We start from the raw sequence: 55793 nt of genomic DNA on the forward strand, positions 1-55793 counted from the left end.
GTTGACTATCTAAATGGAGTAGATATGCCAACAATCGTAATGAAGCAGCCACCAGCAGGCCAATTAGGCTACATGTGGGATATTTACATTGATTATGGTGTTACTATCGTAGACTACAAAACTATCGTTAAAAATAACGGTAAGTAATAGGGAAGGGTGGAGAAATAAATGTTGAATAATCCTCAAGCTCAATATGTACAGCGTGGAGAAACGATTGATTATAAAAATAGTGGAGCATCCGATATCAAAGCAAATGACGTTGTTTCCCTGGCTAGCCGAATTGGTATTGCTGCAAGTGATATTCCAGTAGGATCTGTTGGGAGCGTAAATGTATTAGGGGTTTATGATATTCCAGCATCGAATACAGAAGAGTTTACAGTAGGACAAGCTGTTTATTGGAAGGATTCTGCTCTTACTTCAACAGAAGCAGGAGCAGTACCTGCTGGATGGGTTGTTGAACCTAAGGCACTTGCTAAATCAGTTGCTCGCGTAAAGATTGGTTAAGGGTGATTGCATATGATGTTATTAAAAGCAATTGAGCCCATTTTTTTGAATGGAAGAATTGTAGAACCGGAAGAAACATTCTCGTGTCATACTGATTTTGCCAAAAAACTTTCCGAGAGCGGATCAGCTGAGTTAATTGAAACAGAAAATGAAATTTCTGTAGAAACATCAAAGACAGTTACAAAGAAGTTTTTGGATTCAAAAACGAAAGATGAATTGCTAGATTATGCTAGGTCAGAAGGCATTGAAGGTATAAGCGATTCAAACAAAAAAGGCGAAATTATTGACGCCATTTTGAAAGTAGTTGGTTAAATGAATTTTAAGGACCAATTAAAGAAGGATTTGTCGGTATTTATAAATCCTAATGAGTTTGCTGAAGAGGTCGATATCGATGGAACAAAAGTAAGTGTTATTATTGATAACGACAAACTGAAAGAACATCAATTAAAAATGGGTGGAGAGGGGCTCGTAGAAAACGGGCTCCTTTTTCATGTTAAAAAGGGCGATATGCCCTTTATTCCAAGGCCAGAACAAAGGATGAATTTTAAAGAATCTCTTTGCTATATTGTTGATGTCCAAGAAGATGAAGGGGTATACACCATTACCCTAGAAGGTTTCGAGTCATGATAAATATTGATTTTGATCAAAGGGCAATGCAAGAGATTCAAAGGAAAATGGGGAGTTTCACCAGAAGAGCCCCTAGTGCTATATCCAATGCTATTAACCGTACTGTAACTAATGTTAATTCCAATATTAAAAAAGAAGTAAGGAAGGAATATAACATAAAGGCTAGTGATTTACAGGCCACTTTGAGAAAAACAAGAGCCACACGTATTAGCTTAGAGGGAGAAGTCAGTTCTTCTGGAGAATTAATTGGATTGGAAAAATTTAAGGTATCCCCTAAAAAGGTTAGTCCGCGTAGAAAAACACCTATAAAGGTAGGAGTAAAGAAAGACGGCTTAAAACAAGTTGTTAGAGCCTTTGTTGCAGATGTAAACGGTTTGAAAGTTATGGAGAGAAAAGGTAAACCACGCTTACCTATTAAAAAACTATTTGGCCCATCTATCCCACAGATGATCGATAATGATGGTGTTCGCGAAGTCATAATTAATGAAGGGCAGCAAATGTATCTTAATAGATTTGATCACGAAATTAATAGGATATTAGGAATAGGAAGTGGTGGATCAACATGATTCCGATACACTTACTTGATGCTTTGGTGAATAGGTTTGAAAGTGAATTTAAGGAATTTCAGTTAAAGGATCCAAAAAGTCCTGAAGAGTATAAGAAAATAAATATATTTTCACAGCACCTTCCAATTAAAAGCAAAGGAAAGGCCAAAGATACATCGTTATATCCCTATTTAATCATTAGGATTACAGACGGTGGCGAAGATTCTTCTGAAGAAACGGGTAAAAGCCAAATCCTTTTTATTGCAGGAGTATATGACGAATCAGAGGATAACCAAGGATTTAGGGATGCAATTGCCCTAATTAATAAAGTTTATCAAAGCTTAATTAGAGATCCTATGGTGAATGATATGTTCGAGCTTGATTACCCAATTCGTTGGACTTACCAGGATGAGGATTCTGAACCCTATTACTTCTCTGGACTTGAAACAAATTGGAAAGTACCAAAACCAATTAGAGAAGATTTGGAGGGCTTAATATGACCAATAAGAAAAAGATTGAAGCTAAAAGTGTAGCTGAAAAAACAGAAACACTTATTTATTGTGGTCCAACAATTAAGAATGGTGAACTGCAGCAATATGCTGTTTTTCAAGGAGTTCTTCCGGATCAAGTAAAGAAGCATAAAGAAGCAAATGTGGCTGTTAGCGAATTGTTTGTTCCAGTAAAGGCTTTTTCAACTTTTAGGGAACAGATCAAAAGAAAAGGTTCAAGAGAAAGTATGTTTTTTGAAAGAGCTCTTGAGTACGCAAAAGGGGGTAACAAATAATAATGAATTATCAACATGGAATTAATATTGAAGAAAAACCAACATCAATTCCAAGGCCACAGGAGGCACTTTCGGCTGTTCAGGTCATTACAGGAACAGCACCAGTACATTTAATTGGAAACCCCGAAGAAGTTGTAAATAAGCCTATTTTAATCAAATCGTTTGATGAGGCAGTAAAAAAATTAGGTTATTCGGATAACTGGAAAGATTACACTCTATGTGAAGTCATGGATGCTAGTTTCAAACAATTTCAAGTGGGACCTGTTGTATTTATCAATGTATTAGATCCAGCTGTCCATAAGAAAAACATTCCTTCTCATTCAATTGCAATCTTAAATAAAGAGGCAAAAATTGATAAAGAAGGTGTCCTTTTAAAATCCCTAGTAGTTAAAAGTAAAGATGGCGTTACCGAATATGTAAAAGACCAAGATTATATTGCTGACTTTGATAAAGACGGAAAACCGTTAATATCAATTCTTTCATCTGGATCCATTCCAACTGCGGAAACTGAATTACAAGTCATCTATGACGAACTGGATCCTAGTAAAGTAACCAACCTAGACATTATTGGTGGTTATGACGCATCAGCAAATAAATTCAAAGGTTTAGAGCTTATTCAAACGATATATCCGACATTAGGTGTTATTCCTAATATCTTATTAGCTCCTGGCTTCTCACACCATGCAGAAGTAGGGGCTATTTTAGTGGCAAAGTCTTATAAAATAAATGGTTGCTTCAATGCAACGAATATTCTTGATGTTACCGGTAAGACAAAGGAAGAAGCTGGCGAAAATAAAATAAACAATTTATACACCGATAAGAGCTCTATTATTTGCTGGCCAAAGTCGAAAATAAAGGGAAAAATTTATCGGTATAGCACAATTGTTGCTGCTTCAATTGCAAAACGAGATGGAGAAAATGAAAATGTACCATATAAATCACCATCTAACTTAAAGATTCCAATTAGTGCTATGGTAAACGATGACGATCTCGAAGTTTTCCTAGACCAAATTCAAGGTAACGTGTTAAATGGCATGGGGATTGTTACTGCAATTAACATGGGCGGATGGAGAGTATGGGGGAATAATACTGCTGCCTACGATCCAGAAAAAGGTGATTACAACGACCCTAAAGACCGTTTCATTCCTGTTCGCCGAATGTTTGATTGGTGGGGGAACTCATTCATTCAGAACTATTTCGATAAGGTTGACGATGCAACTAATTATCGTTTGATCGAGAGTGTTGTAGATAGCGAGAATATTAGAGCAAATGGCTTCCAAGCTAAAGGACAAATAGCTGGAGCTAAAATTGAATTCAGCAAAGAAAATAACCCTGTAATCGAAATTCTTAATGGAAGAATTAAGTTTGTTCAAAAACTTGCTTTCTTTACTCCGGCAGAACTTATTACAAACGAACTTGAATTTGACCCAACAATTTTAACAGATTCTTTATTTGGAGGTGAATAAGGATGAGTAATCCAATTCCAGAGAAAGTTGTTAACTATAATGTGTACGATGATACAGAGAAACTAGTAGGAGTTGCTGCAGAAGTAACATTGCCTACCCTAGAAGCTATGTCCGAAACAATTTCCGGAGCGGGTTTGCTTGGTGAATATGAAAGTCCAACTCCTGGCCACTTTAGCAGCATTACAATTGAAATTCCATTCAGAACCTTAATGGATAAGTCATTTAATATGTTAAAGAATAAAGGCCGTTCAATAGTGCTAAGAGCTGCTCAACAAAGTTACGATACTGCACAGGGGAAAATAAGTCAAAGAGGGCTTAAAATTACCTTAAGGGGTATTCCGAAGGCTCTAGAACTAGGGAAACTCGCAGTTGGGTCACCTACTGAAAGTAAAAACACAATCGAAGTGTTGTATTTGAAAATTGAGGAAAACGGAAGAGTTTTATTAGAGCTAGATAAACTTAATTTCGTTTACATTGTTGACGGTGAAGATTTATTAGCTGATATTCGGAATTTAATATAAACATGGAGGAATAATTCCAATGAACCTTAAAAAAATCATTTTTAAGAAACCATATAAATTTGAAAATACGGATTACAAAGAAGTTGATTTGAGCGGATTGGATGATATGAAAACTAGCGACTTAATAGATGCTGATGTTCAATTCAGTACATCAGGGCAATTTTCAGTAATGAATGAACTCTCATTAGGTTATGCGATCATAGTTGCCTCTAAGGCATCTGGGAAGCCAGTAGAATTTTTTGAGGGGTTACCTGCAACAGAAGGCCTAAAGGTAAAAAATGTGGTTATGGGTTTTTTGAACGCATAGGCATTATCAAAAAAGATAATCACAAATATATCAAAGCAATTGACGGGCGAATGCTAAGAAAGACTTGCATTCGCCTTTCTATTTCTTTAAAAACTAGCATGGATTACTTTATGAAATTAACCCTTTACGAACTTGGTGAAACCATTAAGGATGCCGAGGCGGTGATGAAAGAAAAATGAGTAACATCCGTAATTATCAAATCGCCTTTCAGATAGGCGCAAACTTGAACTCTTCAATGCGTACAGCATTTGCAAACGCTAATAGAACACTTTCAAACACCAACAGGAATGCAGGTCAATTGAATGCGCAAGCGAGACTATTAGGAAGAACCTTTGGTTCTTTAAAAGGCGTTGTCCTTGGATTAGGCGGAGCTATTGCCGGCGCTTTTGCAGTAAAACAGATTATTGATTTTGGTAAGAAAATGATTGAAACAACAGCAGAGCTTCAAGCTGTCCAAGAGCAGTATGACCAAGTTATGGGTAGTATGAAAGCAACGTCCGATCTATACCTAAAGCAGATGGGTGATAAGTGGAACAAACACCCAGGAGAATTACAAAGCACATTAATGCAATACTATGCAATCTTAAAAGGTAAAGGTGTCGAGGAAAAAAAGGCATATGAGCTCGCACAGAATTATTTAGAACGAAGTGTTGATGCAAACATGTTTGCGAATGAATCAATGGCTGACACTACTGCAAGATTCATGGCTATGATTAAAGGGGAATACTCTTCAGTCGATACAGCGATGGTAAACATGAACGTAACACTGTTGAATACTAAGGCCCTTGAGAAGTATAAAAAGAAATGGGATAAGCTTACTGTCACTGAACAAGAAGTATTAAAAACGCAAGAAGCATTGAGGCAGCATACTGCTGCAGGGGTTTTTGGTCAAGGTGAACGTGAGGCACAATCTTATGCGAACAATGTAGCTATGTTAAAGAATACTTGGGAAGAATTGCTGGCAAAATTCGGAACACCTTTATTGCCTATTGTGAACGATAGATTAAAGCAGATTATCGGAGTTGTAAAAAAAATAGATGTAGAAAAAGTTATAGCTGGGTTTTCGAAATTTAAAAAGCTTTTACCTGACATTTCACGTGTTTCGGAAGGCTTTAAAATAGTTAAAAATGTGGTTGCAAACACTTTTAATAGAATTAAGCCGGTTATTAGTAACGCTATATCTATAATAAAACCTATATTATCACAAGCGGTTTCTTCAGTAAGAGGGTTTATTGGGAAAATCCAAGCATTTTGGAACAAAGATGGAGCAAAGATTATTAGTGGCTTTCGAGTAGTGTTTAGTAAAATCAGCACTATTGTAGCTACTGTTATTTCGGTAATAGCACCCATTTTATTAGATGCGGTTTCCTTTATTAAAGGAATTCTAGGTCAGATAGGAGCCTTTTGGAATGAAAACGGCACCCAGATCATCCAAGCAGTTAAAAATGTATTTGGATTCATTGCTAAAGTAGTTCAGGTTATGGCCCCAGTGGTTTTATTTATTCTTAAATCAGTCTGGGCAAACGTAAAAGGCGTTATCCAAGGAGCTCTGAACATTATTCTAGGATTAGTCAAAGTATTCTCTTCCTTATTTACTGGCGATTGGGCCGGTATATGGATCGGAGTTAAAAAGCTTTTCGGAGGAGCAATTCAATTTTTATGGAACCTCTGGAACCTAATAATGGTAGGAAAATTAGTTGGCACAATCAAAACAATTGCAAAAGCTTTCGTTAACTTTTTTAAAGGCCTTGGGCAAAAAATAATTACCAATGTCCAATATTACTATCATTTGATGGCTGATGGTTTCTATAAGATTGCAGGAAGTATATTTAAAACAATATTTAAAGCAATAATGAATGTTATTGGTGTTGTAAGAAATGGTGTTAATACCTTCATGCAAGTATTTAATATGGCACGAACATTCGGAGTAAATGTGTTCATGTCGATAGTAAGTGCGGTTCGAAATGTGTTTTCACTAGCATTTGGAGCAATTAAAAGTACTTTTAGTAACATTGTCGGAAGTGTGAAAGGGAACTTTCAGGCTATATGGGCGTTTTTACAAAATCTATGGAGTAATATCATAAATTTATTCCAAAAACTCCAAATTGCAATGGCTACACCTTTCCAAACTTTAAGTACAATCGTTAGTTCGGTAGTCAGCTCAATCAAGGGTTTAATAACAGGGCTTTTTCAAGGAGTAACTAATGCAGGAAAAGTAGCAATTAATGCATTAATTATGGCGGCTAACGCAATGATTGGTGGAATTAATAAACTAAATGTTAAAGTTCCGGATTGGGTACCGGGAGCCGGTGGGAAATCGATTGGGTTTAATATTCCCAAAATACCGATGTTAGCAGCTGGCGGTATTACAACCGGACCAACTTTAGCCATGATCGGTGAGGGAGCTGAACAAGAAGCCGTTCTTCCTCTATCGAAACTTAATTCTTTGTTAAACTCACCTACAAACAATAACAATCAAACACAGATTATTTATAGTCCTAATATTATCATTCAAGGGAATGCAACTAAATCAGAGGTTGAGGCAGCACAACAAAAAGGCCAACAAGATTTTGATCGTTGGTATAGGAATTTTCAAGCTGAAAAAGAACGATTAACATTTTGAATAAGGAGGGGATAGTTTGAATTATACAACGGTCCAAGGTGATATGTGGGACATCATATCACGGAAGGTCTACGGCAATGAATTTTATGCAGATAAATTAATGAAAGCTAATCCTTCCTATTCATCAACAGTGATATTTTCGTCAGGAACAACGTTGGAAATTCCTGATGTCCAAAGTGTAAAACAATTTGCAGATTTACCTCCTTGGAAGCGGGGGTGACAAGGTGCTAGCACGAAGAGCATTTATCGAAGTGGATTACCAAGGTGTAAATATTACAGAAGCCTTAAGTAAAGATTTACTTTCTTTCACTTATACAGATAACGCAAGTGGCAGTGCAGACGATGTGGCCATTGTTATTAACGATGTTAAACGGAAATGGATTAATCAATGGATGTTTGAACAAGGTGACAGCCTACAGGCAAACATAGTAACTATGAATTGGCGCAAGGAAGGGGATACAACTCGCCTTCCTTGTGGCTTTTTTATGGTAGATGAGCCGGAGTATAGTGGCCGACCTTCTGTAATTAATTTAAAAGGGGCATCAATTCCGGCCAATAGTAATTTCATGCATACAGAGAGAAGTAAGGTTTGGAAGAGCATTACAATAAAAGGAATTGCAGACGAAATTGCTAAACGATATGGACTGCAATTGTTTTTTGATAGTAAATCCAATCCCTTTTTCAAAAAGAAAGAACAATCAAATGCGGCGGATGCTGCTTTTCTTCAGCAAACTTGTGTTGATGAAGGTTTTTCCTTCAAGGTCACTGACAAGAAAATTATTATTTTTAATGAAAGAGAGTATGAAGAGAAAAAAACGGTAGCTACTTTTCATGAAGGTAGTAGCACTGTTTTAGGTTACTCCTTCAAACCAACTCTCACTAATACCGGATATGCGGGAGTTAGCTTAAAGTATTACAATCCTAAAACTAAAAAGACAATTGAATATCTTTACGCACCAGGAGAGTTTGATAAAGAGAAAGATAAAATTTATAAATTAAATAAGCGAGTGTCCGATCTTGATGAAGCAAAACGTCTTGCCCAAAGCACTCTAAGAAAACTAAATAAAAAACAGATTACGGCAACTCTTGAAATTGTCGGTGATACTCGTTTGTTAGCAGCAAGCACTATTCAACTTGAAGGTTTTGGGGGTTTTAGCGGGAAGTATTATATTGATAAAGTAATTCATAGTTTACCTGGTTACAAGACTTCACTTGAGCTTCACAAGGTTTTAAGGGGGTATTAAAGTGAACGATATCTTTAGTTTGATTAAAGTCGGAATCGTTGATGGAATTAATGAGCAGGAAGGAACTATACGGGTTACCTTTCCAGATGACGATGATAAGGTCGTTGATGATATTGCATTGATGAGTTTTGAGCAAAAGTTCCCATCTGTTACAGAAAGTGTTCTATGTGTGTTTTTACCCAACGGAACTCAACAAGGATTTTGTTTAGGAGCCTATTTTAATGATGAGAATTTACCCCCTATACCAAACAAAAATATGTACGTTAAGAAGATTGATGAAGGATTGACCATTACCTATGATTACACTTCTAAAAAGCTAACTATATCAACGCAAAATGAGGTAGCAATTAATAGTAACGTGTCGGTTAATGGGAATCTAACTGTATCCGGCACCATTACAAATTAGGTGATTAAATGATCGGATTTTTTGGAAATGTTAAGTTTGTTTCTAACGATAAAAGAATCCTTACTATTAGTGAAATGAAATACGATTCAACAGTCCGTAACGAAAAACATGATGTAATTGGACGTAAACCAATTAAGGAATATATTGGTCCAGATTTAGATATAATTACTTTCACAATCCACCTGTCTGCTGCTAATGGTGTTAAGCCTCGTACTGAGCTTGAAGTGTGGCATCGGATGAAGCATAGACAGGAAGCGAGATATTTGGTTATTGGAGGAAAGTTGTTAGGAACTAATAAATGGACAGTAGAAAGTGTTTCAAGTTCATGGGACATTATTTGGAATAAAGGAGAACTATTCAGCTGTAAATTAGACATTACGCTTGAAGAATACATTGAGGTGTTATAAATGATTAAGTTTGATAGCGTACAAATTCTTTTAGATGATAATTCTCCATTAAGTGAAGAAATACTCCGAAATTCAAGGATAATATTAACGACTTTTGAAGGGACCGTGCCGTTTGATCGTGGTTTTGGAATAAATCCAGATATTATTGATTTGCCTACCAACGAAGCACAAGATTTATATACAGTTGAAAGTGTTACGAAATTACGAATGTTTGAACCGAGAGTAACGGTCCAAGATGTGAGTTTTAGATCGGATACTAACGGCGGTTTTTACCCAAGGGTGGTGTTAGCAATTGCTGAATCTTAATAACTTGCCTGATATCCAATTTGTTGAGACAGATCCCGAAAAAATTATTCAAGAAATAATCACTGGTTATGAGGACGCTTATTTCCAACAAACAGGCAAACGAAAAAAATTGTATCCTGGGGATCCTATTCGAATCTTTTTATATTCACAGGCATTAAGAGAAGTTCAATTAAGACAACTAATTGATTTTTCAGCAAAACAGAATCTATTAAAATATGCAAAAGGCGATTACTTGCTGCATTATGGGGCTTCAAAAAGTGTTGAAAAATTAGAAGCTCAGAGAGCAACGGCCAAAGTAAAGTTTAGGTTGAGTACAGCATTAACGTCAGTTTATACGATTCCTGTTGGACTAAGAGTGGGACCAGGAAATGATATTCATTTTGAAACTACAGAACCAATTGAAATACCAGCCGGACAGCAGGAAGTAATTACAACGGTTCGTTGTACAGTTGAAGGGATTATAGGCAATGACTTCACACCAGGGCAGATTAATATCATTTCTGACCCTAGACCTTACTTAATCAGTGTAGAAAACATTGAAACAAGTAATGGTGGCAGTGATGAAGAGGACGATGAAAGCTATAGAGAACGAATAAATTTAGCTCCGGAAGGTTACTCAACAGCGGGTCCTGAAGGGGCTTATATTTATCATTTAAAAAGCTTTAGTCCTCTGATTGGCGATGTTTATCCTCATTCACCTTCCGATGGGATAGTGGATATACGGATATTATTAAAAGGAGGGGAACTCCCTTCGCAAACTTTTATTGACGAGGCCATAGCTTATGTAAGCGCCAAAGATAAAAGACCATTAACTGATAAGGTTCAAATGGGGGCGCCTACAACAGAGATATATAATATCGATTTTGATTATTATATTTCATCTTCAGAGGCTCCATCAGTAGATGTTATTCAACAAAAAGTCCAAAAGGCAATTGATGATTATAAAACATGGCAAAATTCAAAGATTGGACGAGACATCGACCCATCAGAATTGATTGCAAGGATTAGGGATGCAGGAGGGAAACGTATTAAAGTACGCAGCCCTATCTTTACAGAATTAGCCAAGACACAATCTGCTGTTACTGGAACAGTTCAAGCGATTTATGGAGGTTTAGTCGATGATTAATATTCATGAAATCAGTGTATTAGATTTACTGCCTCCAAATCTAAAACAGGATCCAGACTTAATGGCAGCTGCTAAATCTCTGGACACACCATTTGCTGTTACGGTAAACGATGTTCAAAAGTGCATTATTTTACCGAACATTGACAATATAACAGATCATGCTCTGTTAGACCTCTTAGCATGGGAGACTCATTTGGATTTTTATGACACTTCTTTACCTATTGAAATAAAGAGAGAACTAATTAAGAAAGCACCTTCATTTCATAGAAAGAAGGGTACACCGGCTGCAGTCGAGGAGCTTGTGGCGACTTTATTTGATGAGGGCAGAGTTGAAGAATGGTTTGAATATGGGGGATTACCATACCGGTTCCAGGTAGTGACTAATAATCGATCAGTTACTGCAGAACGAGCAGAGGAATTTATAAAAGCGCTTAATTCTGTAAAAAGGTTATCTGCCCATTTAGAACGGGTCATAATTCAACAAAAAGAAGAAATGAATCTTTATTTTGCTGGGGTAGTTCACGAAGGTGATTTTGAAACAATTAGGCAGGTGATTTAATTGAGTGCATTTGGAGGGCTAATATTAACAAACCGCGGGCGAAATCTGCAAGCAAAGGCGCAAGCGGGGGCAACCTTACAATATACAAGAATTGCCCTTGGGGATGGTTTTTTAGGCACCAGCGCTATTGCAGACTTAACCGCATTAAAGAATCAAGTCAAGTCTTTACCTATAACCAAATTAAGGGTTATGACTGGAAGTAGAGCAATATTAGGTACAGTTCTAACGAATAAGGACCTTGTTAGTGGATTTTATTATCGCGAACTCGGAATTTTTGCACAAGATCCTGATCTCGGTGAAATTCTTTACTGTTATGGAAATGCTAGAGATTTGGCAGAATATATCCCTGCTGATGGAGGGGCTGATGTTCTTGAAAAGAATATTGACCTTGAAATACTAACTGGAAACGCAGCTAATGTATCGGCTGTTATTGATAGTTCGCTAGTTTATATTACAATGCCTGAACTTGATGCAACAAAAACTGAATTGAAAAAATATACGGATGACGCGGTAGGTGCTATCGATCTTAGCGGGCTTGCTACTAAGCAAGATCTTAATACGCATTTGGCCGATGAAGAGCAACATCTTAAGGTCGGAGAAAGAGACAAATGGAACAAAGGTATTTCTAGTGACACAATTTTGGCCATAGAAGATTGGAACAACTACAAGTCTACAGGTTTTTTTATGGGGCAAAGCCTTTTACATTCTCCCGATTTTAAGACGGGCGACAGTCCTTGGTGGTACGTACAAGTCATACAGCACAATGCTGATTATTGTGTGCAAATTGCGTGGAATTTAAACAACAGTAAAAGAGCAATGTCAAGATCATTAGTCAACGGGATTTGGACTAAGTGGGAAAACGCGGGTGGTGGCGGTAGTGTAGAAACTCTGGAATTAGTAGCGGGAGAAAATATTGTAGCTGGTGACGGTGTTCAGTTAAATCCCAACGGGGAACTGATTAAAATAAAGTACAGCCATCCTACGGTGGAGTTCGGTGACTCCTTCGCACATATAGGGCTTCCCGCATCCGTAACAAATCGGACGTATGTACAGGTACTAATGGTCGATAATAGACCGACTGATACAGTCATCACGTATAGAGATACCGTATTAAACACCATGCACATACAATATCATAGTGTCGATATTAACGGAAATGCAACTGCATTTGAGGTATTAAATACACACAGAAGTGCCGTTACCGCTTCAACCAACTTTCCTTATTCTGCTTGTATAACCGAAGATGATAGATTGGTAGTGCTGGTCAATATTGACGGTACAACAACCGCATCATCCACAAGAATTTATGTAATGCAGATAAACAGGGCTAATAACACACTTACACTTCTTGACGACAGTACTATTCCAGTGTCGTTTTACGGTACAAACGCTAGACTTGCGTATTTAGGTAACAATAAATTCTTCTTTTACCGCTCGCAATCATCTTCCAGTCAGGCGGCTCATGGGGCGGTCATTACTTTGAACGCAAACGGGACTTTAAGTGTGGCAACGGGAAAGAGCCTTCACGCAGGAAGTAAGTCGTATGATGGCAACATACTTGTCATAGATAGTACATGGGTGTTATTTACAACAGACGGCGCTAACGTGCTAATACTAGCTGAAATTAGCGGTACAACGATTGGCACAGTAAAAACATTCCAAGCTTCTGCTCGTTTCGATAATTTGTATCTGCTACCAAACGGCAGAATACTCGCTACAAGTTCTTACAATAACGGCATAGTGGCTATGTATGAATTAACGGAATCACGAGATTTAGTTCTGTTAGATTCAATTGTCTTATCCGATGTAGCTAACAGGCTATCTTTTAAGGCGTCTAGTTCTACATTGAATTGTAAGGCGGTTATATTTGACGAATCTACGTTTGGCGTTTGTTACCCTGCAGCAGATCCGTATACTACAGCAACAGTAATGGTAAATATACACTTCGACCACGAAACCAACAAATTTGATAGAAGTGCATTTAATAACAAAACGACTCTACTAACGCAGTTCGCTAGTACAAACGGCAGGGCTATGATTGTGAATGATACAATGAGTGATGCTGTAATAGCGCGAGTATACGGCGACAGAATAGCAAACGGGGAAAATAATAACGTGTATATAGGTAAGTTGTTTGATAGCGCGACTATAGCAGGCATCGCCGTTAATAACGCATCTAAAGGTCAAAAGTGTAAGGTGGCTATAAGAGGATTTGTGGATGTGTATAGCGATCTCGAAACAGGGAAATATTACGCACTAAAAAATAACAAACTAGTAAAGGTATCTAACATTAACAAAGCGCTAGGTATAGCCACAACCACAAACGAACTTCTATTGTTAAAGGGGGTTATCTAATGTATGTTATCACCAAAAATGACGGCGTGATTACAAATTTAACATCCATAGTACAAGGTGAGGGAGTGTTTTTTACAAATCATGATGGAACAAACTTCCAGAAAGATTTGTTTGCTTATTACGAAATTAGCGAAATCCCCGAAGGTATAGAACCATTCACGCACTGTTACACGCCGGAAAAAGGTTTCTACCCTTACGAACCACCGAAGCCAGAGCTACAACCGCCTACACCATTAGAAGAACTAACAAATTATGTATTAGATGTTGACTTTAGGCTCGTAATAGTTGAAATGGGATTAATATAAATAAAATTTAAATTGGAGGAATGGAATATGAACATGATTACTTATAAAGGATGCAAAATGAAGATTGAAAAGGGAATGTATGAAACGCAAGAGGAAATGCAAACAATGCTTGATGTGTTTTACATGGGTGGACGTATCACGCAAACTCAATATGAGGAATTAACGGCTGAATTAGTTGTTAAGCACCAAGCAGCTTAATGTTTCTTTGGACGAAAATACGATATAATGAAAAGTCTCTCCCCTATAGGTTTTGGAGTTGAAATTGTAGGAGCTGTCGACCTTACATTCGATTTATTATTGTTTGACATGGAATCATCTCCTTTCCTGGTCATGTAATGGGACATATCATATTTCTACAAAAAAGGAGATATTCCTCTTTTAGGGAACGGATCGGAATCTAATGCTAGACAAGCACCTATAAAAAGTAGGTGTTTTTAATTGCAGGAAATATTCCTTTTTTGTCGAATCACTTCTAATGATAGTAAACTTATGGAGTGATTCCCTTTGGAAATTTATGATAGTTTAAGTAAAGAAATTGAAAAACTAAGTATTAAAGTTGAAATGATAGATCAGTATTCTCAATTCTTTATGACACAAACCGTTGCAACTATAGGTATTATTATTGCAATAGCTACATTTATTTTAGGCACAGCTGCGTTTTTCATGATTAAGCTTGCAATTAATAAAAAAGTAGAAAATGAAGTAGAGAAAAAGGTTTTAAAAATATTAAGTAATAATAATCCTATATTCCACGCTAGAGGCATTAATTCTCCAAACGAACAAGGAGAAATTATACTTACAAATGATATAGAGGGCATAGAACAGTTAAACCCGGACACATTAGTAACATTAAATGTTGTAGCTAATATGTACACATACAAGCAGTTGGAGGTTGGCATCCATACTGTGTTGCTAATAAACGAAAAAGGGGAAAGAGTTATTAAGCTCTCGAATTCTAGAGAAGATCAGGAAATTACATGGAATGTTAGTTGGGTAAGAATTAATTATTAGGACGAAAATGTTCAACAAAAATCACACTCGATGAGTGTATTTTTTTTAATGCAGGAGACCCACTTCTTTTGTCGAAAATAGTAAACAAAAGGAGGAAGGTTAAATTGAACGGTGATATTTTTAAAAATTTGAAGGATCTAAATGTTTCGTCACAAGTAAAGTTTGTAAACCCAATGGATGAGCAAATGAAGAGAATAACAAAGCTTCATAATGATCAAATGAAAGCTGTACAGGAAGCGCAAAAAAGGAAAAATGATTACGATCAAGAGGTTTTACAAACATTAAAAGAAATAAAACATAACACTGCCGGGCTTAGTGAAGTTATTTCACTACTTGCAAAAAATAATGATAATCAAGAAAAAATTGCGGAGTATTTAAAAGAAGCAATAGATATTGCTGCCTCTCAAACTCAAGAAGAGGCCGAAAGCAAGTGGAGAAAAGTAATGAATAGAGCCACAGATGTTACAACAGATGTTGAGACAATTCAAAAGTTACATGGCTTTGCAAACACTATAATGGCATTATTTCAGAATATACCAGGTTAATAAAAGAAGCATCCTTCAGGGGGTGCTTTTTTCTTATATATCCTGTATCAGCCACGCCCCGAACCGATCGGGGCTATTTTTAGTAAGGTTGGTGACCAAATGACTGTAGAAATCGGAGTCTTAATTGCAATCGGTGGGCTATTAGTAAGCTTCCTAGCTTATCAGTTAAATAGAACAAAAGAGGTTAAAACAGACACACGGCAAGACGCTAAAATACAGGCGCAACTCGATTATATCGGCAAAGGTGTGGATGATATTCGCATTGATTTAAAAGCTAACGAACGCCAAATGGTAGCTCATGGCGAACGTATTACAAGGCTCGAGGAATCAGCAAAGCAAGCGCATAAGCGAATTGATACTTTGGAAAAGGAGAATGATAAATAATGTTTGAAATCGCAATTATTATTGCCGTTGTATTGGCTCTGACTGAACTGGTAAAAAGGATGGATTGGATATCTGTTAAATATGTACCTGTAGTTTCCTTACTATTAGGATTACTGGCAGGTATTTTTTATGTAGATGTGGCTACCCTACAGGAGAAAATAATGTTTGGATTAATGATTGGTTTAGCTGCAGCTGGCTTGTTTGATCAATCAAAAATTGTCACAAAGAAATAAAGGAAGGATGATAGAAAGTGACCAATAACTTAATTGTTGATATTTCTCATCATCAACCTAATAATAAAATTGATTGGAAGAGAGCTGCTGAAGAAGTTGCTCTTTTTATTATTCGAACGCAATATGGTACATCAACTATTGATCGTGAATATAAAAAGCATGTAGCTAGTTGCAAACAATATGGTATCCCTTTTGGACATTATATTTATTCACTCTTTAAAGATAAAGAAGATGCAATTCGGGAAGCAAAGGACTTTTTAAGCCGTTGTGATCAGGAGGCAAAGTTTTTGGTCGTAGATGTTGAAGAGCAAACAACCAAAACAAAAGCAGAAATGGCATCGGCAACCCAAGCATTTATTGATTACTTAAAAGATAACGACAGCAGACCAATCGGACTCTATACTGGGCATCACTTTTATAAACCATATGGAATGGATAAAGTAAAAGCAGACTTCCTATGGATCCCTCGTTACGGAAAAAATGATGGTAAACCTTCTATAAAACCGGACTACCCTTGTGACATATGGCAATATACTGAGAAGGGCCGTGTGAATTGGTATGGGGGATTTTTAGATTTGAACCAACTCAGTGGTGATAAATCATTAGATTGGTTTATTGGAGTTGAAAGCAAACCACCAGCCCCTCCAGAAAAACTAATGTGGGGAAAAACTGAGTTTAAGAAGGGCCAGATTGGCCGTGTGACAATATTAAAGCCGATTAACCTGTGGACCGAAGATGCAGCAGGGAAGTTGCGGATGGTGCGTATCTTACAGCCTGATGAGCAATATAGAGTATATGGGTATAGAGATTTACATGGAGGTCAATACGATGTAGGAGGAGGCCATTGGGTGACAAAGATGGACGGCTACATTAAATATGAGACACCATCAAAAGCGTTATTAGCAGAGGCTGCAGAGGTTTATAAGTAATGTAAAAAGCCTTTCTCACTTGAGAGGGGCTTTTTTGTTTGCTCTTTACACAGAACGAACGTTCTTATATAATAGGAACAAACATTCGCATTGGTGGTGTGATTGATGAAAGGTTTGTTATTAAGAGCTGAAGAAACTGGTGAAATCTTGGAGCTGATCTACATGTCAGATAAACAGAAATTAAGCCAAAGGACAGTAATGGTTTTAGAAGTTCATCAAGATTCAATTAAAGCATTTTGTTTTATGAGAAGAATGCCGAGAATTTTTAAGCTAGATAACATTTTATCGATTGCGCCAGCAAGGATAAGGAGAGGTGCTTAGTATGAACTATTATGAAGATGAATATATACCAAAAGCAGAAAGAATGAAAAGAACTGAAGAGAAAGTATTTAAAATAATTAATGATTATATTGCAAAATATGATCGTTCCCCAAGTGTTCAAGAAATCGCTAAAAAAGCTAGTATACCCTCTAAAAGTACAGTTTTTAATTATCTAATTAAGTTAAAGGAAAAGGGCTTGATAACGTGGGAACCTAAACAACAAAGAACAATAAAAATTTTGAAAACCGTCTCATAAAGAGACGGTTATTTTTCTTCTGGTACATCAAACTCCATTATTGCTTTGTAGGTTGCCATTGTTACAAAAAAAACATTAACTTTCTTCTAATGTCCTCTGGCGTTAAGCCCTTTAACTCAAATTCTTCAATCAGCAGTTTCCACTTGTTCATATAGATCATCCACTTTCAATTTTAATAAAGCAGCTAATTCAAATAGTTCCGGAACAGAGGGATAACTTTTCCCTGTACACCAATTACTAATTGTATTTCGAGATTTATTAAAATGTTTCCTTATGTACTCCCTTTTATAAGGAGATTCGTCAATAAGTTTCCCAATATTGCTCTTAACCTTCATCCGCATCACCATTTAAACAATTCTATATTAGGCGACTGTTTTCCTTTCATAATCTAATTTTGATAAAATGCACAATATTTTTTGGATGGACATGCAATTACATTAATTTATGGGCATAGGCTATTAACACGAAAGCAAAACAGTAGAAAATGTGTAGCAACATAAAAGCATCTGTTTTACATTTCTACTTCGTAACATTTTCAACTGTTTAACATTACTGCACTAGTACAAGTAAAAAGCTTGTATTAACACCAAAAACAAAATCTGTTAAGAGGGAGGCGAAGCCGGAAGGCCTGGAGAGGGGGTCCGGGGGAGATTGGAAATGTTCGAAAAAGACTGACTATTTAAAAGGGGGGTTAAGAATGCTTGTTAGAATCAGAAGTAAGATAGATGGTGCAATAAAAGAAAGTCATTGGTATCAATACGAGCACCCAAACTTTGATCGCATTAAGGATTATGATACAGTCCAGAATATTTGCAAAGATGACTTTTTCTGTCATTTAGATTCTGTAAACTGGACGATTATGAACAAAACAGAAATAACATCAAACATCTATAAGTTTATTGCACATAGAGTCAGCATAGTTAAAGATGGCTTTGCGAATAACTTTTGGCCAGATGAATTTGATTGGGGTTTTATTTTAGATTGCATTCTGTGGTTTTAAAAAAGGAGGAACCGAAAATGTTATTCGAACCGATTTTTTTCATTGCTGGAGGTGCCACAATTGCCCTGGCATGTCTCGATAAAACTTTAGAATCTTACGGTTTCCATGCTCTAGGGGCTGTGTTAAAAATAGCTTTACCAATTGCAGGCCTTATAGCGGGTGTGTATTTTCTCGAAACAAATCCCATTGTGTGGTGGCTGAAATGAAAATAAAAGAAACCTGGGCAAAGTTAAAGGTTCGAAAAAAACTCATTGATGCGTTTAAGTCGGGTGAAATCCATTTAACATTTAAAATCGACAAAGATAATAAGCGCCTTATCTTCCCTAAAATCCACTCTGTAGACTTAGCAAAAGAATCTTCTAAAATTACTTTCACGCTTCCTAATGGTTTGAATCCGGAATTACTAAAGAAAAACTTCTTCGCCTTCCAGCAGCACTTTGGAAAAAATATTGAGTTGGATGGTGAGGTCAAAAAGTACACATTAAAGATTTATCACACATCTATGCCAACAGAATTAAAATACAACTTCGAGCAAATAAAGACAGTAATTGCCCCATTAAGACTTGGAATTATTTGCGGTAAAGACTGGAACGGACAATATGTCGCCTTTGATTTATTGACGCATCCGCACATATTGATTGCTGGGGAGACCGGATCCGGAAAATCCACTCAGCTGCGGTCCATCTTAACAACTTTAATTAAGACTAAGCAACCACACGAATTGGAGCTTTATCTAGGAGACTGCAAGAAATCTGAATTCCATTTATTTAGAAAAGTGGAGCATGTGAAATGTGTGTACAGCAGTACAAGAGACATTCAAAAAATGCTACTCCATATTAAAAATGAATTAGATGAAAGGAGCAATTTAACAGAACTATTTGAAGTCGGTCATGTGGATGATCTACCAGCAGAGCATAAGAGACCTTATCTAATCGTCTGCATCGATGAATTTGTCATGTTGAGAAAAGATGAAGTGATTATGGATATATTGACTGAAATAGTAGCTATTGGCAGAACGCTAGGAGTGTACGCAATCCTTTCCATGCAGCGTCCCAATGCAAAAGTATTAGACACGACTATCCGCGCTAATTTAACCGTAAGCATGGGTTTTAAGTTGAGGGACGCAATGGAGTCGAGAATAGTAAACACTCCTGATGCTCACAAGATTGAAACCAGTGGGAGGTTTGTTATGAACAGCGATAAACTGTATGAAATCCAAGCACCCTACCTTACGATGGAAAATGCCAAAAAGCTACTCAATCCTTTTATGGTTAGTAAGTCCCCAGTGAAAGAGGTAACCGAAAAACCAAAGGCATTAACAGAAAAGGATGTGTTTAATGATGTTAACTAAGCGTGATCAAGCAATCATTAAAGATCTAAATAAGTTTAGAGTGATGGACCGTGACTCTATAGCAGAGCTTCACTTTTCTAACTTAAAAAATCCACAGTATGCAGCTAATAATGTGTTGCTTCGATTATTGAGAGATGGCCACATTCAGCGATCAACAGCATTCAGCCCATATGCTTACTTTGGTCCAGAGGTACAAATCAAGAAAAACTCACAAAAGATTAGTCACTTCCTAGCCATCCTTGAGACCTACAAGGAGATTCGAAAGCACGGGCAAATTGAAACTTTCCTTGTAGAGCCTAAGTACGGAAAGAAGGGACTAGCGGAGCCGGATGCCTATCTTAACTTTAGAAATACCGGTTTCTTTATTGAAGTACAAAAAAGCATCTACTCTGAAAAGCAGATGCAGGATAAGCTAGAAAGGTATGTAGATTTTAAAGCAGTTGGTATAATGACGGATCCATTTCCACATATTCTAATATTATCAGATCAGAGGTATGCATTTGACGGAGAATATCCATTTAAGGTATTCCAGGCAGAGTCTTTTACACATTTTATAAATAACCTAAAAAAAGAGGAGCCAACACCTATAAAAATAAAAAGTGCTGGCTTAAAAATAAAAATAGGTTAAGCGTCTGCCCAATTTAATAAAAACGTCCCCAAAACCTCCCCCAAATGAATGTGGGAGTATACATTCTTCTACAAAGCAGAATCTAGTGATATAAGATAAAAATGTTTATATATCAATATTTCTCATATTTAAAAAACAGGTTTTGTTGAGCATAAATAATAATTATAGTAAAATATAGCAGTCCCAACAACTTTAGGAGATATTGTCTTATATAGTATAGATGATTATTAATAAAATTTAGAAGGATGAATGAATAATGCCTATAAAAGATTATATTGGCCGTACTGTAAAGCTAACACTTGAAAGGCCAGCTGAATTTGGCTACTTTTTATCAGATGGCGAAGAGGATGTTCTCTTACACAAAAACGATACTGATATGCAGCTGGAAGAAGGCCAAGAGATTGAAGTTTTTCTATACACGGATTCTATGGGAAGAGCAGCAGCTACAACAACGATCCCTGAGATTACAACAGAATCTTATGGCTGGGCAGTTGTTAGTGATGAAAAACAGGAAATTGGTGTTTTCATCAATATCGGAATAAAAAAAGATATGCTCCTTGGAAAAGAAGATCTTCCTGTCCATCGGTCAGTTTGGCCAAAAGTCGGCGATTTGCTTTATATAACGTTAAGAGTGAACCGCAATAATCGCATCTATGTAAAAGTTGCCACAGACCCAATAATCGAGCAAATGTCTATAAAGGCTACAAGACAAGATTTTAATAAAAACATTCATGGCCATATTTATCGAACAGCAAAGGTAGGAAGCTGGGTTTATACGGCCGAAGGGTTTAAAGGTTTTATCCATGAGTCTCAGCGAAAAACAGAACCGCGTCTCGGAGAAAAGATTGAAGGCAGAATAATTGATGTAAAAGAGGATGGAACGATCAATGTTTCTTTAGCGCCGAGAAAACAAGAGGCACTTGATGAGGATTCTGAAAAAATCCTCTCCTATTTACAATTGCGCAACGGGGCTATGCCTTATAGTGATAAAAGCGCTCCAGAGGATATACAGGATCGCTTTCAGCTTAGTAAAGCCTCCTTCAAACGTGCATTAGGGCGGTTGATGAAGGAAGGGAAAATCTATCAAGAAGAAGGCTGGACTTATATGAAGAAATAAACGAGCAAGCTGTGCTTGCTCGTTTATTTTGTCGCAGATTAACGGGCTGTAAGACCCCCATTTCAAGAAGGTGAGTAAAACAAAAATTTCAAAGTGGGGGATCAACAGCCCGTAANNCGCCACGTCCTGTGGCAACGTCGGCACTAGCACGTCCTGTGCGTCGGAAAACCCCCACTGATTGAAGTTTCACTTTATAGGTGATCAGTTGTTTTAGAGTACTGGTTTTTTCCTGCCTTACGGTTTTTCTCACGCATCATATTTTTTTCATGCCTGAGGGCATTATTATCCTTCGCTTTTTTATCATTATCAGAAGTACGGGGCATAATAGGAATACTCCTTTCCATATATTCACAAATTCAATATGATTAGACAACCTTCAATAGAAGGCTAGCCTAATCATATTGTCTGTAAAAATGAAAAGGAGTATTCGCAGGGATTGATAAGTGTTATTTTACATTATTTAAAAAGAAGATAGCGATTGTCCCGGACCCAGTATGGGAGCCAATGGAAGCCCCAATAGAGGAAATGAAAACTTCTTTAACGTTAAATTCCTGTACGATTAGTTCTTTTATTTCAAAAGCAGTTTCTTCATCGTCCGCATGACTAATACCTATGACCTGACGATCAAAGTTTTCGCCTCTTTCTTTCATTAATTCAATAATGCGGCGAAGGAGTTTCTTTTTTCCTCTATGTTTTTCAATCGGAACTAGCTTGCCATCTTCAACATTCAGTAACGGCTTGATATTAAGCAGCCCGCCCAAAAATGCAGAAGCCTTTGAAACACGTCCGCCTTTTGCTAAATAATCGAGGTCGTGGACCGTAAATAAATGCTCCATATGCTTACAGCGGTATGTAATGTCTTCTAAAATAGTCTCCTTGGATGCGTTTTCTTTAGCTAATTTAACAGCTTCTTTAACAATTAAGCCAAATCCAAGTGAAGCACATTTCGTATCAACAATAGTTAGGTTGAAATCAGGATAGGTTTCCTTTACTTGGTCAAGCATCATAACGGCGGTTTGGTATGTACCTGATAATTCTGATGAAAATGCAATATAAATTCCATCCTCATTATTTTTTGCCATGTTTGTAAAAGCTTCTTCAAAGGCTAGAGGAGAAGCTTGGGACGTTTTCGGCACTTTACCTTCACGGATTGCTTCATAAACTGTTTTTGGGTTTATCGTAACTAAATCTTCATATTCAGTATCATCTAAGTGAACTTTTAATGGAAATAGTGTTACATTATTTTCTTTTAAAAAACTTAAAGGTAAATCACTTGCACTGTCTGTCAAAATTTTTACTGACATACATATTCACCTGCTTTCCATACTGTTTATTCTTAAGTTTATAGAAAATAGGACAAAAAGACAATATAAATACCATTTTTGGGTAATACTTATAATTTAGGTAGGTGATCACATATGATTTGGTTAAGAACAAAGAAATTAATCATCGTATTAATTGGTGCGTTTCTCGCGGCGATTGCTATGAACTTCTTCCTAATTCCAGCGAATATTTATTCCAGCGGATTTGCAGGTGCTGCACAGCTTTTATCCAGCATATTTGAAGGGAGAATCTCTACTGGAATTTTCCTATTTGTTTTAAATGTTCCAGTTGCTCTTCTAGGCTGGATGAAGGTAGGAAGGTCCTTTACGCTATTTAGTTTTATCAGTGTTCTGGCTATGTCGATCTTTTTAGAAGTGATTCCTGTAAAGGAGTTTTCGAACGATATCTTATTAAATGCAGTTTTTGGTGGAGTGATTGGAGCTGTTGGAGTAGGAATAACTTTAAAATGGGGAGCGTCAACAGGTGGAATGGATATTATTGCAATGGTCCTTTCACGTTTAAATGATAAACCGATTGGCACGTATTTCTTTCTATTAAATTCGATTATCATTATAACAGCAGGTGCCCTTTACGGCTGGGAAAAGGCATTGTATACAATTGTGACGCTTTACGTGTCAACAAGGGTTATTGACGCCATTCACACGAGACATGAGAAACTAACGGTTATGATCATTACGAAAAAATCAGATGAAATGAAAAAAGTCATTCATGAAAAACTGCTTAGAGGAATTACCATTGTACCTGCCAAAGGTTCATTTACTAATGAGGAAAAGGAAATGCTCATGATTGTTATCACTCGTTATGAATTATTTTATTTAGAAAGAATAATAAAAGAGATAGATTCAAATGCTTTTACTAATATTGTGCAAACAGTTGGTGTATTAGGTCTCTTCCGCAAGGATTAATTTACCTTTGGAGGGTTAAAATGCTTCAGATTATTATTGCCTATTTATTCATGATTGGCTCCTTTTCGACATATGCTGGAGAAATGATGACCCATTCTTTCGTCAGTTATAACGACATGGAGGGAGTAGCCACGGAAAACAATGCGTTTCGAAAAATAGAGGTAAGTGGCGAGAAAGGGAGTTACACAGTAATTGGGGAAGCACGGTCAAACAGCGGAGAGTTTTTCTATGTCGTTGAGGATGGACATAATGAATTTATTTCTGAGAAGAGGCTGGCAACGAAGGAAAAATTTCCTTCATGGTCAACAATAAAAATAGATATAAATTTTCCGGAAGAGAATTTCCCTGAGAGCGGTACCATTATTCTTTATTTGTATGAGCGAAATGAAGAAGGCAAAATGATAAATGCACTTCCAGTAATCCTGGATAAAGTTCAACAAGCTGACAAGTAGAATGTCAGCTTGTTGTTTCTGTTATGATTGAGGATTTGAAGGAATTTCATCTAACGCTTGCTGCATGCCTGCTAACTGTTCCTGCTCTGCTCTTGTCGAGTTTGCGTATGCAGAGCTTAAGGCATTTTTGGCTACTGCAACAGCGCTAGCCTGCTCAGAGGGGAATGCCGCTTTTGCCATGTTTACAGATTGTTTCGCTTCTTGAAATAATCTATTCCCCATTTTATGCCCCTCCAATAGAAGAATCTTTCACATTAGCCATTTTCTCTGCCTCAGCCTCTGCATATGTTGTATGATAAGGGATACGTTCTGCATGTTTAGTAACGGAATCTACACCCTGCTGAACAAAGCGTTTCGATTTATTACGTCTACCCAATCGAATCCCCTCCAGAAAAGAAGTTATTGAAACAGCTTATCTGCTGCCTCGTTGATTAGTATGCTCTAATCGAATCTTTTAAAAAGGGGAATATCTTGGTCTTTTTTCTAAGATGAGGCATAATTATAGCTTCAAATTTAATAATTCATTTAAATAAACGGCAACACCGTCTTCTTCATTTGTTAAGGTAACATCTTTTGCCACTGATTTAACCTCATTTATTCCGTTCCCCATAGCGATTCCATATCCTGCAAATTCAAGCATTTCCAGATCATTGTCCTCATCGCCAAAAGCGATAATTCTATCAGCAGGAATCTGGAAGTAATCAGCTGCTCTTTTCAGCCCAACAGCTTTATTTAATCCCGCCTTTACTATTTCAATAACATGAAACGGGGCCGCCCAGCTTCGGTGGTCAATGACTTCAGCATGGAGGCTCGATAGATGATCACGAATCGTTTGCACATGCTCCTGATCGGTATGAATTAACATACTTGTAGGAGAGGCGTTTAGAAAATTGCGCAAATCACCAGTCGTCACATTCGGCTCACCGAAGCCAAATATTTCTATAAGCTTTTTATCTTGATAATGGAAGTAAACATCATCAATGACCTCTGCAATAATGTTATGAAAATGAAAGGAACTGCATCCCTCAACAATTTCTTTAGCAATATTTACTTCTAGCGGTGTATGATAAACTCCCCACTTTTTATCCTTTGGATGATGCACAAAAGCTCCGTTGAAATTAACAATTGGAGTATCAAGATTCATTTCTTTATAATAAATTTCACTTGAACGAAAAGGTCTTCCGGTTGCAATCATGACAATATGCCCTTCTTCACGGGCTTTTTGAATCACTTTTTTTGTTTTTAATGATATTGTCTTATCATCCTTTAGCAACGTACCATCTAAGTCTAGCGCGATCAAATGCTTTTCTGCCATAATAACAACACCTTCTTTATACAATTTTTTCTATTTCAAGTGTAAAGCTTTAGAAAAAAGAAAGTCCTCATGGTACACTAAATGAGAAATGTTCCTACTCTCGTACCCAACATAAATATGTTTAAAACCAAAAAAATAACTATAAACACTATGTTAACAAATATTCGTTTGTTTTGGCTAATAGGAAGGTTAAAGTTTTTTACTGTTTTAATCTAAACTTGCAAATAAGAGTAAATTTCTATTCAGATATCGCATAAGAAAAGCTAAGGCATTTGCCGAAAGTTCTTGGCAAACGCCAAGTTTTTCTAATAAAAAAATAACGATTTATTTTAAACTTAACCTAATATATAGGTTGGCTTAACATTAGGAGGCTTTACAATGATTACCGTAAAAAATTCCAAAATTAACGAAATCCCCTTTCTGCATATTGCGGATTCGAATAATTGGGAAGAAAAACTTCCATCTATCATCTTTATTCACGGTTTCACAAGCAGGAAGGAATTTAATCTGCACTATGCTTACTTACTAGCTGAAAAAGGGTTTCGTGTAATCCTTCCTGAAGCACTCTACCATGGTGAAAGGAGTACTGGACTGTCGGGAAACGAACTGAATTTACATTTCTGGGAGATCATCATTCGAACAATCGAAGAATTGGAGATCGTAAAAAGTTCCTTCGAAGATGAGCAATTGATAGAACCTAGTAGAGTAGGTGTTGTTGGGACTTCAATGGGGGGAATTGTCACATTAGGTGCCCTTACTCAATACCCTTGGATAAAAGTGGCCGCAAGCTTAATGGGTATGCCTTACTATGAGAAGTTTGCCTTGCACCAAATAGATGAACTTCAACGTCATGGAGTTGACATTCCACTCACTAATGATGAAATGGCTCATTTGATGAACAAAATTAGAGAACTTGATTTAAGTAAGCAGACTGATAAACTTGGAAATAGACCATTGCTATTCTGGCATGGCAAACAGGATTCGGTCGTTCCTTATTCACCTGCCTTTCATTTTTATGAAACGATTAAACCTTTATACGATAAACAACCGGAAAATCTTTCATTTATTAGTGATGAGAAAGCTGGTCATAAAGTGAGTACGACAGGGGTTATGGAAACAGTAAAATGGTTTGAAACTTATTTATAAAGTAAATTTACTGCCTGATGTGATGCCCATCATTTATATTCAAGATTATATTTGATAAGATAATAATTAGAAACATAGAAGAAGGAGTGTTATAGCAGATGGATCAAGAGGTAAAAGATAGTATTATGGGTGCTCTAGAGCTAGTAGTTGACCCAGAACTTGGTGTGGATATCGTTAATCTTGGATTGGTATACGATGTTAAGATGGATGAAGAGGGAAAGACGACCGTTGATATGACTTTAACGTCAATGGGCTGTCCTCTTGCTGGAACAATTGTAGAAAATGTAAAGAGTGCTCTAGCAGATATTCCAGAAGTGAAAGAGACGGAAGTAAATATTGTCTGGAATCCGCCATGGTCAAAGGATAGAATGTCTCGATATGCCAAGATTGCTTTAGGGGTTCGTTAGAGGTGAGAGGCTGATGAAGAATAAAGTCATTCTAGTTAGCTCAGATCAGCTTGGAAAAGGAGATAAGGAGCTTGGTGAAGGCGTTCTTGAAACCTTTTTTACATTGTTAAAGCAAAGAGAGGAATTACCTGCAGCGATTTTTTGCATGAATAGCGGTGTATTTGCATTAACTGAACAATCCTTTGCTTCAGTTCATCTTAAAGAGCTGGAGGAAAAGGGAGTAGAAGTAATTGCCTGCAAAACTTGTGTAGACTATTACGGAGTAGAAAATAAATTAATTGCCGGTAAAATAAGCGGGATGCCAGCGTTTATCGATCTTGCATCCAAATATGAAGTCATTACGATATCATAAAACAGCAGGGGCTTATGCTCTTGCTGTTTTATTTTGACTAAACTAAATAATCGAAATGGTTATTGGACAGGTTCTGGGATTTAGTTTGAAAAGCTGTCCAATAACTACGGTTTACTTGACAGGTTCTGGGAATTAGTCGAAGAGCTATCCGATAACTATGGTTTACTGGACAGGTTTGGGAATTAGTCGAAAAGCTGTCCAAAAAAACAAATTTATCTGACATGCTTTGCTATTTAGTCAAAAACCTGTCCAATTACTCCAATCTAGCAAGTATATATGTCCAGTTAAGAAAGATCCAACTATCTGATAATCCTCAATGTGAGATTTCTCACTAATTTATTCTGCATTATCCCTTATACTACAATTGCAATCAATATTTAGATAAAAATCCTTGCGATAAATTGCAATGGAAATAGTGAAATAAGAGAGGAAGGATTCTAATGTCCTTTAGCCGCGATTTTAATAAAGATCCTTTTATTGTGATTTGGGAATTAACTAGAGCATGTCAGTTAAAATGTCTTCATTGCCGGGCAGAGGCTCAATATAGAAGAGATCCCCGTGAATTATCATTTGAAGAAGGACAGGAATTAATTGATCAAATCTATGACATGAATAATCCGATGCTTGTCTTTACCGGGGGTGACCCATTGATGAGGGAGGATGTTTTTGATATTGCGAAATATGCAGTGGACAAAGGTGTCCGTGTTTCAATGACCCCGAGTGCTACTCCAAATGTGACAAAAGCAGCAATTGAGAAAGCAAAGGAAGTAGGATTATCACGCTGGGCTTTCAGTCTTGATGGTCCAACCCCTGAGATTCATGATCATTTTCGAGGAACAGCAGGATCGTTTGATTTAACAATAGAAAGAATTAAGTATTTGCATGAGCTTGAAATACCTGTTCAAATAAATACTGTTATTTCTCGTTATAATATTGATTACTTAGATGAGATGGCGAAGGTTGTAGAAGATTTGAAATGTGTTCTCTGGAGTGTCTTTTTCCTAGTTCCAACTGGCAGGGGACAGGAAAGTGATATGATTTCACCTGTTGAACATGAAAAGGTATTTAAGTGGCTATATGATTTAAGTAAAAGGGTATCCTTTGATATAAAAACAACAGCAGCCCAGCATTATCGCCGTGTTGTTATTCAGAATAAAATGAGAGAGGAACATGCACAAAACGGTGACATTAAATATTTAGATGCTTTGACTCAACAAGGATTAACTGGGTCCATTGATGGTCTTGGCAGAGCTCCTAAAGGCGTCAATGACGGAAATGGCTTCGTATTTATTTCACATATTGGAGACGTCTACCCAAGCGGGCTCCTGCCAATTAAAGCAGGGAATGTAAGGGAGCAGCCTTTAGCTGAAATCTATAGGGAATCACCTATATTCAAGAATTTAAGAAATCCAGATCAATACAAAGGCAAGTGCGGAGTATGTGAATTTAGATATGTTTGCGGCGGCTCTCGTTCCCGTGCGTATGCAGTCACAGGAGATTATATGGAAAGTGAACCTTTCTGCGTATACATTCCAAAAACATTAAGGAAAAAAGCAACATCTTAAAAGTTGGATAAAAAAGGTGACTCTGGTAGTTGGTCTATACTCACTCTTCAAACTGTATATAATTTTTTGAAAGAGCATATTATATTAAGTATTATATGAGTTAAACCTTGCCCAATTACTAAAGTTCCCCTCTTTGGCTTTTTTAACTAAATTTAACTGAAAGGCCTAATAAAGGCATATAGTATGCTACAATGTTTCAAAAGAGGTCACCCTCAATGGAGTTGATAGGATGGAAAAATCAATCGTTAAAGATCAATTGAATCGACCACTAAGAGATCTGAGGATTTCGGTAATTGACCGCTGTAATTTTCGCTGCACGTATTGTATGCCTGCAGAGAAATTTGGACCGGATTTTGCTTTTTTGCCGAAAAGCGAACTATTAACATATGAGGAAATTGAACTTCTTGCGAAAATATTTGTAGATCTTGGTGTAGAAAAAATCAGACTTACAGGCGGAGAACCATTGCTTCGAAAGGATTTGCCGATTCTCGTGAAAAAGCTTGCGGCAATAGATGGGCTAAAGGATCTCGCATTAACGACAAATGGAGTCTTGCTTCCAAGGCTTGCAAATGATTTAAAGGAAGCCGGGTTACAACGGGTAAATGTTAGCTTAGATTCATTAAATGACGAGTTATTCGGAAAAATAAATGGCAGAAATGTTGCGGTTCAAGAAGTTCTCAATGGAATTAAGGCTGCCCAAGAGGCAGGACTCTTCGTAAAAATTAATATGGTCGTAAAAAAGGGATTAAATGAATCTGAAATCGTACCGATGGCAAAATTTTGCAAAGAACACGGACTACAGCTTCGGTTTATAGAATATATGGACGTTGGCAGCACAAATGGATGGAGAATGGATGATGTTTTCACAAAGAAGGAAATTTATGAAATCTTAAAGGAGCACTTCCTATTGGACGCTGTTGATCCTGATTATTATGGCGAAGTTGCCAAACGTTATCGATATGAAGGGACAAATGTGGATGTAGGGTTTATTCCATCTGTATCGGAATCCTTTTGTTCAAGCTGCACGCGATCAAGACTGTCAGCAAATGGACAGATTTTCACCTGTCTGTTTAATGGAGATGGGCATGATATGAAGGCGTTTATGAGGAACGGTGCGTCAGAAGCTGAAATAAGAAACAGAATCATCGATATTTGGAGCGGTAGAAAAGACCGTTATTCAGACGAACGGACTGAAGAAACAGCAAAAAATCGTAAGAAAATTGAGATGTCCTATATTGGTGGTTAAACATCCCTGCCTAGTCTGGGATGTTTTTTTATAAAAAAAAGAAATCGGCAACCAATCGCCGATTTCCTTTCGCAACATTATGATTAAAAATATCTTGGGAATAAAATGTTATTTTCCAAATGTACATGCATGAATGTTTGTCCTTCAAGCATTTCAAGACGCTTGTACACGAGCGTATACGTTCCGCAAGCATCCAGTGGCAGCTCATAATCAGATGTCGTTTCTCTTAGCTGTCTTAAAAGTCCCCCAGCGTGGTCATGTTCCTTCTCAAGTTCTTTAATGTAGTTAATAATCTCTTCGCGGTTAGGAACTTCAGGATCTTCTAATTGTTTCAGCAATGGGAAAACTGTGTCTTCCTCCTTTGCTGTATGTTCAATCATTTCCTTCTTGAACTCATAGAATAGCTCATATACCTTCAATAGCTCAGGGTGATGATCACCGTGTACCTTTGCTACCTTTGTTACATATGGACTTAACTGGGTAAGTTCATTTAATAATGGAACATGATAATGCTGCATGACATGGTTGATAATTTCTTCAGATGAACTGTCCGTCCATACTTCCATATTGTCCTTTTGATTTTCTTCTTTAACATATACTTCGTTTAAGTCTGCCATTAATTGCTCCATGTTAACGGACAGCTCGGTTGCAGCCGTTATTAATGGAATGTTTCCGCCGCAGCAAAAATCTATACGATAGCGTTTAAATACATCACTTGTTTTCGGTTGTTCATTAACTATATCCTTTACTAATGTTGTTTCTGAAAAAGCCATGGTCATGATAATCCTCCTAATCAAGCTTTATTTACATATACAGCATAAACGATATTTCATTGTTAGCTGGTGACTGTAATCACACTTATGAAAATTATAGACAAATAATAGAAATTTAGTGTGAGCTATATTATATGAAATCAACATCAATACACCTATAATATAAGGATAATGATGTCTCTATAGGAGCTGATAAAATGGTTGAAAGAAGAAATCCCATTCCTGTTGGTGAAGCAGTTCAGCGGGTAATGAACTTTGAAAAAACAGGTCACATAGAATACGTCTCAATAAATGAGAGTTTCGGAAGGTATTTGGCAGAAGATATAACTGCCACTAATGATGTGCCTCATTTTGACCGTTCTCCATATGATGGTTTTGCTGTCAGAGCGGTCGATACGAAAGAAGCATCACCAGACAATCCCATAGAATTTGAAGTTATTGATCATATCGGTGCTGGACACGTGACAAGTAAAATGGTTGGCTCATTCCAGGCGGTTCGCATTATGACAGGGGCACAGATGCCTGCAGAATGTAATGCCGTTGTAATGCTTGAGTTAACGAAAGGCTTTGAAAAAAATGGGAAAAATTATATGTCCATTAAACGTTCATTCAATCCTGGGGATAATATCTCATTCCGAGGTGAGGATGCAAAAGAAGGGGACATTCTTATTAAAAAAGGGGCAAAAATAAATCCAGGAATTCAGGCCATACTAGCCACGTTTGGCTATGCAAAGGTTCCGGTTGCAAAAAAGCCGGTAGTAGGTCTATATGCTACAGGAACTGAGCTGTTGGATGTAGATGATCAGCTACAGCCTGGCAAAATAAGAAACAGCAACTCTTATATGATTGCTGCCCAAATAGAACGCACGGGTGCAGAAGTTAAGTATTTTGGTAAACTTCCTGATGAGTTTGACACATGCTATGAAGCGGTAAAATCAGCTTTAGATAAAGTAGATATACTGATCACAACAGGTGGAGTTTCAGTCGGTGACTTTGATTATCTCCCAGCCATATATAGTAAAATGAATGCTGAAGTGCTTTTTAACAAAGTAGCCATGAGGCCTGGCAGTGTGACGACTGTAGCACAGTTAGAAAGAAAGCTTTTATTCGGTTTATCGGGAAATCCATCCGCTTGCTATGTTGGTTTCGAACTATTTACCCGTCCAATCATAAGGAAAATGCTATTTGCTGAAAAGCCTCATCTTCGGAAAGAGAAGGCTGAACTTACGGTTGAATTTGCAAAAGCAAATCCTTTTACCCGCTTTGTTAGAAGTACTGTCACTGTAAAGGACGGAAAATTATTGGTTTTTCCAAGTGGTGTAGACAAATCCAATATCGTAATGAGCCTTGCCGGAGCTAATTCCTTAATGATTCTTCCAGGGGGAACGAGGGGCTTTCAAGCAGGCTCTGAAGTGGATGTATTGCTGCTTGAGGACTATGACGGAAGCGAGTGGCCATGGTAACGTCTCCATATGTTTTTCAAGTGGTTGGTTACCAAAACAGCGGAAAAACAACACTTGTAAATAAAATTATTACTCATCTTACGAAACATGAATTAACAGCCGCAACGGTTAAGCATCATGGGCATGGAGGAAAGCCTGAACTGCTTGAAACGAAGGATTCTAGTCAGCATATTTCTTCTGGGGCACTCGCAGCTATTGTGGAGGGGGATGGAAGAATCCTTCTCCAAGCCGAGAAAATAAAATGGACGATTGATGAGCAGCTTGTGATCCTAAAGCAATTTAACCCAGACTTTATTATTATTGAAGGCCATAAGCATGCCAGTTATCCGAAAATTGTTATCCTGAGATCGCTTGATAGCTATAAACTTCTTACAACCTTAACGAATATTAAAGCAGCTTTGTATTGGGATGAGGAAAATGCCACGATTAGAGATGCTTATCCTAACATTCCATTTTTTTCTATCCATGATAAGGCAGGGGTAGAATGGATTATCAAGTTCCTAATAAACCAGCAAAGTAAATAAAATGTAAACGCCTCAAAACCGTCACAATTTGGCGGTTTTATTCCTTTCTGTGATAATTTTCACTTAACGAAAATGAATTAGCAGATATAGTAAAGTCAGCATTCCAAAGGGAGGAGAAAATAGTGAAGCTATTTTTACCAAAACAGCACGGGGCTTGGGCGATGCTAATGATCCCGTTTTGGCTGGGAGTTGCTGCAAATGATTTCATGTGGATACATATCCCTTTTTTCTTTGGCTGGCTATTACTGTATTTAGCTACATATCCAATGCTCCTTTTATTTAAAAGGAAAAAGATAAATTTCTATCGAAAATGGACGATTATCTATGTAGTGCCGGCTTTGATATTGCTCTTGATACCATTATGGGAAAGACCTTCCATAGTGATATTTGGGCTGGTTATGATTCCTTTCTTTACCCTTAACGCCTATTATTCATCGAAAAACAGGGATCGTGCATTAGGCAATGATTTGAGTGCTATTATTGTGTTTTCAATAGCAGGGTTAGCTAGTGGCTTTCTTTCAAATGGAGACCTGATTAGTGAGGTTTGGATAGTCTTTTTTGCCTCAATTTTATTTTTCACTGGCAGCACCTTTTTTGTAAAAACAATGATAAGAGAAAAGAAAAACCAAAAGTATAAATGGATATCCTGGTTATTTCATATAGCGATTATTATGGTCTGGATCATGACGGGCAATTGGATAGTAGTGGCAGCCTATATCCCAAGCCTAATTAGAGCCGTCATTTTTTACGGCAAAGGCTTGACGATGGCCAAATTAGGCATTCTTGAGATTGTAAACGCCGCTTATTTTTTCATCATCGTTCTTAATGCCATACAATAAAAAAAACGCTTCGACTAAGCGTTTTTTTTTGAGCTAATCAATATTACATATCTCAACTGGGCAGTTTTCACAGTCTATTTCGTTTTTTAAATAGTTAAGGCTGTGGATAGTAATGACTCCTTTTTCTACCGAAATAATTTCTTTTTTTCGAAGTTCTCCTAACATCCGGTTAACCACTTCTCTGGATGTTCCGCAAAAATTAGCGAGCTCTTGGTTCGTTAATGGGATGCTTAACGTAATTCCATTTTCGGAAATCACTCCATAGCTATTGGAAAGTCTAATCAATGTTGAATATAGGGCACCCTTTTTCCCATGGAGAATGAGATCTCTAAATTTAGTTTGTGTTTTTCGATATTGAAGGCTTGTCCACTTCATTAATTCAAGTGCTAGCTTATGCTCCTGTTTTAACCTTTCCTCTAATTCACTTTGAGCGATAACCGCAACCTCTCCAGCCTCAATTACCTTTGCACTTAGCATGTACCTTGGTGCTGAACAGAAAAGTGTAAGCTCCCCAATGATATCACCTGTAGAGCACATTCTTAAAGTAAGCTCACGCCCATCTGGAACGATTTTACTTATTTGAATTAAACCGCTTTCAATAATAAACAGTTCGCTTGCTTTCATCCCTTCTTGGAATAGAAAGGTGCCTTTTTCAATTTTTCTTTTATGATTAACAGTTAGTAATAACTCTTTAAGCTCATTAGAAAACTCAATTTGAGACTCCATTTGATAAACCACCTTTTCCCGTAGTGTCTGTCCGTGGGAAAAACGAACCTATAACGTTAGAATAATTCAATCTTTTAGGGATAATAACACTATTATATTGTAAAGATAAAAAACTTCAACAAAAAACAGTTGATTTTATCTTCCATCCTTTCTATAATAAGAGAAATATTAATTCATAAATATAAAAAAAAATGATTAAATATACAACATGGTTAATGAAGGGAGAAGCTATGAACGTTTCAATTATTGGAACAACGGGATATGGAGGAGCAGAGCTGCTGAGGATATTACATAGGCATCCTGAATTTAAAATACAATCAATCCACTCATCTAAGAAAGATATTCCGATTTGGAAAGAATATCCCCACCTCTTTGAAATCATTGGTGACAACTTGCAGAACATTAATTCAAGTAAGATCGCTGAACAATCAGATATAGTTTTTCTTGCTACGCCATCGGGAATTTCCGGACATTTAGCTGATGAATTTGAAAATAAGAATATAACCGTTATTGATCTATCTGGCGATTTAAGATTACCAGCAGAGACATATAAGGCATGGTACAAACATGAACCTGTTAATGAATCTTTGTCTGCCAAAGCCGTCTATGGACTTTCAGAATGGTACAAAGAAGAGATTAGAGCTTCCAGATTAATCGCCAATCCTGGATGTTACCCGACTGCTACACTATTGGGCCTGGCCCCAGTCGTAAAAGAAAAGCTGATTAATCCATCGAGTATTATAATCGATGCCAAATCAGGAGTATCAGGTGCCGGCAGATCATTAGCCCGAAATACTAGTTTTTCAGAGGCAAATGAGAACTTTAGAGTTTATAAGGTTAATGAACACCAGCATACGCCTGAAATTGAGAAACAGCTTTCAAGATGGAATAACGATATAAGTCCAATTACCTTTACAACACATCTATTGCCAATTACGAGAGGAATCATGATCACAGCCTATGCTCAATTATCAGCAGATCTAAATACCTCCCAACTGCTAGAGTTGTATAACGAAACTTACCGTGAAAATCCGTTCATTCGCATTAGGCCGGAAAATACATTCCCATCGGTAAAAGAGGTGGCTGGCTCCAACTACTGTGATATTGGTCTTCATGTCGATCCAAGGACCGGAAGATTAACGATTATTTCTGTTATTGATAATTTAATGAAGGGTGCAGCAGGGCAGGCTGTGCAAAATGCAAATATTATCTGTGGTTTTGAAGAAACGGCAGGTTTAGATTTTATTCCAATGTATCCATAAGGAGGAAGAAGAAATGCAAGCTGTTACTCAATCTGTATCCATAAAAGAGGTTAAAGGAGGAAGTATCATTTCTCCAAAAGGATTTAATACTTCCGGGGTGCATGCAGGTTTAAGGTATTCAAAAAAAGATCTAGGGATTATTATTAGCGAAATTCCAGCAAATTGCGCTGCTGTTTATACGACTAGCCATTTTCAGGCAGCACCATTAAAAGTAACACAAGAAAGCATTGAAGTGGAGAAAATGCTGCAAGCAGTGGTTGTTAATAGTGCTTGTGCAAATGCTTGTACCGGGGAAAAAGGAATAAAAGACGCTTTCCAAATGAGAAAATGGACAGCAGAAAAATTTGGATTAAAGGAGCACTACGTAGCAGTCGCATCAACGGGAGTTATTGGTGAGTATTTGCCAATGGATAAGCTTGAAATCGGGATTCAGAATTTACAGCCGGATAACGACTCTAAGCATGGTGAGGACTTTCAAACAGCGATTCTAACTACAGATATTGTGATGAAGAATTGTTGCTACAGCGCAGTTATTGATGGTTTAACGATTTCAATGGGCGGGGCGGCTAAAGGCTCTGGGATGATCAATCCGAATATGGCTACAATGCTAGGCTTTATAACTACAGATGCTCATATTGAAAGTGAACATCTTCAAGCTGCTCTAGGGCTTGTTACAGATACGACATTTAATCAAATAACAGTTGATGGGGATACATCGACAAATGATATGGTTCTTGTAATGGCCAATGGAATGGCCGGAAATAAGTCATTAACACCTAATCACCCTGATTGGGGAAAGTTTGTGCAACTACTTTCGAAGACATGTGAAAGCCTAGCAAAGCAAATCGCGAAAGACGGCGAAGGGGCAACGAAATTAATTGAAGTGGATGTAAAAGGTGCAGAAAGTGATCTTGAGGCACGACAAGTAGCTAAGCAAATTGTAGGGTCAAACCTTGTGAAAACAGCAGTATATGGAGAAGATGCTAACTGGGGAAGAATCATCGGAGCTATAGGTCAGTCAAAGGTTCGTATAAACCCTAATACTGTCGACATTGCGATTGGGCCAGTTACAATGCTTAAGAATAGTGAGCCACAGCCATTTTCAGAAGAAGAGGCAAGCGAATATTTGCGCAGCCAAACAATTCATATTTATGTTGATCTTCACCAAGGAACTGGAGCAGGTAAGGCCTGGGGCTGTGACTTAAGCTATGATTACGTCAAAATTAATGCAAGTTACCGTTCGTAAGGGGGAAGTCACATGAAAACAATCGTTATTAAATGCGGTGGAAGTGTGATGGATGAACTAACCCCAATATTTTTTGAAAGTTTAATAGAGTTAGAAAAACAAGGCTACCAGCTTATATTCGTACACGGGGGAGGACCTGATATTAATAAAATGCTTGATCTTTTTCAGGTCCCTCATGAATTTGTTCAAGGGCTTCGTAAGACAACTTCACAAGCTCTTGAAATTGTCGAAATGGTTTTGTCTGGTCAGACAAACAGAAAACTAGTAGCTAAACTCCAGTCTTATGGATTAAAGGGTTTTGGTTTAAATGGAAGTGACGGAGGGGTCTTGCAAGGGGAGTTTCTTGACAAGGAGCAGCTTGGATTTGTCGGTGATGTTACGAAGGTGAACAAAGAGGTAATCACCATGCTTTTGCAAGACCGATTTATTCCTGTCATTACGCCAATTGCAGTTACCGAAGATGGAGCAAAGCTAAATATAAATGCCGATTTTGCTGCAGCAGCTGTAGCAAATGCATTAGAGGTTGAACATTGTATTTTTGTCACAGATGTAGATGGGATTATGATTGATGGCAACATCGTGCTTCAAACAAATACTGAAGAGATAGATAGATACATTAATGAAGGACAAATCACTGGCGGAATGATTCCCAAGGTTAAATCAGCTGTAGCCTCTATCGAAAAAGGAATAAAAAGTGTGATGATTGTTTCAGGAAAAAAGAGATTTTTTGATGGTTTACAATGGATTGGAACAGAAATCAATGCCAAAGAGAGGGTATTAAAATGAGCCATTTATTTCCGACATATGCCCGTTGGGACGTTGAGCCAGAGCAGGCAGAAGGCTGTGTAATGATAGATAAAAACGGAAAAAGATATTTGGATTTTACAGCAGGAATTGGAGTTTGCAATCTAGGCCATCGCCCTGAGGTCGTGCAAAAAGCAATCAGCAGCCAACTGGACCGATTCTGGCATGTTTCCAATTTATTTATTCAAGGGGAGCAAGAGAAGGCTGCAAAACTGCTAGCTGAAGGTGCTAAGATGGATTTAGTATTTTTTTCAAACAGTGGTGCTGAAGCGAATGAAGCGGCAATTAAGCTCGCTAGAAAAGCTACTGGCCGAAAGAAAATCATTACCTTTACGAATTCTTTCCATGGACGGACTTTTGCCACCATGTCGGCAACAGGACAGGATAAAATAAAAACCGGTTTTGGTCCTATGCTTGAAACATTTGTCTACTTGCCTTTTAATGATTTAGATGGACTTAAAGAGGCGATGGATAACGAAACAGCTGCCATAATGCTTGAAGTTGTTCAAGGTGAGGGCGGAATTCATATTGGAAAGCAAGAGTTTTTACAGGGTGTTCAGGAATTATGTAAAGAGTATAATGCCCTTTTCATTATTGACGAAATTCAAACTGGGATTGGGCGGACAGGTGCACCGTTTGCATTTCAGCAATTTAACTTAACACCTGATATTGTCACCTCTGCGAAAGGGTTAGGAAATGGCTTGCCAATTGGAGCAGTAATCGGGAGAAAGGAACTAGAAACAGTCTTTGGACCTGGAAGCCATGGGTCAACCTTTGGCGGAAATCCCCTTTCAGTTGCTGCGGCTATTGCTACAATGGAAATTATATTTCAAGAGGAATTTTTACAGAATGTCCTAAACAACAGTCAATATCTGTTAAAGAAAATATGCAGTGATTTAGGTTCATTAGAAGAGATTAATGAAATTAGAAATCTTGGCTTCATGTTCGGAATTGAAACGTCTATTGATTTGCCTGTTTTATTAAAGGAACTTAGGGAAAATGGATTGTTAGCCCTGCCAGCAGGCAGTAATGTATTACGGCTTTTGCCGCCTTTAACGGTATCAATTTCCGAAATGGATGAAGCAGTAAATATAATTAAAACAGTAATAAAAAAATTCTCTAAAACAGCCGTATAGGCTGATAATTTTTAAAATAAATTGCATAAAAATAAATAATATTAAATAAAAATACATCAGAAAAGGATTATAAAACTACTTTGAAAATAAATTTATTTATAAGTATGCTCTAAATAAATCAAATCCATCGTTGCTTCGACTAAAAATTGCTTGGGAAATATTAAACGTCAAATAAAATTGGAAAAAAATACAAATAAAAGGAGTGATTGAATTGGCTATTTCAATTCAAACAGCAGATAACAAACTTAATATTAAAGGAAATGATTTTTTAGCTTTAGCAGATTTCTCTCCAGAGGTTATAAGTGGTTTACTTCAAAAAGCTAAGAAGCTTAAGAATGCAGCATTGCTTGGTGAACACATTGCTCCCTTACAGGGTAAAATTCTAGGGATGATATTTGAGAAATCATCTACACGTACGAGAGTTTCATTTGAAGCTGGCATGATTCAGCTTGGGGGTCAGGCTTTATATTTAAATAGTCAAGATCTCCAATTAGGAAGAGGGGAGTCCATTGCTGATACGGCTAAGGTTCTTTCACATTATGTAGACGCCATTATGATTCGTACTTTTTCGCATAAAACTATTGAAGAGCTTGCTTTACATGCAACGATTCCAGTCATTAATGGGCTGACAGATTTGTACCACCCATGTCAGGCATTAGCAGATTTATTAACTTTACAGGAAACTAAAGGTGAATTAGCAGGGTTAAAGCTAGCATATGTTGGTGATGGAAATAATGTTGCCCATTCATTAATGATTGGCGCAGCAAAACTAGGAGTAAATATTACGGTAGCCACTCCAGTTGGTTATGAACCAAATGCAGATATCGTTAATAAGGCAAAAGGGTTTGCTGCTGCTAGCGGAGGAAATGTAGCGATAACAAATAATCCATATGAAGCTGTAAATGGTGCAGATGCTATTTATACAGACGTGTGGACGAGTATGGGGCAAGAGGCCGAAAATGAAAAAAGACTGAAAGACTTCACAGATTTCCAAGTAAACGAGAGTCTTGTCAAAAATGCGAAGAATGATTTCACTTTCCTTCATTGCTTGCCAGCACATAGGGGAGAAGAAGTTACAGCAAATGTGATTGATGGACCGAATTCAGCTGTCTTCCAGCAGGCTGGCAACAGACTTCATGTTCAAAAAGCTCTATTATCGGAAATTTTATAAAAACAAAAGGCCTTCTTACTGTTGGAAGGCCTTTTGCTATTTTATTATGGTAAAAAGTTCTATCTCGCTGAATTTTTACGATGGAAATAATAGTAGTGATTCTAGAAATAAAGGAGGAATTTATGTATGGGGCAAAATCGTCAATTTAAACCGGGTCAGAAAGCACCTAATAATGGAGTTTATATTGAAGTTGGCGAAACCGGAAGCAATGTTAATAATCCACAAATGTTAAAGCTTAAGGCAGGAGATAGATTTCCTGAAAACTCCAACCATAACCGTGTTTGGACGTATCAAAGAAAACCTTAAGCTTAATTTATTATTCAGAGCCATCCATTTGTGGATGGCTTTACATATGCTATAATAACATTAAAGGTCAAAGAAGGTCAGAGAGGAGGATATGTATGGATATTAATAAAATGACGGAACGGATGCAGGACGGCATTATAAGTGCGCAAAATCTAGCAATAAGGGAACAGCATCAGGAAGTGGATGATGTTCATTTATTATTGGCTCTTCTCGGACAGGACAACAGTCTAATGGCATCTATTCTGAAAAAGTCACATGTATCAATTGAAAATATGAAAAAAGGTTTAGAACACATACTTAGGAAAAAACCGCAAGTTTCGGGAACCGGTATTGAACAGGGAAAGCTATATATTACGAGTAATCTTCAACGCAGTTTGGCAAGGGCAGATGAAATTAGAGAAAATTTTAATGATGAATTTATTTCAGTTGAACATGTCCTATTAGCCATCTCAGAATCAACATCCGAAGCGTCAGCAGCTTTTAACAAAGAGGGAATTAATAGTCATAAGCTAGAGATTGCGATAAAGGAAATAAGGGGGAATCAAAGGGTGACATCACAAAATCCAGAAGCAACATATGAAGCCTTAAAAAAATATGGGAGAGACTTAGTTGCAGAGGTAAAGGCGGGAAAGATGGACCCTGTAATTGGGAGAGATAGTGAAATTAGGAATGTCATTCGAATTTTATCTAGAAAAACAAAAAACAATCCTGTATTAATCGGAGAACCGGGTGTAGGGAAAACGGCAATAGTCGAGGGCCTTGCTCAAAGAATTGTACGAAGAGATGTTCCAGAAGGGTTAAAGGATAAAACAATATTCTCCTTAGATATGAGCTCTCTTATTGCCGGAGCAAAATTTAGAGGAGAGTTTGAAGAGCGTCTTAAAGCGGTTTTAAATGAAGTAAAAAAAAGCGAAGGAAGGATTCTTCTCTTTATTGATGAGATCCACACCATCGTTGGAGCAGGCAAGACGGAGGGGGCTATGGACGCAGGAAATATGCTAAAACCAATGCTCGCCCGAGGTGAATTGCATTGTATAGGTGCCACGACCCTTGATGAACACCGAAAATATATTGAAAAGGATCCAGCATTAGAAAGACGCTTTCAGCAAGTTCTCGTTCAAGAGCCTGATGTGGAGGACTCCATTTCGATCCTTAGAGGGCTTAAAGAAAGATATGAGATTCACCACGGGGTCAATATACATGACCGTGCCCTTGTTGCAGCGGTTACTTTATCGGATAGATATATAACAGACCGCTTTCTCCCCGATAAAGCAATTGATTTAGTTGATGAGGCTTGTGCTATGATTCGCACGGAAATTGACTCTATGCCACAGGAACTTGATGAGGTTACAAGAAGAGTAATGCAGCTTGAAATAGAGGAAGCAGCATTAAGGAAAGAAAGTGACGAAGCAAGTAAAGCTAGACTTTTGCTTTTGCAGAAGGAATTGGCTGATTTTAAGGAAAAAGCCGATCATATGCAAGCAAAATGGCAGTACGAAAAAGAAGGCATTCAGAAAATCCGTGAAAAAAGAGAACAGCTGGAAAAATTACGTCGCGAACTCGAAAAGGCCGAAAGCGAATACGATTTAAATAAAGCAGCAGAGCTTCGACACGGAAGTATTCCTGCATTGGAAAAAGAAATAAAGCTGCTTGAGCAGGAAGTCAATGAGAAGGATGGAGAACGCTTATTAAGAGAAGAGGTAACAGAAGAGGAGATAGCGGACATTGTTGCAAGATGGACAGGCATTCCTGTAGCCAAGCTTGTTGAAGGTGAACGTGAGAAGCTCCTAAGACTAGAAAGCATTCTTCATGAAAGAGTGATCGGGCAGAATGAAGCAGTTGAACTTGTGTCCGATGCTGTTCTTCGTGCAAGAGCAGGGATTAAAGATCCAAATCGTCCAATAGGTTCTTTTATTTTCCTAGGTCCAACAGGGGTAGGAAAGACCGAGCTTGCGAAAGCTTTAGCACAAAGCTTGTTTGACAGTGAAGAGCATATTATTCGGATTGATATGTCTGAATACATGGAGAAGCATGCAGTTTCAAGATTAATTGGAGCTCCTCCCGGTTATGTCGGCTATGAGGAAGGCGGACAGCTGACAGAAGCAGTTAGAAGAAAGCCATACTCCGTTATTCTGCTTGATGAAATTGAGAAGGCACATCCAGAAGTCTTTAACATTGTTCTGCAAATGCTCGATGATGGAAGGATTACGGACTCACAGGGAAGAACAGTTGATTTTAAAAATACAGTGATTATCATGACGTCTAATATTGGTTCACAGTATTTGCTTGAACGCGTTAGCGGAGAAGAATATATAAATGAAGAAACTCGAAATAAAGTGATGAGTACATTAAGAGGACATTTTCGTCCAGAATTTTTAAATCGGGTAGACGAAATCACCCTATTTAAGCCTCTTGCATTAACAGAAATAAAGGAAATTGTTTCTAAGTTAATCAAACAGCTCCAAGAGAGATTATCTGATCAGCATATTCGCCTAAATATTTCAGAAACAGCTAAGGAGTATATTGCTGAAAATGGATTTGATCCTGTTTATGGTGCTAGGCCGTTAAAGCGTTTTATCCAAAGAAATGTAGAAACGATTTTAGCCCGCAGAATTATCAGTGGGGAAATTAAAGATTATAGTGAAGTATCGATTACGATTGAAAACGATGAATTAACAGTGAAAATCCAATAAAAAAAGGGAGTGACTTAGGAAGGGTATGCAAGCATACGCTAAAGTCACTCTCTTTTTTAGTGAATACCTTCTTTTTCCACTGGTCCTTCAGGAATGATCGTTGAAATAACAAAAATTAAAATCGTAGTACCTACTGCAAGAATGGATCCTGTTTTGAAATCAAAAGCTAAACCAAGCATGGAGCTTACAACATAAGTTAACATTTGAACAAGAAGAAAAGTCCAAAAAAACGTCCAAAAGAATCTCATCGTATTCACCTCTACATTATTAAATCCCTATCATATTACCATAAGGAGAAAAAATAATAAATGACTACAGCTGAAAAATTATGGCATGCCTTTGTATTTCACAAACTGCAAATAGTTTCCATATGAAAAATAGGCTATGTCCCGTTCATTTCATGTGAACCGTCATACATTATTATGAACTAAGCAGCAAGGGAGTTTTTCACGATGGAAAGCCGGAACTTTAGATTGGATACCGAATGGAATATGATCCATTATCCTAATAAGCCAAGCGGTTTCGGTATCCTAATCATTGGTGATGACAGGCACTTTGTTAATGAACAAGGGAGCTACTGGACACAGAATGAAGGAAAAGCAGCTTTATTAAAAATGCTAAATGAAGAGGGCTATACTATTTTTTATTCAAATCTTTACGGAAAGAATTGGGGAAGTGAAAGAGCATTTAAACTGGCGAGAAGATTATATGAACATTTAATCCGCACAGAAATAATAAATGTGAAAATCAATATAATTGCAGAAGGGATGGGGGCATTAATTGCATTAAAACTAATAGATGAAATGGGTCCTCAGCTAATCCGCACATGTATATTAATAAATCCCATCTTTTCGCTTAAAGATCATTTAGATATGGAAAAAGAACATAAATTTTTCTATAAAAAATTTCTAAAAGAGCTAGCTGATGCTTATAATATCGACATTATGCAGGTTGAACTTGAAGTAATGAAAAAAATGGAAAACTTTAATTATCCCCTGAAGATCCCAATGAAAATTATGCATATTATGACGGATAGGAGATCGTATAATCTGGCAAAACAAACAAAAAACCGAACTTTAAAATGGATGGAAGAAGGAATCCAAACTTCAATTTGTTATTTACTGCCTGAAAAAAAGCAAGGGATTGAATCGCAAATTGTTGATTTTATGAAACAAAATGAAAGGATATTATAAAACAGCCTCTATAAATAAGATTCAAATGTTCAAGACAATAATAGTTATATTCGCAAGTTTCCATCATTCCACTATTAAACCAGGTATTTTCCTTCTGAGGGAAAATACCCAACTTACATAATCTAACAGGAAAGTAATTCGCTTATTGTACAAACTAATAATCTCTTTTCAGCAGCATGATTCAAAATAATAGGAAGTGCTTCAAGAGATGATTTTTTTGGATGCATAAGAATAATAGAGCCGTTCTTTAAATTAGGTACAATTCTGTTAATAATTTCATGGTGATCCTCGAGTTTCCAATCCAATGTATCTAAAGTCCAAAGAATAGTTTTCATTTTTTCCTTCGCAGCAGCTTCAATGACCCTTTGATCGAAATATCCATAGGGAGGAGTGAAAAAGGCTGGTTTTATTTTCAGATGTTGTTCAATTACATCATTCGTGCTTGTAATCTCATTTTTAATTTCTTCATCCGAAAGTGTGATCATATTCGGATGTGAATAGGCATGGTTTCCGATCTCATGTCCGGCAAGCTGTATCTTAAGTGCAGATTGGGGATTGTTATTGACCCATCTGCCCTCAAGGAAAAAAGTAAGCTTAATTTGATATTTCTTCAAAATCATTAATAAATCCTTTAAATATTCATTACCCCATGCAACATTGACCATAAAAGCAATTTTTCCCGAATTCAAATTACCATGATAAATAGGTATGTGTTCCACCCAATCTTGTCCTCTCTATATAATTTTAAATAAAATATGCCCCTCAATATAAAAATGATTGTATTTGTTACACGACTCTTTCATACTTTTTGATGTATTTAGTCAGAATCACTATACAACTCATGGGATTAAACATATTGTGGATTAGAATGTTTGATAATACTTGTACCATTGAATGGGGACGATTTCTATGAAGGAGTTTAAGGAAATAGAAGCAGGGCTGCCCATAAAAACGAAAAAGAGTAAATACAATTATTACACCATCTGTCATGGTGAAACATTAAGTCATATTTCTAAAAAATTTACAATACCTATTGAGCAGCTAAAAGAAGACAATCAATTAAAATCAAATTATTTATATGCAGGACAGCTAATAAAAATAAATCGAAAAGTTTTGACTGAGACAATATCCTTACCCTCGGTATTAATTTCAAATGGATTCACTAATAAAAATGAAATTTCATTGACCTTTGATGCAGGCGCAGGCGCTGAACATACAGGTGAAATATTAAACGTTTTAAAGAAACACCGTATTCAAACGACAATGTTTTTGACAGGAAAATGGGTCGAGCAATTTCCGAAACTTTCGAGACGTATAATCGAGGATGGACATGAAATTGCAAATCATTCATACAGTCATCCAGACTTTACAAAAATTCCATCTGATAAAATGACAGAAGAATTACAGAAAACTGAAGAGTGCTTCGAAAAGCTTCTCGGTACAAAAGGAATACCGTTATTCCGGCCGCCATTTGGAGCATGGAATAAATCTGTTCTTGAAACAGCTGGAAAGAATCAATTTCCATATACTGTTTATTGGAGTATTGATACGATTGATTGGAAAGAAACGTCAAGTGATGAAATAGGAGAAAGAATCATGACAAAATCAACAGGAAATGACATCGTCCTTGCCCATTTAAATGGAAAATCCACGGCAAAAGCAATGGAAGTTGTAATACCAAAATTATTAAATAAAGGACTCCAAATTGTTAAAGTAAGTGAGATGTTAAAAGAAACCAGGTGAAAGTAGGTGATTTTATATGAGAATTTTATTTTTGGAAAGCGATCCGATGTGGATTTATGGCCTGCCAAACGGATTTTCGGACGCTGGGCATGAAGTGATGGTATCCGGTCCGCTAATGGACTGGAGTTTAGAAGAGATGATTACAAGCTTTAAACCTGACTTGATTTTTACGATGGGGCACACGAGAGAACATTCAAAAGAAAGGAGGTTATTAATAAAAAAGCATGTAGCCCACTTAGGAATTCCTCATATTTATTGGGCTACAGAAGACCCCGGATACACTCTCACTTTTTCACTTCCGCTAATTGAAACAATTCAACCCGATTTTATCTTTACCATTTGCCCTCATCGTGTCAATTTTTATAAAGAAAAAGGTTACAAAGCAGCTCATTTAGACTTTGGCTATCACTCAAAAGTACATTTTCCAACAGAAATAGATTCTAAATACGATGTCTCACTTGCATTGGTGGCAAATGGATACCCGATGCTTTATAAAAAAAACCCCCTAAATTACAGATTTGAAGCATTGAGAAATCTTTTAAGCCCTTTTATAATGGAAAATCTTCGAATTGATTTTTGGGGACGTTATTGGCACTTTATGGGTCATATTATTGGCAAGGAGATTCCTAAACATTGGAATCATGGTTTTTTACCATATATAGAGGCAAATAAAGTATACAGTTCCGCAGATATCCTTTTAGGTGTACAAAATATGGACTCGCAAGTGACACAAAGGACATATGAAATATTAGGCTCAGGCGGGTTTCTGCTAACAAATGATACTTCTAAAATTCGAAGTCTTTTCACACCTGGTCAGGACCTTATTGTGACTTCCTCTCCCGAAGAAACAATTAAATTAGTAAAGCATTTTTTAGCCCATCCGGAGGAGCGTCTTGAAATAAAAAAGGCTGGTATTGAGGCAGTAAAGAAATATTCTTATTTAGAGCGAGCTAAGTATATTCTAGAAACAATTACGAAAGCCGGGCTTATATCAAAGGAAAAGGCTGCCCCAAGTATAGGTAACTGGGTCTTTTACCTTGACATTTTGCAAGCAAAATATGAAATTCATATCTTTAAGCCGAAGGAAAGCCTGCGGTCTATTTCGAAAAAATACAGAGTGAGTGTAAAGCAAATTAAAAAAATGAATAAACTGGCAACAGATATTATTGATGTCAAGGATTATATAAAAATAAGAGAAAGGTAGAATATAAAGGTGGAAGATGAATGCGAGTTCTTTTCATTGATAGCGGTAACCTCTGGCCACATACATTGCCAAAGGGATTTCATGCTAATGGACATGATGTAATGATTTCGGGCCCCATTACTAAGCAAAACTTGCCAAAAATATTGGCGGAATTCAATCCTGATCTTGCTGTTACAATAGGGTGGGGACCCGAGCATACATTTAGAAAACAAATTTTAATCAAGGAACAGATGACAACTAGAAATATCCCATTAATATACTGGGCAGTCGAGGATCCAGCCTATACAAAAAATTGGACGTTGCCATTAATCGAAAATATGAAGCCGGATTTCGTATTTACCATTTGCAGGGAAACATCATATGTTTATAAACAGCGAGGAATTCCATCTGCATTTTTAGATTTTGGGTTTGAAGAAACCATACATTTTCCTACCCGTAAATATCCGGAGTATAGTGCCAAAATTGCGGTAGTTGCTAATGCTTATCCAGATATATTATCGAAATATCCAGACCATTTTCGTCATGAATCAATTAAGCTTTTAATAAAGCCTCTTCTTAAAAATCAGTTTAGAATCGATTTTTGGGGTAATTACTGGGATCAAATGGGCTCATATTTAGGTTTTGACTTACCAAACGATTGGATTCACGGGCATCTTTCTTATACAGAAACTAATAAATTATTTAGCTCTGCCGACATCATCATTGGCTTGCAAAATTACCCGAATTTAGTTACACAGCGCACATTTGAGATTCTTGGTTCCGGCGGATTTCTAATTACACAAGATACACAAGGAGTCAGAAGCAGGTTCAAACCTGGAATGGATCTTGTTGTATCATCGTCACCTAAAGATACTGTCGATAAAGTAACCTATTATCTCGAACATGCCGATGAACGAAAAATCATCAAAAAACAGGGACATAAAACTGTTCAACCTAATTCTTATAAAGCTCGGGTAAGACAAATGATTGATATTTTAGTGGACGAAAAAATTGTTCATCCAAAGGTGGCGGCTAGTCGTGAGAAGCCTGAATTCATCTATTTTCAAGATTCGATTGATCAGCAATATGTAATGTATAAAGTGAAAACAGGTGATACGTTATTGAAAATCTCCCAAACCTTAGGGGTATCAATTGAAGAACTTAAAAGTGTAAACTCACTTCCAGATCATTTAATATATGAAAATCAAATATTAAAGATTAAAAAGCAAGCGACAGACAAAAAGAAATAATTAGTCGTTCATTTGCATAGTATACACTGAGAATAAATAGGGAGGCTTTGTATGGACAGGGCAGTCATAATTGGGGCATTTCAATTTTTAGGTTTTCATTTTTGTCGGTCTTTGCTGGATCAAGGTTTCGAAGTGTTAGGTGTTCGATCAGAAAATGGAGAAAAAGATGCGTATCTTATTGAAAAGCGGATGGAAATTGGCCGTAACGCTAATTTTAAGGAAATAATTATGTCCGATTTGGTCTCTCAAGTGGAGATCCATGCACAAACCTTAATTCTTATTGATTACTATAGTTTTTCTGCAACTGAACAAAAGGTTTTATTCAATAAAGATAATATACTTGAAAGATTTCTAAAAAATAACAAACAGAAAATAGCTGAAACCGATACTAGAATCATCTCTCTTTTCCCAATACAATGGCTTCATCAAAAGGATATAAATATCCAGCGCATTTTGGAAAATGAAATAATCAGTCACCGCATTTATCTCCCAACAATCTACGGACCTTGGCAGCCAAACTCCTTTTTATTTCAACAATCCTTAGAAAAATCATCAGATCCAGACCGGGAATTATCCATTCATGAATGTGAATGGATTCATGATACTTTGTACATTGCAGATATTCTGGATCCAATTTTAAAATTGGCTGAAACAAAATCTGCCGATGCTTGCACTTTGAAAAGCGATATTCCACACTATTGGAAAAAATGTGTTGACTTTCTTTCCATTCCTGCTGAAGTTCTAAAAATGATTACAATTAATTACCCATCAGAGCGGAATGAAATTAAGGTAAAGATCGTGAAGAACTGCACCCCTTATTCAGAGGGAATTGAAAATCAGAAAAGACATCTAAAGTTGATTGATGATGGCAGAATTTAATAGAATAGGAATAAAGTCTTTTCAAAACTTGGGTGCTAAGGGTAGAATGAAAATAGCTGGAAGTTTATTCTGGATTTTTTTGTTTAGAAAAACGTTATGGCTATTTCGGAGAGGCGGAACAAAGGGAGATGCAAAAATTATTTGTACGATTTGGGATCCTTCTTTTAAGTCTTCTTTTATTGGCCTCGTGCGGACAAGCAATGTCCTCAGGTAAACTAAAGAAAGCGGGCTTATTAATCCCTGATACGATAAATGATCAAGTATGGGGAACAAAAGGCTATAAAGGAATGTTAAAGATTCAATCCCATCATAATATTGAGGTTTACTATAAAGAGGGTATGAGTTCTCAATTAGTTGTCGAACGTGCGGTGAAAGAATACGACCAAAAGGGAGTTAATATTATTTTTGGCCACGGCAATGAATATGCGGAATACTTTAATCAGATTTCACCTAGCTATCCCCATATTCATTTTGTCAGCTTTAACGGAGATGCTGAAAATACCAATACGACAAGTTTAAATTTCGAAGGATATGCAATGGGTTTTTTCGGTGGGATGCTTGCAGGTCATATGACAAAGACTAATGCAATAGGAATCATTGCAGCATATGAGTGGCAGCCTGAAATTGAAGGCTTCTATGAAGGGGCAAATTATGAAAATCCTTATGTAGATGTCATGATTGAGTATGTAGGCAATTGGGATGATGATAGAAAAGCGATTGAACTATTAGATAAGGTAATGGCAAAAGGTGCCGATGTTATTTATCCAGCCGGGGATGGCTATAACGTTCCTGTCATCGAACAGATTAAAGAAAGGGGCCACTATGCAATCGGCTATATTTCTGATCAGTCAGATTTGGGTGAGTCCGCCGTTTTAACTAGCACGATCCAGCATGTGGACGTTCTATATGAAATAGTGGCAGATTTGTTTAACAAAGGGGAACTAAAATCAGGAAATCTGTCATTTGATTTTCAAGAGGATGTAATTACTCTTGGAAAGTTCAGCTCAGACGTGGACCAAGAATTTATTAATAAAATTAATACAGCCATTGCAGAGTATAGAGAAACTGGGGAACTGCCAAGTAAATAAAGAAAAGAAGGAGTTACATAATTCATGCAAACAACAGACAAAACGATGGAATTCATGCAAATTGCCATGAAATATCTTCCAGAAGCAAAACAGCAATTAGAAGAGGCTGGAGTAGAATTATCCTTGGAAATGATCCAGCCATTCATGAGTCTTTTTACAAAGGTAATGAATGAGGCATATGATATGGGAAAAGCAGAAGCGTTAGCAGAGAATAAATAATTTAAACCGGTCTTCATAAGAGGACCGGTTTTATTATCCACTAACCTTTCTTTTTGAAGAACTGATCAATAAAAGGAGTGACCTGTCGATATAATGGTTTTAATTGCTTAGCAGAACTAACAAGAGTGTCTATATTGTCCATTAGTTCAAGGAAATTGATGTTATTAACAACATGATTGAGATGGTTTGATAGGGAACTATTGTTTGTACTCCCTTTAGGTGAAGGATGATGCCTTTCACCAAACATCAAACTATCAATACGACTATGACTATACCTTCTATTTGAATTTTCATACTCCATTTCTTTAAATGTTTCATCAATGCCCATGTTCTCATTCGAGGGCTGCTCGATTGAACGGAACATTAATTGGTTAAGGCGATCTGTTTTTTTGAAATCTTGCTCTCTTTCCATTTCTGTATCCAACGGTTCTCCATCCCCTTTACAATTAAGCTTTTATATTAATTTATGTGAACTATTCATCAGTGTTTAGGCAATGGTGGATAAAAACTTATAAATAGTCTTTGATTAATCTTGAAATTTCACCTGTAAATTTGATAAAATTAGTACCAAGTCATAATATTTGATAATAATATTAATTATCGTTTATTGTATAAATGCTTTATAATTGAGCCAGTGTATATTTGTTATGGCTTTTACATTTAATAGTAGATAATAAGGGGTGGACTCCATGAATGCGGGGATTATTGGAATTGGCAGATGCTTGCCAGAGAAAATTCTTACTAATGCGGATTTAGAAAAAATGGTTGATACATCAGATGAATGGATTAGAACACGTACCGGTATTGAAGAAAGAAGAATTGCGGATGATGATACCGATACATCTGATCTCGCTTACGAAGCGGCAAGGAAGGCGATCGAGAACGCAAATATTTCACCGGAAGATTTAGATATGATCATAGTTGCAACCGTTACACCTGACCGTCCTTTCCCATCTGTTGCTTGCATGCTTCAGGAAAGGCTGGGGGCTGTCAAAGCTGCCGCGATGGACGTTAGTGCTGCATGTGCTGGATTTATGTATGGAATTGTTACAGCAAAGCAATTTGTGGAGGCTGGCACTTATAAGCACGTATTAATAGTAGGGGTTGAAAAGCTTTCAAAAGTCACAGATTGGGAAGATCGAAATACTGCTGTATTATTCGGGGATGGTGCCGGTGCCGCTGTCATTGGCCAAGTATCTGAGGGCAGAGGAATCCTATCCTTTGAACTAGGCGCCGATGGAACAGGCTCAAAGCATTTATATCAGGATGAATATATTATTATGAACGGTCGCGAAGTATTTAAATTCGCAGTCCGCCAAATGGGTGAAAGCTGTGTAAACGTATTAGAAAAAGCGGGTCTTACGAAAGAGGATGTTGACTTCTTAATCCCTCACCAGGCCAATATCCGGATTATGGAAGCATCGAGACAGCGTCTTGATTTGCCCGAAGAAAAAATGTCAAAGACGATTCACAAATATGGAAATACATCAGCGGCGTCTATTCCTATTTCCATCGTTGAGGAATTAGAGGCAGGAAAGATTAAAGATGGAGACTTAATTGTGATGGTCGGTTTCGGCGGCGGATTAACATGGGGTGCCATCGCTATGCGTTGGGGCAGATAGGCAGAATTCCACTAAGTACTATAATTATCGTAAGAATGTTCGTTAAATATCTATAATAGCAAAGGAGATATAAATTAATGAATAAACGTAGAGTTGTTGTTACTGGCATAGGCGCTGTAACACCGCTTGGGAATGAAGTAGAAACTACTTGGAAAAATATCCTTGCAGGTGTATCAGGTGTAGGGCCTTTAACAAGAGTTAATGCAGATGAATACCCAGTTAAGGTTGCTGCGGAAGTAAAGGATTTTAATGTCGAAAATTTCATGGAAAAAAAGGATGCTAGAAAAATGGACCGCTTTACACATTATGCGGTTGCAGCGTCTTTAATGGCGGTAAAGGATGCAAATTTATCGATCAATGAAGAAAATGCTGATCGTGTTGGTGTTTGGATTGGCTCAGGAATTGGCGGCATGGAGACATTCGAAAATCAATTCGAAACATTTCTAAATCGCGGTTACAGAAGGGTTAGCCCATTCTTCGTTCCTATGATGATACCTGATATGGCAACAGGACAAGTGTCCATCACTCTAGGTGCTAAAGGATTTAATTCATGTACAGTTACAGCATGTGCAACGGGCACAAACTCTATTGGCGATGCCTTTAAAGTTATTCAGCGCGGTGATGCCGATGCAATGGTAACAGGTGGAGCTGAAGCACCGATTACGAAAATGTCAGTTGCAGGATTTTGTGCAAACACTGCATTATCAACAAACCCAGATCCGAAAACAGCTAGCCGCCCATTTGATAAAAATCGTGATGGGTTTGTTATTGGCGAAGGAGCTGGAATCGTTGTTCTTGAGGAGCTTGAACATGCTCTTGCCAGAGGCGCAAACATCTACGCTGAAATTGTAGGGTATGGTGCCACTGGTGATGCTTACCATATTACAGCACCTGCACCAGAAGGAGAAGGCGGAGCCCGAGCTATGAAAATGGCTATCAATGATGCTGGTTTATCACCAGAGGATATTGATTATATTAATGCTCATGGAACTAGTACGGATTACAACGATAAATTTGAAACAATGGCAATTAAGGCGGTATTTGGAGATCATGCTTATAAGTTGGCTATAAGCTCTACGAAATCAATGACTGGCCACCTTCTCGGAGCGGCTGGCGGTATAGAAGCTATTTTCACTGTTTTAGCTATGAAGGAAGGTATTTTACCGCCAACCATTAATTACGAAACGCCAGATCCAGAATGTGATCTTGATTATATTCCAAACGAGGCTAGAAAGAAAGAAATTAGAGCAGCAATCAGTAATTCATTAGGCTTTGGCGGCCATAATGCAACGATTGCATTTAAAAAATACGAATAATGATAAAAAGAAGAAGGTCAAAATCTTTGGATTTGGTCTTCTTCTTTTTTAATTTAAGTTAAATCTGGGACTTTCGCAAATAAATCTATTGCTTTCGCAAATAAAATCGTGACTTTAGCAAATAAATCTCCGCTGTCTTTTTGTTCAACCCCCTTATTAACAAAAGAGACCACTTTTCATAAACTAAATATAAATGATCAATGTGAGGAGGGTATCCAGATAATGGCGGTAGTACGTACGGACCTGTGGCTTGATGATGATTTCTCTAACTGTGAGAACATATGCGCAAGGTTCTCAAAATCGTTTTCCGGAGACAGCCCTAATAAAATTTATAAATACTTAAGTCAATTTGGTATGTACAAACCAAATAGGCAAAGCTATGAAAATTTTACCGAGCTTAAAAAGCGGAATTACTGGAAAAAAGTCGAGGCGATATTTAGAAAGTACAAGAAAGAATGGAAAGGTCCTGATATTCCCATCTATATTTTTCCAATGGCATCCATAAACTCGTTATTTTCCCAAGTGAAAACGACTAAATCCGGTGTAGCCTTCAAAGATAAATTATTCCTTTTTCTCACACCTTTAGAGGATGATCTAGAGCTGGAGGCCTTATTCATACACGAGTATCACCATACATGCAGACTTCAGCATCAAAATAAAAAGATAGAGGATAACACATTAATCGATTCTATGATATTAGAAGGGCTTGCAGAGCACACAGTTAAAGAATACTGCGGGCAAGACTATTTAGCATACTGGTGTAAAAGTTATTCTAAGAAAGAAATTCTTTATTTTTGGGAAAGGTTTTTAAAACAGCAAAGAAGCACGAAGAGGTTTTCTAAACTGCATGATGATATTCTTTTTGGCAGAGGGACATATCCTAAAATGATAGGCTATTCCGCTGGTTTTGTATTCGTTTCCATGTACAAAGAGAAAAAGGATCTTTCTTTGCAAGAATCATTTAAATTAGATTCAGAAACTTTTATTACTAGCCTTTTAAAAGAAAAAACAACTGAATAAATGCCTGATTTTAGCTGGATCTAACAGGACCCAGCTTTTTATTTTTTACTAGATAAGAACAGTGCAATAGATATTTTTTGAATTTTACACTAAATATATTGTATATAGAAAATAGAATATTATAAATAATTCTTGAATTCGTAATCTTTCTGTAATAATATACAATTAAACACTCAAATAATTCCATTTTAGATAATATCTATAAAATATGTAAAAAAGATATTTTTGAATATTAACTAGGGACTTTTTGGAGGTTCTTTTCTAAAAGACAAGTTGCCCAAAACTACTGATTTTGGACGGAGGGTATTATGACAGCATTATTGGAATTAAGAAACTTAAAAACATACTTTATGAAAAAGAAAATAAATATTCCTGCTGTTGATGGCGTTGATTTAAAAATACATAAAGGTGAGACAGTCGCACTTGTTGGAGAATCAGGATCAGGAAAGAGTATTACTTCCCTCTCAATAATGCGCCTAATCCCAAGTCCGCCCGGAAAAATTGTGGACGGTGAAATCCTTTTTGACGGAAAGGATTTAGCTAAGCTTTCCGAAAATGATATGTGTAAGATCCGTGGGAATGATATCTCTATGATTTTCCAGGAGCCAATGACATCATTGAATCCTGTTTTGACAATTGGAGAACAAATTATTGAGGTTCTGATGTACCATCAAAAAATGTCTAAAAGCATCGCGAGAAATCGAGCCATTGAAATGCTTGAACTTGTAGGATTTTCTCGTGCAAA

73 protein-coding genes (2 of these 73 running past the window's edge) are annotated in these 55793 nt (G+C 37.1%); 62 read left to right on the plus strand and 11 right to left on the minus strand.

Features of this window, described 5'->3' with window-relative positions:
- The 29 genes from V7127_RS02545 to V7127_RS02685 all read left to right on the plus strand — a co-directional run.
- Positions 1–147 carry the end of a phage major capsid protein gene (locus V7127_RS02545; RefSeq protein WP_335483304.1) on the plus strand. The gene continues 1302 nt to the left of window position 1, outside the view, so 147 of the gene's 1449 nt are visible here — the last part of the coding sequence; its start codon lies off the left edge, out of view; its stop codon occupies positions 145–147.
- Between the two features lie 21 nt (positions 148–168).
- Positions 169–504, plus strand: coding sequence for a DUF2190 family protein (locus V7127_RS02550; protein ID WP_335483306.1), 336 nt, complete (start codon positions 169–171; stop codon positions 502–504).
- A gap of 12 nt (positions 505–516) precedes the next feature.
- Complete coding sequence (locus tag V7127_RS02555) at positions 517–816, plus strand: Rho termination factor N-terminal domain-containing protein (RefSeq protein ID WP_335483308.1); 300 nt, start codon at positions 517–519, stop codon at positions 814–816.
- On the plus strand, positions 817–1131 hold the full coding sequence (locus V7127_RS02560; RefSeq protein ID WP_335483310.1) for a hypothetical protein: 315 nt from the start codon (positions 817–819) through the stop codon (positions 1129–1131). It begins immediately after the preceding gene.
- Positions 1128–1697, plus strand: a complete 570-nt coding sequence (locus V7127_RS02565) for a phage tail protein (RefSeq protein WP_335483312.1) — start codon at positions 1128–1130, stop codon at positions 1695–1697. Before V7127_RS02560 ends, V7127_RS02565 begins: the two co-directional genes overlap by 4 nt.
- On the plus strand, positions 1694–2176 hold the full coding sequence (locus tag V7127_RS02570) for a hypothetical protein (protein ID WP_335483315.1): 483 nt from the start codon (positions 1694–1696) through the stop codon (positions 2174–2176). The genes V7127_RS02565 and V7127_RS02570 overlap by 4 nt, the downstream gene beginning before the upstream one ends.
- Positions 2173–2460 carry a hypothetical protein gene (locus V7127_RS02575; protein ID WP_335483317.1) on the plus strand — a complete coding sequence of 96 codons (288 nt, stop codon included), beginning with the start codon at positions 2173–2175 and terminating at the stop codon, positions 2458–2460. The genes V7127_RS02570 and V7127_RS02575 overlap by 4 nt, the downstream gene beginning before the upstream one ends.
- Before the next feature lie 2 nt (positions 2461–2462).
- Positions 2463–3926: a phage tail sheath family protein gene (locus tag V7127_RS02580; RefSeq protein WP_335483319.1), complete on the plus strand. Its 1464-nt coding sequence runs from the start codon at positions 2463–2465 to the stop codon at positions 3924–3926.
- A gap of 2 nt (positions 3927–3928) precedes the next feature.
- A complete protein-coding gene (locus V7127_RS02585; protein ID WP_335483321.1) occupies positions 3929–4447 on the plus strand; it encodes a phage major tail tube protein in 519 nt (172 codons plus the stop codon).
- Between the two features lie 19 nt (positions 4448–4466).
- Entirely contained in the window at positions 4467–4754 is a 288-nt protein-coding gene (locus tag V7127_RS02590) for a hypothetical protein (RefSeq protein WP_335483323.1), read from the plus strand.
- A 50-nt stretch (positions 4755–4804) separates the two neighbouring features.
- Entirely contained in the window at positions 4805–4933 is a 129-nt protein-coding gene (locus V7127_RS02595; RefSeq protein WP_335483325.1) for a hypothetical protein, read from the plus strand.
- Positions 4930–7377, plus strand: a complete 2448-nt coding sequence (locus V7127_RS02600; RefSeq protein WP_335483327.1) for a phage tail protein — start codon at positions 4930–4932, stop codon at positions 7375–7377. The genes V7127_RS02595 and V7127_RS02600 overlap by 4 nt, the downstream gene beginning before the upstream one ends.
- A gap of 16 nt (positions 7378–7393) precedes the next feature.
- The gene (locus tag V7127_RS02605) at positions 7394–7597 is read left to right on the plus strand and encodes a tail protein X (RefSeq protein WP_335483329.1); all 204 of its coding nucleotides are present in this window, start codon (positions 7394–7396) and stop codon (positions 7595–7597) included.
- Between the two features lie 31 nt (positions 7598–7628).
- Positions 7629–8621: a phage late control D family protein gene (locus V7127_RS02610; protein ID WP_335483331.1), complete on the plus strand. Its 993-nt coding sequence runs from the start codon at positions 7629–7631 to the stop codon at positions 8619–8621.
- A gap of 1 nt (position 8622) precedes the next feature.
- Entirely contained in the window at positions 8623–9027 is a 405-nt protein-coding gene (locus V7127_RS02615) for a hypothetical protein (RefSeq protein WP_335483333.1), read from the plus strand.
- 8 nt (positions 9028–9035) lie between these two features.
- The gene (locus V7127_RS02620) at positions 9036–9434 is read left to right on the plus strand and encodes a phage tail protein (RefSeq protein ID WP_335483335.1); all 399 of its coding nucleotides are present in this window, start codon (positions 9036–9038) and stop codon (positions 9432–9434) included.
- A complete protein-coding gene (locus V7127_RS02625) occupies positions 9435–9740 on the plus strand; it encodes a hypothetical protein (protein WP_335483337.1) in 306 nt (101 codons plus the stop codon).
- Positions 9727–10866: a baseplate assembly protein gene (locus tag V7127_RS02630; protein WP_335483339.1), complete on the plus strand. Its 1140-nt coding sequence runs from the start codon at positions 9727–9729 to the stop codon at positions 10864–10866. Before V7127_RS02625 ends, V7127_RS02630 begins: the two co-directional genes overlap by 14 nt.
- Complete coding sequence (locus tag V7127_RS02635) at positions 10859–11425, plus strand: phage tail protein I (RefSeq protein WP_335483341.1); 567 nt, start codon at positions 10859–10861, stop codon at positions 11423–11425. The genes V7127_RS02630 and V7127_RS02635 overlap by 8 nt, the downstream gene beginning before the upstream one ends.
- Positions 11426–13780, plus strand: a complete 2355-nt coding sequence (locus V7127_RS02640; RefSeq protein WP_335483343.1) for a phage tail-collar fiber domain-containing protein — start codon at positions 11426–11428, stop codon at positions 13778–13780.
- The gene (locus tag V7127_RS02645; RefSeq protein ID WP_335483345.1) at positions 13780–14085 is read left to right on the plus strand and encodes a hypothetical protein; all 306 of its coding nucleotides are present in this window, start codon (positions 13780–13782) and stop codon (positions 14083–14085) included. The genes V7127_RS02640 and V7127_RS02645 overlap by 1 nt, the downstream gene beginning before the upstream one ends.
- 27 nt (positions 14086–14112) lie before the next feature.
- Positions 14113–14283 (plus strand): hypothetical protein, encoded by a 171-nt coding sequence (locus V7127_RS02650; RefSeq protein ID WP_335483347.1) that lies wholly within the window; start codon positions 14113–14115, stop codon positions 14281–14283.
- 306 nt (positions 14284–14589) lie between these two features.
- Entirely contained in the window at positions 14590–15096 is a 507-nt protein-coding gene (locus V7127_RS02655; RefSeq protein ID WP_335483349.1) for a hypothetical protein, read from the plus strand.
- Positions 15097–15200: 104 nt separating this feature from the next.
- Complete coding sequence (locus tag V7127_RS02660; protein ID WP_335483351.1) at positions 15201–15641, plus strand: hypothetical protein; 441 nt, start codon at positions 15201–15203, stop codon at positions 15639–15641.
- Between the two features lie 99 nt (positions 15642–15740).
- Positions 15741–16025, plus strand: coding sequence for a hypothetical protein (locus V7127_RS02665; RefSeq protein ID WP_335483353.1), 285 nt, complete (start codon positions 15741–15743; stop codon positions 16023–16025).
- The gene (locus tag V7127_RS02670; protein ID WP_335483355.1) at positions 16025–16258 is read left to right on the plus strand and encodes a hypothetical protein; all 234 of its coding nucleotides are present in this window, start codon (positions 16025–16027) and stop codon (positions 16256–16258) included. Before V7127_RS02665 ends, V7127_RS02670 begins: the two co-directional genes overlap by 1 nt.
- Before the next feature lie 17 nt (positions 16259–16275).
- The gene (locus V7127_RS02675) at positions 16276–17187 is read left to right on the plus strand and encodes a GH25 family lysozyme (protein ID WP_335483357.1); all 912 of its coding nucleotides are present in this window, start codon (positions 16276–16278) and stop codon (positions 17185–17187) included.
- Positions 17188–17292: 105 nt separating this feature from the next.
- Positions 17293–17508, plus strand: a complete 216-nt coding sequence (locus V7127_RS02680; protein WP_335483359.1) for a hypothetical protein — start codon at positions 17293–17295, stop codon at positions 17506–17508.
- A 1-nt stretch (position 17509) separates the two neighbouring features.
- Entirely contained in the window at positions 17510–17764 is a 255-nt protein-coding gene (locus V7127_RS02685; protein WP_335483361.1) for a LexA family protein, read from the plus strand.
- A gap of 125 nt (positions 17765–17889) precedes the next feature.
- Here the strand turns inward: V7127_RS02685 and V7127_RS02690 are convergent, their stop codons facing one another.
- A complete protein-coding gene (locus V7127_RS02690) occupies positions 17890–18111 on the minus strand; it encodes a helix-turn-helix transcriptional regulator (RefSeq protein ID WP_335483363.1) in 222 nt (73 codons plus the stop codon).
- Between the two features lie 350 nt (positions 18112–18461).
- Here V7127_RS02690 and V7127_RS02695 point away from each other — a divergent pair, with 350 nt between their 5' ends.
- The 5 genes from V7127_RS02695 to V7127_RS02715 all read left to right on the plus strand — a co-directional run bounded on the left by V7127_RS02695 (position 18462) and on the right by V7127_RS02715 (position 21860).
- The gene (locus V7127_RS02695) at positions 18462–18764 is read left to right on the plus strand and encodes a hypothetical protein (protein WP_335483365.1); all 303 of its coding nucleotides are present in this window, start codon (positions 18462–18464) and stop codon (positions 18762–18764) included.
- 17 nt (positions 18765–18781) lie between these two features.
- Entirely contained in the window at positions 18782–18970 is a 189-nt protein-coding gene (locus V7127_RS02700) for a hypothetical protein (protein ID WP_335483367.1), read from the plus strand.
- On the plus strand, positions 18967–20115 hold the full coding sequence (locus V7127_RS02705; RefSeq protein WP_335483369.1) for an FtsK/SpoIIIE domain-containing protein: 1149 nt from the start codon (positions 18967–18969) through the stop codon (positions 20113–20115). The genes V7127_RS02700 and V7127_RS02705 overlap by 4 nt, the downstream gene beginning before the upstream one ends.
- Positions 20102–20743 (plus strand): hypothetical protein, encoded by a 642-nt coding sequence (locus V7127_RS02710; protein ID WP_335483371.1) that lies wholly within the window; start codon positions 20102–20104, stop codon positions 20741–20743. The genes V7127_RS02705 and V7127_RS02710 overlap by 14 nt, the downstream gene beginning before the upstream one ends.
- Before the next feature lie 256 nt (positions 20744–20999).
- A complete protein-coding gene (locus tag V7127_RS02715; RefSeq protein WP_335483373.1) occupies positions 21000–21860 on the plus strand; it encodes a CvfB family protein in 861 nt (286 codons plus the stop codon).
- A gap of 191 nt (positions 21861–22051) precedes the next feature.
- Here the strand turns inward: V7127_RS02715 and V7127_RS02720 are convergent, their stop codons facing one another.
- Together V7127_RS02720 and V7127_RS02725 are read right to left on the minus strand one after the other, a co-directional pair.
- On the minus strand, positions 22052–22183 hold the full coding sequence (locus V7127_RS02720) for a DUF3941 domain-containing protein (RefSeq protein WP_082677191.1): 132 nt from the start codon (positions 22181–22183) through the stop codon (positions 22052–22054).
- 123 nt (positions 22184–22306) lie between these two features.
- The gene (locus V7127_RS02725) at positions 22307–23164 is read right to left on the minus strand and encodes a DegV family protein (RefSeq protein WP_335354205.1); all 858 of its coding nucleotides are present in this window, start codon (positions 23162–23164) and stop codon (positions 22307–22309) included.
- Positions 23165–23278: 114 nt separating this feature from the next.
- Between V7127_RS02725 and V7127_RS02730 the strand changes: the two genes are divergently transcribed.
- Together V7127_RS02730 and V7127_RS02735 are read left to right on the plus strand one after the other, a co-directional pair.
- A complete protein-coding gene (locus tag V7127_RS02730; protein ID WP_335354206.1) occupies positions 23279–24109 on the plus strand; it encodes a YitT family protein in 831 nt (276 codons plus the stop codon).
- Positions 24110–24129: 20 nt separating this feature from the next.
- Positions 24130–24561 carry a Gmad2 immunoglobulin-like domain-containing protein gene (locus V7127_RS02735; RefSeq protein WP_335343995.1) on the plus strand — a complete coding sequence of 144 codons (432 nt, stop codon included), beginning with the start codon at positions 24130–24132 and terminating at the stop codon, positions 24559–24561.
- A 21-nt stretch (positions 24562–24582) separates the two neighbouring features.
- Here the strand turns inward: V7127_RS02735 and V7127_RS02740 are convergent, their stop codons facing one another.
- From V7127_RS02740 to V7127_RS02750, 3 genes are all read right to left on the minus strand, one after another.
- A complete protein-coding gene (locus V7127_RS02740; RefSeq protein WP_335343994.1) occupies positions 24583–24783 on the minus strand; it encodes a DUF3813 domain-containing protein in 201 nt (66 codons plus the stop codon).
- 1 nt (position 24784) lies between these two features.
- Positions 24785–24937: a hypothetical protein gene (locus tag V7127_RS02745; protein WP_335343993.1), complete on the minus strand. Its 153-nt coding sequence runs from the start codon at positions 24935–24937 to the stop codon at positions 24785–24787.
- A gap of 123 nt (positions 24938–25060) precedes the next feature.
- On the minus strand, positions 25061–25876 hold the full coding sequence (locus tag V7127_RS02750) for a Cof-type HAD-IIB family hydrolase (RefSeq protein ID WP_335354207.1): 816 nt from the start codon (positions 25874–25876) through the stop codon (positions 25061–25063).
- Between the two features lie 378 nt (positions 25877–26254).
- Here V7127_RS02750 and V7127_RS02755 point away from each other — a divergent pair, with 378 nt between their 5' ends.
- From V7127_RS02755 to moaA, 5 genes are all read left to right on the plus strand, one after another.
- Positions 26255–27022, plus strand: coding sequence for a prolyl oligopeptidase family serine peptidase (locus V7127_RS02755; RefSeq protein WP_335354208.1), 768 nt, complete (start codon positions 26255–26257; stop codon positions 27020–27022).
- Positions 27023–27120: 98 nt separating this feature from the next.
- Entirely contained in the window at positions 27121–27429 is a 309-nt protein-coding gene (locus V7127_RS02760; RefSeq protein WP_315668212.1) for a metal-sulfur cluster assembly factor, read from the plus strand.
- Between the two features lie 13 nt (positions 27430–27442).
- Positions 27443–27781 carry a DsrE family protein gene (locus V7127_RS02765; RefSeq protein ID WP_335346349.1) on the plus strand — a complete coding sequence of 113 codons (339 nt, stop codon included), beginning with the start codon at positions 27443–27445 and terminating at the stop codon, positions 27779–27781.
- Between the two features lie 440 nt (positions 27782–28221).
- Positions 28222–29346 (plus strand): TIGR04053 family radical SAM/SPASM domain-containing protein, encoded by a 1125-nt coding sequence (locus tag V7127_RS02770; protein WP_335483375.1) that lies wholly within the window; start codon positions 28222–28224, stop codon positions 29344–29346.
- Positions 29347–29575: 229 nt separating this feature from the next.
- A complete protein-coding gene (gene moaA / locus V7127_RS02775; protein WP_335483377.1) occupies positions 29576–30592 on the plus strand; it encodes a GTP 3',8-cyclase MoaA in 1017 nt (338 codons plus the stop codon).
- Between the two features lie 83 nt (positions 30593–30675).
- Here moaA and ric read toward each other — a convergent pair whose 3' ends face one another.
- Entirely contained in the window at positions 30676–31371 is a 696-nt protein-coding gene (gene ric / locus V7127_RS02780) for an iron-sulfur cluster repair di-iron protein (protein WP_335483379.1), read from the minus strand.
- Between the two features lie 191 nt (positions 31372–31562).
- On the opposite strand from ric, the gene V7127_RS02785 reads away from it, so the two are divergent.
- The 3 genes from V7127_RS02785 (at position 31563) to V7127_RS02795 (ending at position 34191) form a co-directional block, all read left to right on the plus strand.
- Positions 31563–32828: a molybdopterin molybdotransferase MoeA gene (locus V7127_RS02785; protein ID WP_335483381.1), complete on the plus strand. Its 1266-nt coding sequence runs from the start codon at positions 31563–31565 to the stop codon at positions 32826–32828.
- On the plus strand, positions 32822–33352 hold the full coding sequence (gene mobB / locus V7127_RS02790) for a molybdopterin-guanine dinucleotide biosynthesis protein B (protein WP_335483422.1): 531 nt from the start codon (positions 32822–32824) through the stop codon (positions 33350–33352). The genes V7127_RS02785 and mobB overlap by 7 nt, the downstream gene beginning before the upstream one ends.
- Before the next feature lie 122 nt (positions 33353–33474).
- Positions 33475–34191: a YwiC-like family protein gene (locus V7127_RS02795; RefSeq protein ID WP_335483383.1), complete on the plus strand. Its 717-nt coding sequence runs from the start codon at positions 33475–33477 to the stop codon at positions 34189–34191.
- A 33-nt stretch (positions 34192–34224) separates the two neighbouring features.
- Here the strand turns inward: V7127_RS02795 and V7127_RS02800 are convergent, their stop codons facing one another.
- A complete protein-coding gene (locus V7127_RS02800) occupies positions 34225–34917 on the minus strand; it encodes a Crp/Fnr family transcriptional regulator (RefSeq protein ID WP_335483385.1) in 693 nt (230 codons plus the stop codon).
- A gap of 230 nt (positions 34918–35147) precedes the next feature.
- On the opposite strand from V7127_RS02800, the gene argC reads away from it, so the two are divergent.
- The 7 genes from argC to clpB all read left to right on the plus strand — a co-directional run bounded on the left by argC (position 35148) and on the right by clpB (position 43535).
- Positions 35148–36179, plus strand: a complete 1032-nt coding sequence (gene argC / locus V7127_RS02805) for an N-acetyl-gamma-glutamyl-phosphate reductase (protein ID WP_335483425.1) — start codon at positions 35148–35150, stop codon at positions 36177–36179.
- Between the two features lie 13 nt (positions 36180–36192).
- Entirely contained in the window at positions 36193–37425 is a 1233-nt protein-coding gene (gene argJ / locus V7127_RS02810) for a bifunctional ornithine acetyltransferase/N-acetylglutamate synthase (RefSeq protein WP_335483387.1), read from the plus strand.
- Between the two features lie 12 nt (positions 37426–37437).
- Positions 37438–38211 (plus strand): acetylglutamate kinase, encoded by a 774-nt coding sequence (gene argB / locus V7127_RS02815; RefSeq protein WP_335354217.1) that lies wholly within the window; start codon positions 37438–37440, stop codon positions 38209–38211.
- Positions 38208–39365, plus strand: coding sequence for an acetylornithine transaminase (locus V7127_RS02820; protein WP_335483389.1), 1158 nt, complete (start codon positions 38208–38210; stop codon positions 39363–39365). The genes argB and V7127_RS02820 overlap by 4 nt, the downstream gene beginning before the upstream one ends.
- Before the next feature lie 211 nt (positions 39366–39576).
- Complete coding sequence (gene argF, locus V7127_RS02825; protein ID WP_335354219.1) at positions 39577–40536, plus strand: ornithine carbamoyltransferase; 960 nt, start codon at positions 39577–39579, stop codon at positions 40534–40536.
- A 126-nt stretch (positions 40537–40662) separates the two neighbouring features.
- The gene (locus tag V7127_RS02830; protein WP_335354220.1) at positions 40663–40842 is read left to right on the plus strand and encodes a YjzC family protein; all 180 of its coding nucleotides are present in this window, start codon (positions 40663–40665) and stop codon (positions 40840–40842) included.
- Positions 40843–40937: 95 nt separating this feature from the next.
- A complete protein-coding gene (gene clpB / locus V7127_RS02835; RefSeq protein WP_335483391.1) occupies positions 40938–43535 on the plus strand; it encodes an ATP-dependent chaperone ClpB in 2598 nt (865 codons plus the stop codon).
- A gap of 56 nt (positions 43536–43591) precedes the next feature.
- On the opposite strand, the gene V7127_RS02840 is transcribed toward clpB, so the two are convergent.
- Positions 43592–43783, minus strand: a complete 192-nt coding sequence (locus V7127_RS02840) for a DUF2929 family protein (protein ID WP_335346139.1) — start codon at positions 43781–43783, stop codon at positions 43592–43594.
- 204 nt (positions 43784–43987) lie between these two features.
- Here V7127_RS02840 and V7127_RS02845 point away from each other — a divergent pair, with 204 nt between their 5' ends.
- Positions 43988–44728 (plus strand): hydrolase, encoded by a 741-nt coding sequence (locus V7127_RS02845; RefSeq protein WP_335483393.1) that lies wholly within the window; start codon positions 43988–43990, stop codon positions 44726–44728.
- A gap of 122 nt (positions 44729–44850) precedes the next feature.
- On the opposite strand, the gene V7127_RS02850 is transcribed toward V7127_RS02845, so the two are convergent.
- Positions 44851–45417 (minus strand): polysaccharide deacetylase family protein, encoded by a 567-nt coding sequence (locus tag V7127_RS02850; protein ID WP_335483394.1) that lies wholly within the window; start codon positions 45415–45417, stop codon positions 44851–44853.
- 220 nt (positions 45418–45637) lie between these two features.
- Here V7127_RS02850 and V7127_RS02855 point away from each other — a divergent pair, with 220 nt between their 5' ends.
- The 6 genes from V7127_RS02855 to V7127_RS02880 all read left to right on the plus strand — a co-directional run bounded on the left by V7127_RS02855 (position 45638) and on the right by V7127_RS02880 (position 51090).
- Positions 45638–46471: a polysaccharide deacetylase family protein gene (locus V7127_RS02855; RefSeq protein ID WP_335483396.1), complete on the plus strand. Its 834-nt coding sequence runs from the start codon at positions 45638–45640 to the stop codon at positions 46469–46471.
- Between the two features lie 16 nt (positions 46472–46487).
- Positions 46488–47675, plus strand: coding sequence for a glycosyltransferase family protein (locus tag V7127_RS02860; protein ID WP_335483398.1), 1188 nt, complete (start codon positions 46488–46490; stop codon positions 47673–47675).
- A 20-nt stretch (positions 47676–47695) separates the two neighbouring features.
- Positions 47696–48904 (plus strand): glycosyltransferase family protein, encoded by a 1209-nt coding sequence (locus V7127_RS02865; protein WP_335483400.1) that lies wholly within the window; start codon positions 47696–47698, stop codon positions 48902–48904.
- Between the two features lie 51 nt (positions 48905–48955).
- Positions 48956–49783: a hypothetical protein gene (locus V7127_RS02870; protein ID WP_335483402.1), complete on the plus strand. Its 828-nt coding sequence runs from the start codon at positions 48956–48958 to the stop codon at positions 49781–49783.
- 128 nt (positions 49784–49911) lie between these two features.
- On the plus strand, positions 49912–50871 hold the full coding sequence (locus tag V7127_RS02875; protein WP_335345193.1) for a BMP family ABC transporter substrate-binding protein: 960 nt from the start codon (positions 49912–49914) through the stop codon (positions 50869–50871).
- A gap of 24 nt (positions 50872–50895) precedes the next feature.
- The gene (locus V7127_RS02880) at positions 50896–51090 is read left to right on the plus strand and encodes a ComZ family protein (protein WP_335355196.1); all 195 of its coding nucleotides are present in this window, start codon (positions 50896–50898) and stop codon (positions 51088–51090) included.
- A 40-nt stretch (positions 51091–51130) separates the two neighbouring features.
- Here the strand turns inward: V7127_RS02880 and V7127_RS02885 are convergent, their stop codons facing one another.
- Entirely contained in the window at positions 51131–51514 is a 384-nt protein-coding gene (locus tag V7127_RS02885) for a hypothetical protein (RefSeq protein ID WP_335355197.1), read from the minus strand.
- A 265-nt stretch (positions 51515–51779) separates the two neighbouring features.
- On the opposite strand from V7127_RS02885, the gene V7127_RS02890 reads away from it, so the two are divergent.
- The 4 genes from V7127_RS02890 to V7127_RS02905 all read left to right on the plus strand — a co-directional run.
- Complete coding sequence (locus tag V7127_RS02890) at positions 51780–52712, plus strand: beta-ketoacyl-ACP synthase III (RefSeq protein WP_335348000.1); 933 nt, start codon at positions 51780–51782, stop codon at positions 52710–52712.
- 77 nt (positions 52713–52789) lie between these two features.
- Positions 52790–54028: a beta-ketoacyl-ACP synthase II gene (fabF, locus tag V7127_RS02895; protein ID WP_335354493.1), complete on the plus strand. Its 1239-nt coding sequence runs from the start codon at positions 52790–52792 to the stop codon at positions 54026–54028.
- A gap of 222 nt (positions 54029–54250) precedes the next feature.
- Positions 54251–55048 carry a DUF2268 domain-containing protein gene (locus V7127_RS02900; RefSeq protein ID WP_335347998.1) on the plus strand — a complete coding sequence of 266 codons (798 nt, stop codon included), beginning with the start codon at positions 54251–54253 and terminating at the stop codon, positions 55046–55048.
- A 308-nt stretch (positions 55049–55356) separates the two neighbouring features.
- A protein-coding gene (locus V7127_RS02905) for an ABC transporter ATP-binding protein (protein WP_335483404.1) crosses the window boundary here: on the plus strand, positions 55357–55793 show its 5' portion. It continues 547 nt past the right edge of the window; 437 of the gene's 984 nt are visible here — the first part of the coding sequence; the start codon lies at positions 55357–55359; the stop codon falls past the right edge of the window.

Source organism: Bacillus sp. JJ1773, assembly GCF_036962035.1.
Classification (GTDB): domain Bacteria; phylum Bacillota; class Bacilli; order Bacillales; family Cytobacillaceae; genus Cytobacillus.

Excerpts from the sequence above, each read along its gene's own strand:
- V7127_RS02550 (WP_335483306.1), top strand. The coding sequence starts at position 169 with ATGTTGAATAATCCTCAAGCTCAATATGTACAGCGTGGAGAAACGATT.
- V7127_RS02555 (WP_335483308.1), top strand. The coding sequence starts at position 517 with ATGATGTTATTAAAAGCAATTGAGCCCATTTTTTTGAATGGAAGAATT.
- V7127_RS02560 (WP_335483310.1), top strand. The coding sequence starts at position 817 with ATGAATTTTAAGGACCAATTAAAGAAGGATTTGTCGGTATTTATAAAT.
- V7127_RS02565 (WP_335483312.1), top strand. The coding sequence starts at position 1,128 with ATGATAAATATTGATTTTGATCAAAGGGCAATGCAAGAGATTCAAAGG.
- V7127_RS02570 (WP_335483315.1), top strand. The coding sequence starts at position 1,694 with ATGATTCCGATACACTTACTTGATGCTTTGGTGAATAGGTTTGAAAGT.
- V7127_RS02575 (WP_335483317.1), top strand. The coding sequence starts at position 2,173 with ATGACCAATAAGAAAAAGATTGAAGCTAAAAGTGTAGCTGAAAAAACA.
- V7127_RS02580 (WP_335483319.1), top strand. The coding sequence starts at position 2,463 with ATGAATTATCAACATGGAATTAATATTGAAGAAAAACCAACATCAATT.
- V7127_RS02585 (WP_335483321.1), top strand. The coding sequence starts at position 3,929 with ATGAGTAATCCAATTCCAGAGAAAGTTGTTAACTATAATGTGTACGAT.
- V7127_RS02590 (WP_335483323.1), top strand. The coding sequence starts at position 4,467 with ATGAACCTTAAAAAAATCATTTTTAAGAAACCATATAAATTTGAAAAT.
- V7127_RS02595 (WP_335483325.1), top strand. The coding sequence starts at position 4,805 with ATGCTAAGAAAGACTTGCATTCGCCTTTCTATTTCTTTAAAAACTAGC.
- V7127_RS02600 (WP_335483327.1), top strand. The coding sequence starts at position 4,930 with ATGAGTAACATCCGTAATTATCAAATCGCCTTTCAGATAGGCGCAAAC.
- V7127_RS02620 (WP_335483335.1), top strand. The coding sequence starts at position 9,036 with ATGATCGGATTTTTTGGAAATGTTAAGTTTGTTTCTAACGATAAAAGA.
- V7127_RS02625 (WP_335483337.1), top strand. The coding sequence starts at position 9,435 with ATGATTAAGTTTGATAGCGTACAAATTCTTTTAGATGATAATTCTCCA.
- V7127_RS02635 (WP_335483341.1), top strand. The coding sequence starts at position 10,859 with ATGATTAATATTCATGAAATCAGTGTATTAGATTTACTGCCTCCAAAT.
- V7127_RS02645 (WP_335483345.1), top strand. The coding sequence starts at position 13,780 with ATGTATGTTATCACCAAAAATGACGGCGTGATTACAAATTTAACATCC.
- V7127_RS02650 (WP_335483347.1), top strand. The coding sequence starts at position 14,113 with ATGAACATGATTACTTATAAAGGATGCAAAATGAAGATTGAAAAGGGA.
- V7127_RS02665 (WP_335483353.1), top strand. The coding sequence starts at position 15,741 with ATGACTGTAGAAATCGGAGTCTTAATTGCAATCGGTGGGCTATTAGTA.
- V7127_RS02670 (WP_335483355.1), top strand. The coding sequence starts at position 16,025 with ATGTTTGAAATCGCAATTATTATTGCCGTTGTATTGGCTCTGACTGAA.
- V7127_RS02680 (WP_335483359.1), top strand. The coding sequence starts at position 17,293 with ATGAAAGGTTTGTTATTAAGAGCTGAAGAAACTGGTGAAATCTTGGAG.
- V7127_RS02685 (WP_335483361.1), top strand. The coding sequence starts at position 17,510 with ATGAACTATTATGAAGATGAATATATACCAAAAGCAGAAAGAATGAAA.
- V7127_RS02690 (WP_335483363.1), bottom strand. The coding sequence starts at position 18,111 with ATGGTGATGCGGATGAAGGTTAAGAGCAATATTGGGAAACTTATTGAC.
- V7127_RS02695 (WP_335483365.1), top strand. The coding sequence starts at position 18,462 with ATGCTTGTTAGAATCAGAAGTAAGATAGATGGTGCAATAAAAGAAAGT.
- V7127_RS02700 (WP_335483367.1), top strand. The coding sequence starts at position 18,782 with ATGTTATTCGAACCGATTTTTTTCATTGCTGGAGGTGCCACAATTGCC.
- V7127_RS02705 (WP_335483369.1), top strand. The coding sequence starts at position 18,967 with ATGAAAATAAAAGAAACCTGGGCAAAGTTAAAGGTTCGAAAAAAACTC.
- V7127_RS02710 (WP_335483371.1), top strand. The coding sequence starts at position 20,102 with ATGATGTTAACTAAGCGTGATCAAGCAATCATTAAAGATCTAAATAAG.
- V7127_RS02715 (WP_335483373.1), top strand. The coding sequence starts at position 21,000 with ATGCCTATAAAAGATTATATTGGCCGTACTGTAAAGCTAACACTTGAA.
- V7127_RS02720 (WP_082677191.1), bottom strand. The coding sequence starts at position 22,183 with ATGCCCCGTACTTCTGATAATGATAAAAAAGCGAAGGATAATAATGCC.
- V7127_RS02725 (WP_335354205.1), bottom strand. The coding sequence starts at position 23,164 with ATGTCAGTAAAAATTTTGACAGACAGTGCAAGTGATTTACCTTTAAGT.
- V7127_RS02730 (WP_335354206.1), top strand. The coding sequence starts at position 23,279 with ATGATTTGGTTAAGAACAAAGAAATTAATCATCGTATTAATTGGTGCG.
- V7127_RS02735 (WP_335343995.1), top strand. The coding sequence starts at position 24,130 with ATGCTTCAGATTATTATTGCCTATTTATTCATGATTGGCTCCTTTTCG.
- V7127_RS02740 (WP_335343994.1), bottom strand. The coding sequence starts at position 24,783 with ATGGGGAATAGATTATTTCAAGAAGCGAAACAATCTGTAAACATGGCA.
- V7127_RS02750 (WP_335354207.1), bottom strand. The coding sequence starts at position 25,876 with ATGGCAGAAAAGCATTTGATCGCGCTAGACTTAGATGGTACGTTGCTA.
- V7127_RS02755 (WP_335354208.1), top strand. The coding sequence starts at position 26,255 with ATGATTACCGTAAAAAATTCCAAAATTAACGAAATCCCCTTTCTGCAT.
- V7127_RS02760 (WP_315668212.1), top strand. The coding sequence starts at position 27,121 with ATGGATCAAGAGGTAAAAGATAGTATTATGGGTGCTCTAGAGCTAGTA.
- V7127_RS02765 (WP_335346349.1), top strand. The coding sequence starts at position 27,443 with ATGAAGAATAAAGTCATTCTAGTTAGCTCAGATCAGCTTGGAAAAGGA.
- V7127_RS02770 (WP_335483375.1), top strand. The coding sequence starts at position 28,222 with ATGTCCTTTAGCCGCGATTTTAATAAAGATCCTTTTATTGTGATTTGG.
- moaA (WP_335483377.1), top strand. The coding sequence starts at position 29,576 with ATGGAAAAATCAATCGTTAAAGATCAATTGAATCGACCACTAAGAGAT.
- ric (WP_335483379.1), bottom strand. The coding sequence starts at position 31,371 with ATGACCATGGCTTTTTCAGAAACAACATTAGTAAAGGATATAGTTAAT.
- V7127_RS02785 (WP_335483381.1), top strand. The coding sequence starts at position 31,563 with ATGGTTGAAAGAAGAAATCCCATTCCTGTTGGTGAAGCAGTTCAGCGG.
- mobB (WP_335483422.1), top strand. The coding sequence starts at position 32,822 with ATGGTAACGTCTCCATATGTTTTTCAAGTGGTTGGTTACCAAAACAGC.
- V7127_RS02800 (WP_335483385.1), bottom strand. The coding sequence starts at position 34,917 with ATGGAGTCTCAAATTGAGTTTTCTAATGAGCTTAAAGAGTTATTACTA.
- argC (WP_335483425.1), top strand. The coding sequence starts at position 35,148 with ATGAACGTTTCAATTATTGGAACAACGGGATATGGAGGAGCAGAGCTG.
- argJ (WP_335483387.1), top strand. The coding sequence starts at position 36,193 with ATGCAAGCTGTTACTCAATCTGTATCCATAAAAGAGGTTAAAGGAGGA.
- argB (WP_335354217.1), top strand. The coding sequence starts at position 37,438 with ATGAAAACAATCGTTATTAAATGCGGTGGAAGTGTGATGGATGAACTA.
- V7127_RS02820 (WP_335483389.1), top strand. The coding sequence starts at position 38,208 with ATGAGCCATTTATTTCCGACATATGCCCGTTGGGACGTTGAGCCAGAG.
- V7127_RS02830 (WP_335354220.1), top strand. The coding sequence starts at position 40,663 with ATGGGGCAAAATCGTCAATTTAAACCGGGTCAGAAAGCACCTAATAAT.
- clpB (WP_335483391.1), top strand. The coding sequence starts at position 40,938 with ATGGATATTAATAAAATGACGGAACGGATGCAGGACGGCATTATAAGT.
- V7127_RS02840 (WP_335346139.1), bottom strand. The coding sequence starts at position 43,783 with ATGAGATTCTTTTGGACGTTTTTTTGGACTTTTCTTCTTGTTCAAATG.
- V7127_RS02845 (WP_335483393.1), top strand. The coding sequence starts at position 43,988 with ATGGAAAGCCGGAACTTTAGATTGGATACCGAATGGAATATGATCCAT.
- V7127_RS02855 (WP_335483396.1), top strand. The coding sequence starts at position 45,638 with ATGAAGGAGTTTAAGGAAATAGAAGCAGGGCTGCCCATAAAAACGAAA.
- V7127_RS02860 (WP_335483398.1), top strand. The coding sequence starts at position 46,488 with ATGAGAATTTTATTTTTGGAAAGCGATCCGATGTGGATTTATGGCCTG.
- V7127_RS02865 (WP_335483400.1), top strand. The coding sequence starts at position 47,696 with ATGCGAGTTCTTTTCATTGATAGCGGTAACCTCTGGCCACATACATTG.
- V7127_RS02870 (WP_335483402.1), top strand. The coding sequence starts at position 48,956 with ATGGACAGGGCAGTCATAATTGGGGCATTTCAATTTTTAGGTTTTCAT.
- V7127_RS02875 (WP_335345193.1), top strand. The coding sequence starts at position 49,912 with ATGCAAAAATTATTTGTACGATTTGGGATCCTTCTTTTAAGTCTTCTT.
- V7127_RS02880 (WP_335355196.1), top strand. The coding sequence starts at position 50,896 with ATGCAAACAACAGACAAAACGATGGAATTCATGCAAATTGCCATGAAA.
- V7127_RS02890 (WP_335348000.1), top strand. The coding sequence starts at position 51,780 with ATGAATGCGGGGATTATTGGAATTGGCAGATGCTTGCCAGAGAAAATT.
- fabF (WP_335354493.1), top strand. The coding sequence starts at position 52,790 with ATGAATAAACGTAGAGTTGTTGTTACTGGCATAGGCGCTGTAACACCG.
- V7127_RS02900 (WP_335347998.1), top strand. The coding sequence starts at position 54,251 with ATGGCGGTAGTACGTACGGACCTGTGGCTTGATGATGATTTCTCTAAC.